Genomic DNA, 57,671 nt, shown 5'->3' with positions numbered 1-57,671 from the left:
AATAACATAAAACACGTCATGGCCTTTAGGGGTTATAGTTAATAAAAATAGATAAGCATCCGTACTGGTATCGGCTTAGCCATGAAATATTAATAATATTTATATAAACACCACTTAATGATATATCCAGTGTTTTTCATCAAAAAAATATTTACAAACGGAGAGCCCGCGCAATTTATTACAAGAAATGCGGACTTATAATGGCAGGACTCTAATAATACGATGATATGCGGGGAGGATAAAGATGGTTAACTTTGCGCTGCGTAATATATTATGGTTAATTATATATCTGTTCTTTATATTAGCTCCGCTCTTTTTTTTATTATTCGGCTCTTTGCCTCCCGCGAGAGACTTCTGGACAGAGTTATCCATTGCCCTGGGATATTCCGGACTGGCGATAATGGGGCTGCAATTCGGCCTTACCGCGCGATTTCGCTGGGTAACCAAACCCTGGGGCGAGGATGTTATTTATCATTTCCATCGAAGGATATCACTCTTTGCCCTTGGCCTGGTGCTAGCCCATCCGCTTATCCTGTTTGTTATACGGCCGGAACTTCTCGCGCTGCTTAATTTCATTGCCGCTCCATGGCGCGCCAGATTGGCGGCGATATCCACTTATTCCCTCATTGCCTTAATCATTATGGCGCTGTGGCGGGTGAAATTGAAGTTAAGCTACGAAGTCTGGCATCTGACCCACATCATCCTGGCGGTGTTGGCCGTGGCGGCGGGTATCCTGCATATGGTGGCATGGGGCGTCTATCTGGTGGATCCGGTAAAAAAAGCGCTATGGTGCGGATTGACGCTGTTCTGGCTGGCACTCTTGCCTTATGTCCGTATTGTGAAACCGCTGCTTATACTGCGACGGCCTTACCGGGTGGTACAGGTTAAAACCGAACGCGGTAATACCACGACGTTGGTGATGAAGCCGGAAGGACACGCAGGATTCCGGTTTACGCCGGGACAGTTCGGCTGGCTAACGTTGTGGGGCAGTCCGTTCAAGATTACCGGCCATCCGTTCTCCTTTTCTTCCAGCGCGGAGGCCCGTGACGGAAGCGTCGAAATATCGATCCGAAAACTGGGGGATTTTACCGCCAAAATCAGTCACGTTGCCGTCGGACAACGGGTCTATTTGGACGGTCCCTACGGGGCCTTTACCATTGGCAATCCGGCGGATATGCATGTGTTAGTCGCCGGCGGAGTCGGCATTACGCCTATGATGAGCATGCTGCGTACTTTAGCCGACCGCGGCGACAAACGCCCGGTGGTCTTGATCTACGGCAGCAAGGATTGGGAATCCATTACCTTTCGCGAGGAACTGGACGCACTGCAGGCGCGGCTCGATCTTAAGCTGGTGCACGTCCTGACCCGTCCTCATGAGAGCTGGACGGGAGAAATGGGTTATATAAACGCCGATCTGTTCAGACGCAATCTGCCGCCGCCCTTTAACATGCATGAATATTTTATCTGCGGTCCCAACATGATGATGGATGCCATCGAAAATGCGTTGGCTGAGATGGACGTACCCATGTCCAAATACCATACCGAACGTTACAATTTTGCTTGAGGAGAACCGGCGATGCAAAGACTCTTTGCCGAACGGCTGGCCCTGGCCACCGGGATCATTATCGTGGCGCTGTCCCTGCTTTTCGCTTACCTGCGGGTTTATGGTTAAGGGCTAAGCTTGTTGACAAAGTAACCGGTCTGGACAGGAAGCTAGATCGTAGCTATATAATAAACCTGCCGTTAATCCGTCCCTGGAGGCTCGATCCGCGCCGTCCATGGCGCGGACGGTTTGCTCTTCTATCATCCTGTCCCGCCTTATTGACCCCAGGCGAATCTGTTAATACTCAGGCCGCTTTGGCGGCGGACCGGAACCGGGCAAACAGCCATTTCTCAATTTCGACAATGATAAAAATACCGATACTCACCAATAGGGTCACGCCCCAGTAATAAGCCGGCAGCGGCACGGTGCCGAACGCCCTATTCATAAACGGCAGATAGATGATGGCCAGTTGCAGCACAATCAGCGCGCCGGTCACCAGCCATAATCCCTTATTCAGAAACATTTCACGGTTCAGCGGGAAGCGATCCGTCACACGGCAGTTGAACATATAAATCCACTGCGCGGTCACCAGCGTTTGCATTATCAGGGTGCGGATAAATTCGCTGCTGTAGCCGCGGGGCAGCAGCAGCGACTCGAGCCAAAAGGCGCTGCAGGCGATAATCGTACCGACAAAACCGATGCGCCAAATGGCATGTCCATCCAGCACGTGCCGGGCCGGATCGCGGGGTTGACGGTGCATCACCCCTTTTTCCGCCGGTTCAAAGGCCAGGCCGAACGACAGCGTCGTGGAGGTGGCCATATTGACCCATAATATTTGCAGGGCGGTCAGAGGAATGACGGCGCCGGCCAGAATGGCAAAAATAATCAACAGCCCTTGCGCCAGGTTGGTGGGCAAAATAAACAGGATGGTTTTTTTCAGGTTATCGTAAACCCGTCGCCCCTCCTTTACCGCGTTGGCGATAGTGGCAAAATTATCGTCCGTTAATACCATGTCCGCCGCTTCCTTGGTGACCTCGGTGCCTTTGATCCCCATGGCGATACCCACATCGGCCTGTTTGAGCGCCGGCGCGTCGTTGACGCCGTCGCCGGTCATACCTACTATCCCTCCCTTGTTCTGTAATGCTTTTACCAGCCGCAGCTTATGTTCCGGACTGGTGCGGGCGAAAATATCATAACGCACCGCCGCATCGGCCAGCTGATTGTCATCCATATGCTCCAGCTGGCTGCCGGTGATGGAATCGGCCCCGGTGCCGATACCCAGCATGGCGCCGATGGCCATGGCGGTTTCCTGATGGTCGCCGGTGATCATTTTCACCCGAATGCCGGCCCGTTGACACTGGGCAATGGCATCAATGGCTTCCGGGCGCGGTGGATCCATCATCCCGGCCATGCCGGCAAAGACCATACCCTGCTGGATGGTTTCATGTTCCAAAGCCGTCTCCCCTCCCTGGTCGCTTTTAAACGCGGCGGCCACCATGCGCAATCCCTGCTTGGCATGGCGGCCCATTTCCTGTTCCCAATAATCCCGGCGGAACGGGCGTATTCCCTCCTCCGCCAGTTCCTGATGGCAGAAGGCAAACAGCACATCAGGCGCCCCGGTGAGGAAGATAGAGATTTCCTCCCCCACCTGATGGCGGGTCGCCATATATTTATACGCGGAATCAAACGGGATTTTATCCCGCAGCTCCACATTGCCGAGCCGCAGGCCGGATTTGGCGGCCAAGACCTTTAAGGCACCCTCCGTCGGCCCTCCGGTGATGCCCCAGTGGCCCTGTTCGTCCTGCCTGATCTGGCTGTCATTACACAGCTCAACCGCGGTAATAAAGCGCGCCAGGGGGGCATTTTGACTCAGTTCCACCTCCCGTTCGCCCTCCTGTGAAAAAATTTTACCTACCGGCTCATAGCTATCCCCTTCGACCCGATAGCTGCGATCCGCCATGACCACCGCTTTCACAGTCATTTCGTTCATTGTCAGCGTACCGGTTTTATCGGAGCAGACCACGGTCATCGCGCCCAGCGTTTCCACCGTCGGCAGCTTGCGGATAATCGCCCGAATACGCGCCATGGACTGTACGCCAAGGGACAGGATAATCGAGATAATGGCCGGCAGGCCCTCGGGAACCGCGGCTACCGCCAGGCTTATCAGCGCCAGCAGCAGCTCGGTGAACGGCATATCCCGCAGGAAAAAAGCAAAAACAAACAGCACGACCATCATCGCCAGGATCAGCAGGAAAATCCCTTTGCCCAAACGATCCATTTGCGCCAATAGCGGCGTGCGATGTGGATCAATGGTTTCCATCATCTGGTTGATATGGCCCAGTTCGGTCTCGCCGCCGCTGGCGATGACCACGCCTTTGGCCGTACCGGCGCTGATGGTGGTGCCGGAAAACAGCAGGTTGATGCGATCGCCGATGGTCACTTCCCGGTCAATGGCCCCGGTTTGCTTTTCCACCACCGTCGATTCGCCAGTGAGGATCGCTTCTTCCACCAGCAGGTTATGGGCCTCCAGCAATCTGAGATCCGCCGGAATTTTATCCCCCGGGCGCAGCGTAACAATATCGCCGGGCACCAATTCCCGGGCTTCAATGGTCAGGGTTTCCCCCCCACGGATCACCACCGCCTTACTGGAAAGCATATTCTGTATGCTTTTGAGCGACCTTTCGGCGTTGCTTTCCTGCACAAAACCAATCAACGCATTAATGACCGCCACGAGCAGGATAACAATCATATCCACCCACTGCGCCATGATCCCTTTTAATACCGCCGCAATAAGCAATATGTAAATCAGCACATCCTTGAAATGTGCCAGGAATTGCAATAAGGGATGCCGGGTTTTACGCGCCGGCAATGTATTGGGTCCATAACGGAGTAACCGCTCGGCGGCATCCATCGGCGCCAATCCGGCATCGCTGGTATCGAGTTGGCGCAGCGTTTCTTCCGTATCCAGCCTATACCAGGCGTTATTCGATTTCTGCAATGAAATAGACGGCTCTAGCGGTGAGATATTCATTAAGGACTCTCCGGTTGACAAAAGCGGCTTTCCAGTATCAAACAGACGAAGATGAGTAACCTAATAATAACAGCCTCATACCGACATCAATGAGAGGTGAGTCAGCTTATTAAGAGGAGAATGATAAATTAATTAACCTAAATTTTAATAAGCCATTTAATATTAATTATTATACGAGAATCAAATATATATATTAGAGGCAAGAAGAGTATATTAGACCAATTTATATTATTATTATTTAATTAATCAACTCATCTTAATGACTATTGTAAGCCTGCCGGATAATAGGCATTACGATCAAATCTCTAGTTCTTTTCCAGCTTATTAAGTTGGGAAAATTCATTATCAAAGGTGATCCTTGAAAATATTGAGGATCGAAAAAAAACAGGCATTTTAATCAATCTCGTCTCAAATTTAGCGAAGAGCATTAGCACCGGCAGAGGCCGTGACATCGTTCAAGCTGCCTGTGGATTCACGCTTTGATGGACCATTTCAAGCGTACCGCCTCGCCGCAATTCACCAGGCCATGCCAGCCCCGGCATCCACGGCGGGCAGGTATCAATGCCGGATCATGATATGACGTACGGCGGTATAATCCTCCAGGCCATACATGGATAAGTCCTTGCCGAAGCCGGAAAGTTTCTGGCCGCCGTGGGGCATTTCGCTGACCAGCATGAAATGGGTATTGACCCAGGTACAGCCGTATTGCAAGCGGGCGGTTACCCGGTGAGCCCGGCCGATATCCGACGTCCAGACCGAGGAAGCCAGTCCGTAGGGGGAAGCATTGGCCCAGCGGATAACTTGCGCCTCGTCATCGAATACCGTAACGGTCACTACCGGCCCGAAGACTTCCCGCTGGACGATTTCATCTTCCTGCCGCGCATCCGCCAGCACCGTGGGGGCAAAATAGAATCCCTTGCCCGTTAAGGGAGCGCCGCCGGTAATCACCCGGATATGGGGCAGGGCTTTCGCCCGCTCGACAAAACCGGCCACCCGCTCCAGATGAGCCTGGGTAATCAGCGGCCCCAATTCGGTATTTTCATCCGCGGGATCGCCGGTTTTCAGCGTGGCGACGCTGCGGCCGAGCGCCTCCACCAATTCATCATACACCCCGCGCTGAACATACAGGCGGCAAGCGGCGGTACAGTCCTGCCCGGCGTTATAAAAACCGAAGGTTCTGATTCCCTCCACCACTTCGGCGATGTCGGCATCGTCAAAAACAATCACCGGCGCCTTACCCCCCAGCTCCATATGCGTTTTTTTGATATTGCCGGCGGTATGGGAAAGGATATGAGCGCCGGTGGCAATGGAACCGGTCAGCGAGACCATGCGTACCCGTTCGTGGCCGGTCAAGGCGTCGCCTATCTCACTGCCGGTGCCGAACAGAACGTTCACCACTCCCGGCGGGAAAATTTTCTCCAGCAGCTCCGCCAGATACAGTGCGGTCAGCGGCGTCTGCTCCGCGGGCTTGAACACCACGCAGTTGCCGGCGGCCAGGGCCGGGGCCAGTTTCCAGGCCGCCATCATCAGCGGATAATTCCAGGGGGCGATGGAGGCCACCACGCCGATGGGATCGCGCCGGATCATGGAGGTATGCCCTTCCAGATACTCCCCCGCGGCGCTGCCGCCAAGGCAGCGGCAAGCCCCGGCGAAGAAGCGGAAAACATCCGCCACCGCCGGGATTTCATCGTTGATCACGCAATGATAAGGCTTGCCGCAGTTCAGGGATTCCAGCCGCGCCAGGGACTCACCGTGCTGTTCAATGGCGTCCGCCAGCTGCAGCAGCAAGGCGGCCCGGCTTTTCGGCGTGGTCTGCCCCCAGCTGTCAAAAGCCGCATCCGCCGCCCGCACGGCGGCATCCACCTGCGCCAGGCCGGCTTCGGCCAAGGTCACGATGGTCTCGCCGGTGGCCGGGTTGATGACCGCGGTCTGCTTTCCCGTTCCCGCCACGGCCCGGCCGTTTATCAGTAATTTATCATGCATAGCCTGTTCCTTATTCAGTAACCTGGAGGAAGATGGGTATAAACATTATTTTTCGCCCCCCGCGGTCTCTTCACCGCCTCGGGTCAGGTAATAGGCCCACAGTATCGGCAACATGGTCACCAGCGTCACCAGCAGCGACACCACGTTGGTGATGGGCACATCCCTCGGTCGTCCCAATTGATTGAGCAGCCACAAGGGCAAGGTCCGTTCATGTCCGGCGGTAAAGGTGGTGACGATGATTTCATCAAATGACAATGCGAACGCCAGCATCCCCCCCGCCAGCATGGCCGAGGCCAGCCCCGGCAGCACCACATACCGGAAGGTCTGCCAGCCGTCGGCGCCGAGATCCATCGACGCCTCAATCTGGCTGTAAGGAATACGTCGCAGGCGGGCAATCACATTGTTAAAGACCATGACCACGCAAAAGGTGGCGTGACCGATGACAATGGTGGCTACCCCCGGCTCAACCCCCAGCGCCTTAAAGGCGGAAAGCAGCGCAATGCCGGTAATAATGCCCGGCAGGGCGATGGGCAGGATCATCATCAGGGTAATGGCCTGCTTACCGAGGAAATCACGCCGGTACAGGGCCGCCGCCGTCAGCGTGCCGAGGAAAAGCGCGATGGCGGTGGCCATGGCGGCTATTTCCAGCGACAGCAGCAACGCCGACAGAATATCCTGCCGCCCGGCGGCCAGGACAAACCAGTGCAGGGTGAAACCCTTCGGCGGAAAGCTAAACGCCGCATCTTCGGTATTAAACGCATACAGCGCGATGATAAATATCGGAAAATGCAGGAAAACCAGCCCGCCCCAGGCGGAGAATTTCAGCGCCAGCGGCGCGCGTTCGCTATTCATTTACCCACCTTTCCGGCTTAAACATTCACAGCGCATCAAATGCCCCCAGGCGTTTGGCCAGCGTCAGGTAGATACCGATCAGGACGATCGGCACCAGGGTAAAGGCCGCCGCCATGGGCATATCGCCGATGGCCCCCTGCTGGGCGTAAACCATGCTGCCGATAAAATAACCCGGCGGTCCCACCAGTTGGGGCACGATAAAATCCCCCATGGTCAGGGAAAAGGTAAAGATCGATCCGGCCGCGATCCCGGGGACGGCCAGCGGCAGGATCACATAGCGGAAAGTCTGGCCAGGCCGGGCGCCGAGATCGGCGGAGGCCATCAACAATGACGGCGGCAGCCGTTCCAGCGCGACCTGGATCGGCAGGATCATAAACGGCAGCCAGATATAGACAAACACCAGAAAGCGACCGAGATGGGACGTGGACAGGGTGCTGCCGCCGATACCCGGCACGGTTAATACCGCCTGCAACCAACCCTCCAGACCCATATGCTGCAAAAACCATTGCAGCACGCCGTCATGAGCCAGCAGCAGAGTCCAGGCATAGGCTTTGACAATGTAACTGGCCCACATGGGCATCATCACCGCAATATAAAAAAACGCCTTGGTGCGGCCCCGGGTATAGCGGGCCATGTAATAAGCCAGCGGGAAGGCCAGCAGCGCGCCGGCCACCGTCACCGCCACCGCCATGCACAGGGTGCGTAAAATGATATCGTAGTTGGCCGGGCTGAACAGCGCGGTGAAGTTGGCGGCGGTGAGAATCGGCTGCACCGTCATGGTAAAATCATCGAAGGTATACATCCCCTGCCACAGCAGGGCCAATAATGCGCCGATATACACGATGCCGAACCACATCAACGGCGGCAACAACAGCAACAGCAGGAAAAACGCCGGCCGCCGATAGAAAAACGTGGCGAGGACGCCGCCGGATCCGGACGGGGAAGGCGACTGGAATGACGGCTGCGAGGGTAACCGGGATTGCGGCTGGGATTTTTTGGGATCCGGCAAGGTCATATCCATCCCCCTTACTCCGTAAGCGCCGTCATGGCCGCCCGGGGCCATGACGCCGTCAAGCGTTGGCCCACCGCCGGCCCGTCCGGTTCCGCCATTCCCGCCGGATGCGTCTGGCAGACGGTAAAACGCATGCCCTGGGGCAAAATCAATTCATAACGGGTCATGGCGCCCTGAAACAGGATATTGCTCAATTCGCCGCTCACCGACAGCTCATCCGCCGCCGCCGGCCGGTTTTCCCGGTGAATCCGGGCGAACTCCGGCCGGATGGCGAAGACGCCGTTCTCGCCGGTCAGCTCCCGCGCCAGTTCACCGCCGATAACATTAGCGCTGCCGACAAAATTGGCGACAAAGGTACTGTGGGGCTTTAGATAAAGCTGACGAGGGCTGTCCACCTGCTCGATGCGCCCGCGATTGAATACCGCCACCCGATCCGACATGGAAAGCGCTTCCCCCTGATCGTGGGTGACAAAAATAAAGGTGATGCCCAACTGACGTTGCAGGGTTTTGAGTTCTCCCTGCATTTGCTCCCGCAGCTTGAGATCCAGCGCCCCCAGCGGTTCGTCCAGCAACAGTACCCGGGGTTCATTCACCAATGCCCGCGCCAGCGCCACCCGCTGCCGCTGGCCGCCGGACAAATGGGCCGGTTTACGGTCATGAACCTCCTCCAGTTCCACCAGCCGCAGCATGGCCCGGGCGCGATTCATCCGTTCGCCACGCCCTACCCCTTTCACCATCAGGCCATAGGCCACATTATCCAGCAGCGACATATGGGGAAACAGCGCATAATCCTGGAAAACGGTATTCACATCCCGCCGATAGGGCGGCAGGTCGGCGGCGTCCAGGCCGTGCAAACGAATGATGCCGGTATCCGGCTGCTCAAAACCGGCAATCAGCCGTAAGCAGGTGCTTTTGCCCGAGCCCGACGGCCCCAGCAGGGAGAAAAACTCCCCGTCGGCGATATCGAGGGTAACCCGGTCTACGGCGGGCACGCCGTTAAAACGACGGGATACATTTTCCAGGACAACGGCGCTGGTCATAGTGATTCTCCTCCAGGTCAACGGACATGCACTTTAACGGCAATATCCCCGGTAATTGCTACCTCGACGATGACAACACCACGCATCCGGCAGCTCTCTTTCTCAGCGCCCGCCCATAATGGCGATATAATCCTGCGTCCAGCGGCTGTAGGGGACGCACTGCCCGGTGCCGGCGCTATCGCACTTAGCGGTGGGGGTTTTCCAGAAGGCGATTTTCTCAAACTGATTAAATCCATTGGTCTCACAACCTTTGGCCCCCAACAACGTGCTGGCTTTACACCCCTCCGGCACCGCCGGCACCGAACCGAACCAGGCGGCCACATCCCCCTGCACCTTCGGTTCCAACGACCAGTTCATCCAGCGATAGGCACAGTTGGGATGACTGGCGTCGGCGTGCAGCATGGTGGTATCCGCCCAGCCGGTCACTCCCTCCTTGGGTATCACCGTGGCGATGGGCTGCCCTGCGCCCTCAAGGGCATTGGCCTGATAGGGCCAGGCGCCGGAAGCCGCCACGCCCTCGTTTTTAAAGTCGCTCATTTGCACCGAGGTATCGTGCCAGTAACGGTGGATCAGCGGGTGCTGCTGCTTGAGCAACGCCAGCACCGCCTGATATTGCGTTTCGTTTAACTGGTAGGGATCCTTAATGCCCAGCTCCGGCCGGGCGCTTTTGAGATAAAGCGCCGCATCAGCGATATAGATTGGACCGTCGTAGGCCTGAACCCGTCCCTTATTGCTTTTGCCGTCCGGCAGGTTTTGCGGCTCGAACACCACCGCCCAGCTGTCCGGCGGCGTGGTGAAGACCTTGGTGTTGTACATCAGCACATTCGGTCCCCATTGATAAGGGGTGCCGTATACCTTGCCGCCGACGTTATACCAGGGACCGCCCGACAGGCGGGGATCGACATTATGCCAATTGGGAATCAGCGCGGTATTGATGGGTTGAACCCGCTTGCCGTAAATCAACCGCAGCGAAGCGTCTCCCGACGCGGTCACCAGATCGTAGCCGCCCTTGGCCATCAGGCTGACCATCTCGTCGGAGGTGGCGGCGGTTTTCACATTCACCTGGCAACCGGTCTGTTTTTCAAACGCAGTGACCCAATCATAGTTTTTATCGGTCTGGCCACGCTCGATATAACCGGGCCAGGCTATAATATCCACCTGTCCCTCATTTTTTCCCAATTGCGCCGGAAGACCTGCTGCATGGGCCAGTATTCCGCCGCACAGCACGCTGAAACAGAAAATACCCGCCTGCGTTAATTTCATCATTATTGCCTGTCTCCTGTCATACGATAAAGGCTCAGTGCCGTGGGGGAAACCGACCGTCGAATTTCGCCATGATGTGACGAACCACGCTATAGTCCTGCAACGCTTCACCGGAGAGATCCTTGCCGTAGCCGGAGCTTTTAAAGCCGCCGTGCGGCATCTCGCTCACCAGGGTGAAATGGGTATTGATCCAGGTACAGCCATATTGCAATTTCGACGCCAGGTAAAACGCCTGATCCACATCCCGCGTCCAGACCGAGGATGCCAGACCGTATTCCGAGTCGTTAGCCCACTCCAGCACCTGCTCGACACCATCAAAACAGGTCACGCTGACCACCGGACCAAACACTTCTCGCTTAATGATTTCGTCCTGTTGCAGACAGCCGGCCAGCAGCGTCGGCCGGTAGAAAAAACCGGCGCCGTCGTAGGCCTCGCCTCCGGCTATAAGTGAAACATGGGGCTGTTCAAGCGCCCGCTCGATAAAGCTGGCCACCCGATCGCGCTGGCGGGCGGAGATCAGCGGACCAAGATCGTTTTCATCGTCGATGGCACCGGCGAAACGCAGGCTTTTCACCGCCTCACCCAAGGCTTCCACCAGACGAGGGTAAATACCGGCCTGGGCATAAACGCGACAGGCGGCGGTGCAATCCTGGCCGGCATTGTAATAGCCGAACCGCCGGATACCGTCCACCACCGCCTCCAGATTCGCATCATCGCAGACAATCACCGGCGCATTCCCCCCCAGCTCCAGATGGGTACGCTTAATACCGCTTACCGCCGCCTGTAGAATCTTTTGACCGGTGACGGTATCGCCGGTCACGGATATCATCCGTACCAGGGGATGATTCACCAGCACCGCGCCGGTGGTTTCGCCGCGGCCGAACATGATATTGATTACGCCGTCCGGCAACAGGCCGTCCAGGCGGTGCATCAAGGCCAGAATGGATAACGGGGTATGTTCAGAGGGCTTGAAGACCAAGGTGTTGCCGGCCGCCAGCGCCGGAGCGATTTTCCAGGCGGCCATCATTAGCGGATAATTCCACGGCGCGATGGAGGCCACCACGCCGATGGCATCTCGCTTAAGCATCGACGTATGTCCGGGGAGGTACTCACCCGCCAGTTGCCCTTGCTGACAACGCACGGCACCGGCAAAGAATCGGAAAACATCGGCGGCGGCGGCGATATCGTCGTTCAACGCCTGATGAAAAGGTTTGCCGCAGTTAAGGGCCTCAAGTCCGGCCAACTGCCGGCCGTCACGCTCGATGACCGCCGCGATGTCCAGCAATACGCCCGCACGATGGGCCGGCGTGGTGGCGGACCACTGCCGAAATGCCCGGTGAGCGGCGGCCACCGCGCCCATCACCTGCTCCTCGCCGGCTTCCCGCAGCGTCAGTATCACCTTGCCGGTGGCGGGATTGACAATATTCTCCGCCGATCCCTCGCCGGCGACTTTTTCTCCACCGATATAATTGACCCAGGGAATCCCGGTTAACAGCGACTGATCGATCAAAGTGGTAACCCTCCGGCCCGGACATGGGAGTTAACAACTTATCTACATAACCTTATACATCATCTTATCGATGAGACTATCCCGCCCCCGGGCCCTGCGACAAATTCTAAATAACGAACGGAGCGTTCGAAAAAAACGAAAGGGATGTGGGCATGCTTTTCCCGCCCTACCGAGCGCCCCACGGCGCGGGAGGCCCGCTATCACCGAACGTGCCGCAAACGTGTTAAAGGGAGACCGTGCTGATGGGGTCGAATCGGGCATGCTTTTTCTGCCCGACCGAGCGCCCCACAGCAGGGTAGGCCCGCGATCGCCGAACGTGCCGCAAACGTGTTAAAGGGAGACCGTGCTGATGGGGTCGAATCGGGCATGCTTTTTCTGCCCGACCGAGCGCCCCACAGCAGGGTAGGCCCGCGATCACCGAACGTGCGGCAAACGTGTTAAAGGGAGACCGTGCTGATGGGGTCGAATCGGGCATGGTTTTTCTGCCTGACCGAGCGCCCCACAGCGCGGTAGGCCCGCTACCACCGATCATGCAACGAACGTGTTAAAGGGAGACCGTGCTGATGGGGTCGAATCGGGCGTGGTTTTTCCGCCCGACCGAGCGCCCCACAGCGCGGTAGGCCCGCTACCACCGATCATGCAACGAACGTGTTAAAGGGAGACCGTGCTGATGGGGTCGAATCGGGCATGCTTTTTCTGCCCGACCGAGCGCCCCACAGCGCGGTAGGCCCGCTACCACCGATCATGCAACGAACGTGTTAAAAGGAGACCGTGCTGATGAGGCCGGAACATTATACCGCCGTCTTGCGGCCCGGCGTTTTTTCCCGCGCCAGGGCGAGAAACGGCGCAATCAGCTCCGGACGGCTGTTGCCCTTCCGCCAGGCCAGACCGACATTCAGATGCTCGTTGAGATCCGACAGCTGGCGCGCTTCGATCATGCTGCCCTCCAGCGACCAGGGACGATAAGCCATATCGGGCTGAATGGATACCCCCAGCCCGGCGGCCACCATACTGCGCACCGCCTCCGTAGACGCGGTGCGCATCGCGATACAGGGATGCAGGCCGGCCCTCGCCCAGATCTGACGGGCATGCCGTTCCATTTCGTCGGCATTGAGCTGCACCAGCGGATAGAGAGCGACATCCGCCAGGGCGATAGATTCCTGCTCCAGCAGCGGATGCAGCGGCGGCAGCCACAAACGGTAGGGGGAATGCACCAGCACTTCGGTTTGCAGGGCGTGGCGATCCTCAAGATTACTCAGTATCAATACCCCGATATCGATCTCACCGTTAACCAGCAAATGCTCGATATATCGCCGCTCATCCTCCACAATCCGCACGTTGACTCCCGGATAACAGGAACGAAAACGGGTGAGTATATCCATCAGAAAATAACCGGATACCAGGCTCGTCACTCCCAGGGTCAGGTCGCCATTAAGGCTTTCCATCCCCTGCCGGACGCTGAATTTGGCATTCTCCACCGTGGCCAGGATCAGGTTAGCCTGCCGCAGGAACTGATGGCCCTGGTGAGTCAGCGTCATCCCCTTGGCATGGCGCTCGAACAATGGCGCCGTCAGTTCCTCTTCCAACTGCTGTACCGCCAGCGTCAGGGAGGACTGAGCAACAAATGTCGCCTGGGCGGCGCCGGAAATGGAACCGGCTTCCGCCACCGCGATAAAATGCCGTAACTGCCGCAGTGTTAACATATGCCCCTGCCTGGTTAGCAAGCCTTAGCATTAGGTTATATAGAGACTAGGCCGGCAGTTCTAGAGATTAGTGATCTCCCCAGAGGATTTCAGAAAAAACGTGAGTTATCCCGGACCTCCCCCGCTTTTTACGCCCATTGCTATAGTTAAAAAGCCGTAACCGTTCCGTTGGCCTGAATACCGGCTTTACAGGGCTGCGCGCCCGCGCTGTGAGGATAGGAAATGACAAACTTATCGGTGAAAAATCATAAGGTATACTGGCGCGCCAGCGGTCAGCATTTGGTGATGGAGCCCTGGGGGAAAAACAGCCTGCGGATCCGGGCAACCTGCCTGCCGGCGCTGGACCTGAAACAGGACTGGGCCTTATTGCCTGACCCCGACAACCACCGGGTAAAAATCGAAAAAACATCCTCGGCGGTGCGTATCACCCACGGTAATATCACGGCGGAGATTGATAATCGCGGCCGGCTGGCTTTTTATAACCGGCGCGGAGAACTCCTGCTGGCGGAGTGGTGGCGACAAAGAACCACCGAGGATATAACGGGAGACGTCAAAAAAGAAAAATACGTCAGTCCGCTGGAAATCGAAGCCCGTGAATTCAACCCTATCCCCGGCGGTAAATATCAGCTGACCCAATATTTCGAAGCCCACCGGGATGAAAAGATTTTCGGCATGGGACAATATCAGCAGTCGCTGCTGGATCTGAAAGGCTGCGTGCTGGAGCTGGCGCAGCGCAACTCCCAGTCCAGCGTCCCCTTTATGCTGTCCAGCCGCGGCTACGGCATGTTATGGAACAATCCGGCGGTAGGGGAAGTGCACTTCGCCAACAACCAGACATTGTGGCGGGCGCGGGTCACCAGTCAACTGGACTACTGGATCACCGCCGCCGACCGTCCGGCGGAACTGGTGGAACAGTACGCCGCGGTCACCGGCACCGTGGCGGTGATGCCGGAATTCGCCACCGGCTTCTGGCAATCGAAATTACGCTATCGTACCCAAGATGAAGTGCTGATGGTGGCGGAAGAATACCGGCGCCGCAAACTGCCGCTGTCGGTGCTGGTAATTGACTCCTTCCACTGGCCTATCCAGGGCACCTGGCGCTTCAACGAGATCGACTGGCCGGATCCGAAGGCCATGGTGGATAAACTGCGGGACATGGGCATTGAACTGATGGTCTCCATTTGGCCCACCGTGGATCAGCGCGCCGAAAGCTATACTGAAATGGAAACCGAAGGCTTCCTGGTGCGCAGCGATCGCGGCGTACCCATCAACCTTGATTCCCGGGGCAGCACCACCTTTTTTGATACCACCCACCCCAGCGCGCGGGAACATGTCTGGAAAAAGATCAAACAAAACTATTACGATATCGGTATCCGCTGGTTTTGGCTCGATATGGCGGAACCGGAATACCGGACCTACCATTTCGACAACTACCGCTATTTTATGGGCACCGCGCTGGAAGTGGGCAATATCTATCCGCAAAAATTCGCCCAGTGCCTCTACGACGGCCAGCGTCAGGCGGGGCAGCAAGATATCCTCAACCTGGTTCGCTGTGCCTGGGCCGGCAGCCAGCGTTTCGGCGTGCTGGCCTGGTCCGGCGATATTCACTCATCGTTTCATGCCCTGCATAACCAGGTGGTGGCGGGATTGAACATGGGGCTGGCAGGTATCCCCTGGTGGACCACCGACATCGGCGGCTTCCAGGGCGGCAGACATGACGATCCCGGCTTTCGGGAATTATTAATCCGCTGGTTCCAATGGGGAGTATTCTGCCCGGTATGCCGCCTGCACGGGTGCCGGGAACCGGAGATCCCGCCGCCGGAGATGTATCGCGACGGCATTGAGCAATGCAACAGCGGTTCCCCTAATGAGCTTTGGAGCTTCGGCGAGGAAAATGAACGGATCATGTCCCACTGGCTGGGCATCCGTGAACGTCTGCGACCCTATATCCATCGCCAGATGGTGGCGGCCCATCAGAAGGGCACGCCGGTTATGCGGCCGCTATTTTATGATTTCCCCGACGACCCGCCCTGCTGGGACATAGAGGATCAGTATATGTTCGGCCCGGATATCCTGGTGGCGCCGGTTCTGGCCCAGGGCATGCAGTCGCGGCGAGTCTATCTGCCCGCCGGCCAACGCTGGCGGGATTTATTGACCGAGCAAAGCCGGCCCGGCGGCAAGTGGATAGAGGTGGCTACCCCCCTTGAAACCATTCCCGTATTTGTGCGGGGCGATACGACGGTGCTGGATTGACCTCCATAAGCCCTTACAGGCTGATAATGCCGCCTTCCCAGGGCCGAATAACCCCCCGCCCCAGCAGGGGCGGTTCGGCATAATTGTGCAGCATGCTGGCCGCCTCGGGTGAGATCCGCAGGTCCGCCGGATTGACGTTGAGGGTCTGATGGCTGAAATTACCGAAGACCAGATACCGCCGATTATCATACTCACGCACATAAGCAAACAGCTGTTCATGCCGGGGCAACAACAGTTCATAGCTACCGTAAACCAGCCACCGGGCGGTTTTACGCAGGGCTATCAAACGGCGGTAATAATGAATCAGCGAGTGAGGATCCTTTAAAGCCGCATCGACATTGATCTCAGGATAGTTAGGGTTCACCTTGATCCAAGGCGCGGCGCTGCTGAAACCGGCATGCTCCCCGCTGTTCCACTGCATGGGCGTACGGCCGTTATCCCGCCCTTTGGCATAAATAGAAGCCATGATGCTATCCGCGCCATGTCCCGCCGCCAGCCGATCTCGGTACAGGTTAAGAGTCTCGATATCACGGTAGTCGGCCATATCGGTAAAGCGGACATTGGTCATGCCGATTTCCTCCCCCTGGTAAATAAAGGGCGTTCCGGACATGCCGTACATCACCGTGGCCAGCATTTTGGCGCTTTCCACCCGGAATTCACCTTCATCGCCGAATCGGGACACCGCCCGCGGGGTATCGTGATTATTCCAGAACAGGCTGTTCCAGCCCTTATCGTGCAACGCGGTTTGCCACCGGCTTAAAACCGACTTCAGATCAAGCAGGGAATAGGGAGCGAGGTCCCATTTTTCTCCGCCTGGCAGCTTCTGATCCAAGGTAAGATGGCCGAACTGGAAAATCATGCTTAGCTCATGCCGGGCCGGGGTACTCCACAGCAGGCCGGTTTCCGGCGTCGCCGTCCAGGACTCCCCTACCGTCAGCACATTACGGGGGCCGAAGCTTTTTTCATTCAGCTCACGGACATAATCGTGCAGCCTGGGGCCATTGGCGGTAATCCCCTGGTCCGGAACCTTGCCAATCAGATCAATAACATCGAACCGAAAACCGCCGATGCCTTTATCCAGCCAAAAGATCAGAATATCCGCGATTTCCTGACGCACCCGGGGATTGCGCCAGTTTAAATCCGGCTGTTTTTTGCTAAAAAGATGCAGATAATATTCACCGGTTTCCGCTTCATACTGCCAGGCGCTGCCGCCGAACGTGGATGACAAATCATTGGGCTGTTTGGCCCAGATATAATAATCTCGATAAGGGTTATCCGTTGATTTCCGGGCTTCGATAAACCACTGATGCTCATCGCTGGTGTGATTGGCGACAATGTCCATCATGATTTTCATGCCGCGCTTATCCGCCTCGGCTATCAGCAGTTCCATATCCGCCATGGTGCCGAACTCTTCCATAATCCGGCCATAATCGGCGATATCATAACCGTTGTCATCGTTGGGGGAGGCATAAACCGGGCACAGCCACAGCACGTCCACCCCCAGCAAAGCCAGATAATCCAGCTTGGACCGGATACCGGGCAGATCGCCGATTCCATCGCCGTCGCTATCACAAAAACTACGGGGATAAATTTGATAAACCGACGAATGATGCCACCAGATATCCTGTTTATGCATAACTAAGCCCTTGTGCCGCCCGACGAGCGGGCCCGCCTTATGGTTATTACCTTGGGTAAGGTATATCGCAGGAAAAGGGATTGTGCCAGATGAAATCCACCTGGCGGCGTTGCCACGCGGAATTATCCAACAATCCACGCTGCTTTATATATTAACATACGCTCAACAGGTGAAGGGAATTTAGCGATTCAGATTTCGCAGATGATAAGTTTCTTCTGAACACAAGATAACGGCCATAAAAAACTTACTCTATTCAATTTTCAATAAATTGCAGAGAATAAATATGACTATCTATTATTCTTCAAATATCAATCAATATTTCTTTTCTTCTACAACTCGGCCTTCACCCGAAAGAAACAATGGCATGGGTACGTCTTTCCGACGCGCGTCCAACGCCGCCCTGCCGCGAGCGTTCTCTTGGGTGACCGGCATAGCGGGCGGTGCAATCATGGCCTTGCCCACCTATCTCAGCTGCTCGGCTATCTCCTCCGCCGTCAATAGTTTAAACCAGTCGCTGCATCACTCGGAAGCACAGTCCCGTCACGTTTTTAACGAACTGATATGTATGGGTATATGTTATGGCTCCGCGGGCGGAGTCGTTACCGGTCTATCAACGGCGCTATTGCTCAATCATTGCAGTAAAATCAGCAACCGCTCTCAATATTATGATGATTACAGAGACTTATTGGTGGGCATAAGCGGGGTCATAGGGCTGGTAGTCGGCGGCATAGTCGGCTCGGTGTATTCCATTTCAGAACATCTGGATTATGCAGATTTTCATAACCATGCAAAATATCATTACCATGCAAATGGCCATAACCATGCAAATTATAATAATAAGTTAATGATTGATGATTAATCCCCTTGCCGCCATCATACGCGAGAGAGACGATAATGACTAAAAGGCTATAGAGTGCTTATTGATGCTCTCTGCCTTTTTTGTTTTGGAAAAGCCAGATTCACTAAACACTATCGAGAAAAATATGCACATTGATTCCAACCCAATAAAAAATGATGAAATCCCTACCGTCGAAAAGACATTTTTATCAGAAAGAAAACGCGGCCTAGGTGTTATTATTCAACGCGTGTCCAACGCCCCCCTGTGGCGAGATTCTGCCTGCCGGACCTATTTAGCCTGCGGCGCGCTCATGTCGACCGCCACCTATGTCGGCGCCAAATTAATCTCATCCGCTGTCGATGATATAAACGACTTGCTGGCGCCTTGCGAAACCATATCCCCACAGACTCATGCCGAGGTAATGAGCGCGGGCCTGAAATATGGCTTATCCGGCGGCGTCATTACCGGATTGGCGGCAGCGGCTATTATCAGGAGATATATTGATTTCACAAACATCGGCGAAGAGTATGATCACGTCAAGAAGCACCTTTTGAGCATGTGCGCGGCCATGGGGCTATCGTTCGGCGGCATTGCCGGCATGCTGTATGCTATTTACCTGCAGCAAGTTCATAATGTAGATGATATGCAATTGATCTGTTATGGTCATCCGCCTGTCATTATCAACGAAGGGAGTTTTAACAAATAACTCCATTCTGCGCGAGAAGGATTGCGCCGCATGAGGCCGCTAAAAAGCGGTCCTGACATCCTTCCGCCAACCCCATCAATCCATGTGGAATATTTTAGATTCAATAAGTGCCAATACTTATTAAGTCAGATTCAGGCCCATGCTGAAGTTTTTTGTAGAAAAAAAAACAGCCATTGATATATAATTAAATCGTATCTTACCTTTTTATTTTAATAATATTATAAGGAAAAATATGTTCATTGATAATAGTTCACGAAGGTATGATTATATCCCCATGACAGCGCTTCTTTCCGAAACCAATGCTGATATGAGCACACGCATTCAAGCAGTATCCAATACCGCCCCATCGCTGGTACAATCCTGCATAATCGGCATTTCCTGCGGTGTACTTATGGCAGCCACGACCTATATCAGCGGTAAAGCCATCACCAATGCCGTCTATGATTTAAACAACTTTCTGGCGCTGGGTGAGCCGGGGCCAAATGCCTCGCCCAAAGAAATCATTCATCTGGGCTTGAATTATGGCGCATTGGGCGGAATCATCACCGGATTGTCGGCTGCGATGGTTCTCAGGCAGTGTGTTAAGATCAGCAATCGTCCCGATTTTTATGCCGATCACAAGAATATCTTATTCATCATAGGCGGGACCGTGGGCATGGGCCTCGGCAGCCTCACCGGGGCGATGTATTCTGTCGCCCTGAACCATTGGCTAACGATAAATAATAGTGAGAGCTGAAAGAATCAACCCTTCATAATAATGCAGAGAACATTTATTAATAATGCATCTTTCCCACACGCATTTCTTGAAAAGCCAGACCAGGTCCTGGAGCATTAGAATTGAATCGACGCCATATAGCGTTTGGGCGGCATCCCCATAACCCGGGAAAACATGGTGGAAAAATTGTTAGCGCCCCGGTATCCCAAATCCAGCGCCACCCGTGTTACGCTAAAACCGCGGGACATCCGTTCCACCGCGCAAATAACCCGATAGCGATCGCGCCAATGCAGATAATTCATTCCCGTTTCCTTGATAAACAGCCGGGAAATGGTCCTTTCGCTGCAGCCGGCCCCGTCGGCCAGTTGTTTAAGTGAATAATTTTCTCCGGGAAATTCTCTCGTCATATCAATTGCGCTTCTTAACCGGCGGTCCTGCCCGTAAGAGATAAACAGATCCATGCGCTTGTTCATCACATTGAGCTGGTGAATTATCAATGAAAGAATAGTCTCGGCATCGCCGTTATCCCGACCGGGCCGGGAAAAATCCACCACCTCGTCCAATAGTGCTTTTAACAGCGCCGTGATGGTGAAAGTCCGGCACATGGACTGCACGCGGCCGGCATGATCCGCCGAAATAAAGCAATTGATGATTTCGGACGATTCACTGTAATAAACGCTATGGGGCAATCCGTTGGTTATCCAGACAGCCCGCCCGGGGGGAACCAGACGTAAACCCTCATCGGTTTGGACCGACAGCGTTCCTTTGATGACCTGGGTAAGCTGCGCGGTGGGATGCTGATGATAGGCCATACGCGTGCCCTTCTCATGAATCACATGTTCCCCCCGCAGCGGCAGTGGCTCTGACATTGTCGTCACCTCAAACTGTTTTGTCTGTTCAGCAGAATTATTTCAACAGGAATCTGTAATAATGACATCTTACGTGTTTGATAACGAGACCTATCATTATCCTATAAGGAGTTTACATGAGCAGATCATTGCGGATTTTCGGCATGGCGGGCAGTTTGCGGGAACATGCCTATAGCAGAGGTGTTCTGAATACATTGGCGGAAATGCTGCCGGCGGGCAGTCAAATGAGCATCGGCGATATCGGTGAACTGCCTTTTTATAACCATGACCTTGAACTCAGCCATCTGCCTGAAAGCGTCATTGAGATACGCCGCGAGGTGGCGGCCTGCGACGCCGTAATAATCGTGTCCCCGGAATATAATCACGGTATTCCCGGGGCACTGAAAAATGCGTTGGACTGGCTGTCGCGTCCGGCGTTCAAAAGCGGCATGGTCAACAAGCCGGTGTTTTTCCTCACCCTGTCCGAAGGGATGCTCGGAGGGGTACGCGCGCAACTGCAGCTTCGGGAAACTCTGGCTTCCATGTTATGCGTTCTGCCGCCCCTGCCTGAAATCGCCATGGGGAATATCAGCGCCAAGGTGACGGAGGGCAAACTCACCGATGCGGCGACGCTGACCTTTACCCAACGGATGCTCGACAATTTCCTGGCCTCCGTCGTTAAATAAGCCGGAGGCTCAATATGCAGCTATTGTATGCGCTGGGGGCCGGCGTATCCGTGGGGGTCTTTTTTACCTGGCTGAAATTGCCCCTGCCCGCCCCGCCGACACTCACCGGCATTATGGGCGCGGCCGGGGTATTTCTCGGCAGCGTGATATTTAACGTCGTCAGATCACGTTTTTTTAGCTGAAGCCGCTAAGGAAGGCGTGGTCATGGCATCCCCCTCACGCCTGAAAGGTTCGGCCAGGACATTCATTGTCATCCTTCATTTACTCAAAAAAATCTGACACGGCACACATTGTCATTCCCCATCCCTCCCGGAGAGCTAGTATCATTCCGTAACGCCGCCATGCCCGGTCTTAAAGACCGGGCATGGCGGGGCGCCGTTGAATGTAAAATCCACCAATGATTTCTCGCCTCACCCTGTGGTAACGATGGCGCAAGCTACATTTAGAGTAAACCGCTCGTTGTGAATCTTTATCTCCGCCGCTGTTTCGGGCCGTTTTGAGCTATTCCTCTTTCCCATCATAAGGAACACATCATGAGTACGATTAACGCCGCCGCATCAGGTCAATTCAAGCTTGGGGATTTCACCATTAACCGTCTGGGTTTTGGCGCGATGCGCATCACCGGGGAGGGTATCTGGGGGGAACCGGCAGACAGAGAAGCCTGTCTCGCCACCCTGCGCCGTTTGCCTGAACTGGGTGTCAACTTTATCGATACCGCCGACAGTTATGGCCCCGACGTCAGCGAACAGCTGATTCATGAAGCGCTCCATCCTTATAAAGGACTGCTAATTGCCACCAAAGGCGGCCTGACTCGTCACGGACCGAACATCTGGCAACCGGTGGGACGTCCGGAGTATTTGCGCCAGGCCGTATTGATGAGCCTGCGTAAACTGGGTATCGAACAAATCGGCCTGTGGCAGCTGCATCGCATCGATGGGAAAGTGCCGGCGGATGAGCAGTTCGGCGCCATCGCGCAGCTGCAAAAAGAGGGTTTGATCCGCCACGTGGGATTAAGCGAAGTGGATGTTCCGCAAATTAAAGCGGCACAAAAATTCTTCCCGGTGGTATCGGTGCAGAATATGTACAATCTGGTGACGCGTACCCATGAAGCGGTGCTCGACTATTGTACCGAAAATACTATCGGCTTTATTCCCTGGTTCCCCCTGGCCTCAGGCAGCTTAGCCAAGCCCGGCTCCCTGCTGGATACGCTGGCCAAACAAAAAGGGGCGACTCCCAGCCAAATCGCCCTGGCATGGATACTGAAACGCAGCCCGGTTATGCTGCCGATCCCCGGCACCAGCAGCGTGAAGCATTTGGAAGAAAACGTGGCGGCGGCGAACGTGACTTTGACCGATGAAGAGTTCGCGCAGCTCGACCAGCAGGGACGCAAGCAGCAGCAATAAAGCCTATTGTATTACCCCATGGCACGATAAGGTCCTGATCGCTGAACGTGCAGCGATCCTGTGTTAAAGGGAGACTGTGCCAATGAGGTCGAAGCGGGCGTGGTTTTTCCGCCCGCCGGAGTAGCCTCATGGCGCGGCCCGCGTTCTTCGGACGTGCAACGAGTGTGTTAAAGGGAAACCGTGCTGATGGGGTCGAATCGGGCATGGTTTTTCTGCCCGACCGAGCGCCCCATAGCACGGTAAGCCCGCTATCGCCGATCGTGCAACGAACGTGTTAAAGGGAAACCGTGCTGATGGGGTCGAATCGGGCATGGTTTCTCTGCCCGACCGAGCGCCCCATAGCACGGTAAGCCCGCGATCACCGAACGTGCAGCGAGATAGTTCGATGCGCCCTTTCGCCTAAAATAACTCACCCAGCGCCGCCGGGCTGAAATCCGGCATGTCGTCGGTGTCCCCGGTGCGCACCTTCGCCACCCAGCGCGGCTCGGTGATCAGTGCCCGGCCAACGGCAATAAGATCAAACTCGTCCCGTTCCATACGCTGAATCAGATTATCCAGTCCCACCGGACTGGAATTTTCGCCGCCAAAGCTGCCGAGGAAATCCCCCGACAATCCCACCGAGCCTACGCTGATGGTGGCGGCGCCGGTTAATTTCTTAGCCCAGCCGGCGAAGTTCAGCCCGTTTGTGCCGTCCTGATCCGGGAACTCCGGTTCCCAGAAACGCCGCTGGGAGCAATGCAGCACATCCGCGCCCGCTTCCACCAAGGGCACCAGCCATTCGGCCATGGCATCGGGCGTTTCAGCAAGCCTGGCGGTGTATTCCTGTTGTTTCCACTGGCTGACCCGCAGAATAATGGGATAGTCGGGACCCACAGCAGCGCGCATCTCCTTCAAGACTTCAGCGGCAAAACGGGCGCGCTCTTTTATCGTGGCGCCACCGAAACGATCCTTGCGCAGATTGGTGGCGGACCAGAAGAACTGGTCAATCAAATAACCATGGGCGCCATGGATCTCAAAAGTATCGAAGCCCAGCCGCTTGGCATCGGCCGCCGCCCGGCTATAGGCGGCAAGGGTGTCGGCAATGGCCTCGTCGCTCATGATCCCGCCACGTGGCACTCCCGGCGCCGCCAGGCCCGACGGGCTTTCAACCGGAACATCGGGCACCCACTCGGTCTGAAAACTGGCCACCGCTCCCACGTGCCAGAGCTGCGGGCCCATTTTGCCCCCGGCGGCGTGGACTTCATCGATAACCCGCTGCCACCCCGCCAGCGCCTCCTTACCATGAAAGAACGGCACTTGCGGATCGTTTTTGGACGCCGGCCGATCAATAGCCGTGCCCTCTGAAAGAATCAGCCCCACCTCGGCCTCGGCCCGGCGGCGGTAATAGGCGGCGACATTCTCTCCCGGCACACCTTTCGGAGAGAAGGAGCGGGTCATGGGGGCCATAACGATACGGTTTTTCAACGCTAACGATTTTACCCGAAAAGGCTGGAACAGAATGTCCACTTGCGGTGCGTTCATAAATATAAGCTCCGATTAACGATAAGGCTTTGATGGTATATTATGTATACCTCGAGTCAATCAGGCACTTTAACGCTACCAGGTAGCCAATAGGAAACCACCATGTCCGAAGTTCAACACCCCGCGGGCGGCATAGCGCAAAACGCTGCGTCCGAAGCACGCCTCCCTGCGGACCGCATAGTGCAAAACGTGGTGCCCGCTGTACGATCTCCTGAGGAGCGCACAACACAAAACGTGGTGCCTGGCGTACCGCCTCCTGAGGGTCCCAGAGCACAAAATGTCGCGTCCGAGGACCGCGGCTCCGCGAAGTCGGTGGTGGAAATGCCTATGGCGGAGGTTAAAACCCCAAGGAGCTGTCCCGAGACTATCGCCGCACCGGAGACCCGGGATCAGGTCTTTACGGTGGCGGATTGCCCGAGCCGCTTATTGCTGGATCAGATAGCGGATAAATGGTCGGTGCTGATACTTGCCGCACTGTGTGCCGAGCCGCTGCGTTTTAATGTCATCAAGCGCCGCCTCGAAGGCATCACACAAAAGGCGCTGACGCAGAGCTTACGGCGCCTGGAACGCAACGGCATCGTAGCGCGGCGCGTCATTACCGCCTCGCCCATTGCGGTTGAGTATCGCATTACCCCGTTGGGGCATACCTTGAAACAGCCTTTTCAGGCACTGTACGACTGGACCGTCGATTATCTACCCGAAGTGGAACGGGCTCGCGAGGCATTCGATCGTAATAACTGATAATAGCTGATGTCAAACAATGTCATCGCGGGCAAAACCAATGAAATCCTCCCGCGCATTATTAGCGATGTATGATTTTTTTTGAGAAAATCCGGGTACTTGCAGTGGGCTATTTCTCAATATCAGACAGTACCCGGCAATCTTGTCATCCGTTGCCGAATATTGTCTAATGACATTCCTTTCAGGAGATCCTCAGCGGCGGAAACACGAAATGACACCGGTTTTATATAATAAAATCATTATCCTGGATGATGAAAATGAATTGCGTGCCATGCTGAAGCGTTATCTGACCGCGCAGGGATTTGACGTGCGCACCGTCGCCAACAGTACGTTGCTGGATCGCTATCTACAAAGAGAACATTACGATCTCTTGATACTGGACCTGATGATGGTGCCGGAAGACGGATTATCCGTGTGCCGCCGCCTGCGCGGCGAGGGGCAAACCATACCCATTCTCATGCTCACCGCCCGGGGCGATCCCATCGACCGCGTCATCGGTCTGGAGACGGGGGCGGATGACTATCTGGCCAAGCCCTTTTTGCCGCAGGAACTCGTGGCCAGGATTCGCGCAATATTGCGCCGCGAGCAGATAGCACGGGGCGAAACGCCGCAGTTGCCGCAACAGGTGACATTTGGTCCCTTCTGTTTGGATATTCCCCGCCGCACGCTGTATAAGCACGATGAAATAGTGACGCTGAATACCGCCGAAACCAGCTTGTTAATGGCCTTGGCCAGTACACCCAATCGCCCCGTCAGCCGGGAAAATTTACTGACCAGGGCCAGGGGCCGGGAGTATAAAGCCCTGGATCGCAGTGTGGACGTTCAGGTATTGCGTCTGCGCCAAATCCTGGAAGCCGATCCCTCCAACCCTCGTTGGGTAAAGACCATTTGGGGCATGGGTTATATCCTGCTGGCGGACAGCGAACAATGAACCTGTCATGGCCCCGCTCGCTGTTGGGACGTAATTGTTTATTATTGATTTTATTGGTATTTATTACTAACATTTCCTCGATCACGGTATTTGTGTTTTTCGTGCAGAAACCGCGCATAGACAATATAGCGCAGCTAATCGCCTCGCAAATCATCACCCTTGACAATGTGCTGGCCAAAGTGCCTTCCGATCAACGAGCGGAATTTATCCAACGCGTCAATGGCTCTGCCGTTTTGCCGGAAAAAACCTTCAGCAAATTACCGTCCACGCCGTGGCGGGGATATGAAGGCGCCCTTTTTTTAAAACGCCTGTACTCCTATTTACCCGCCAACATGCACCTAAGCTGGCAGACCTTGCCGGAGCGGCATTTATGGGTACAGGTTAACGTGGCGGGCGAGCCCTATTGGATTACCTTACCCGCAATACAGGCGGTACCAGGCATCGGCATCATGAGCACCCTATTGCTCTCCTTCGGATTATCCCTGCTGGCCCTGCTGTTGGTGTATGCCATTCATCTGCGCATTAACCGGCCGCTGACCTCGCTGGCGCTGGCCGCGCAATCCGTCGGCGCGGGGAAATGGCCTGAGCCGCTCTCTGTGGATGGGCCCAGTGAAATCGCCGCCGTCAGTAAAACGTTTAATAACATGATAGAACGGTTGATTGAGTTCGAAGCCAATCGCACCACCATCCTGGCGGGTATCTCTCATGATATTCGTACCCCGCTGACCAAACTGCGGCTGGCGCTGGCCATGCAGGCAATACAGGGTCCGAATAATGAAGAGGGTTTCGGTCGTTATTTCGATGATATAGACAACATCCTGCAGCAATTTATCGATTTCGCCCGAGGCAGCGCCGATGAGCCTTTATGTGATGGCGATATCACCCGATTAATTAAAGAACTGGCGCAGGATTTCGCCGGATTGGGACAGGAATTCATCCTCAACCTGGCGCCGGTAGAGAAGTTTGATTACCGCCCTGTGGCCATGATGCGCTTGCTCATGAACCTCATGGGCAACGCGGTTAAATACGGACAACGCGAATTGGAAATCGCCTGCTGGCCCCAAGATAACCGGGTCTTTATCGCCGTTCGCGATCGCGGTCCGGCGGTGTCCGACGCAGAGCTGGAGCAGATAAAATCTCCCTTTAATCGCGGAAAAAGCCAAGACCGGCCCCAAGGAGGTTCAGGGCTGGGTCTGGCCATTGCCGAACAAATCGCGCAACAGCACCAGGGTACGCTGACGTTACGTCGCCGCACCGGCGGCGGCCTGGAAGCCTTATTGGCCTTTACCCTTCCCTCCAGCGAATAACCGCCTTGCATTCGCTCAAAGAGATGTCGATTCCGCACGATCGCGCATGAAAAACGGACGATTAGGCATGGTATGCCGCCGGCATAAAAGGGATGATTCAATCCTGAACAAGCGTGCATCAGTGCACCCCATGCATAACAGGAGCCTTTTATGTCTCTCGACGCTTATCTTACACTTGGCCGCTCCGGCCTGCGAATCAGCCCCCTTTGCCTCGGCACCATGACCTTTGGCGAAGATTGGGGCTGGGGATCCTCGGTTAACGAATCCGAGGCCATTCTGGCAAAATTTCTTGAGCGCGGCGGCAACTTTATCGATACCGCCAATATGTACACCAAAGGCCATTCAGAGAAAATCATCGGCGATTTCTTCGCCCGCGACGGCAGCCGGCGCGATCGGGTGGTGCTGGCCACCAAATTTTCCGGCAATATGTATCGGGGCGATCCCAACGGCGGCGGATGCAGCGCAAAAACCATCATTGCCTCATGCGAACAGTCGTTGCGCCGCTTGAACACTGAGTATATCGATCTTTACTGGCAGCACGCCTGGGATGCCTTTACGCCGATTGAGGAAACCATGCGCGCCATGGATAGCCTGGTAGCCAGCGGCAAAGTGCGCTACATCGGTTTTTCCGACACCCCGGCCTGGAAAGTGGCCCAGGCGCAAACCCTGGCCCAGTTTCGCGGCTGGTCCCCGCTGATTGCGTTGCAGATTGAATACTCATTGTTGCAGCGGACTGTGGAAGATGAACTGATTCCCATGGCCCTTGAGCTGGGGCTGGGAGTAATACCCTGGTCGCCGCTGGCGGGGGGAATCTTGGCCGGCAAATACCGGCGTGATAACCGTTCCGTCGCCCAGGGAGGCCGCAGCGACAGCAAAGCCGACACGCTGGGCGATCGTGAATACGCCATTATCGATGCGTTAATCGCCATTGCCGCCGCGCACGGCGCCACGCCGGCTGCGGTTGCCCTGGCCTGGGTACAGTCGCGCCCGGGTGTTGCCGCATCCATTATCGGCGCTCGCCGGTTGGATCAGCTGGAAGCCAATCTGTCCGCGCTGGAGGTACGGCTGAGCGATGAGGAAGTCGCTGAGCTTTCCCGGCTTTCGGCGCCGCCGGAGACCTTCATAGACTGGATCAACGGTGTCGCGCCCACCGTTTTCCAGGGCGGCACCACGGTGAACGGCCGCCCGGCCGAGGCTTTCCCGCTGTCTCCGGAGAACGATGAACAGCGGTATTAATCCCCTATAGAAACGCTGGTTGTATAATGGCTAAGTGAGCGCGCCCATAACGTTTGGACGCGCTTACTGATTTGATGCTGTGTTCAGCTCAAAAGCAGCATTTTTATGGGTTGGCCTATATTGCATTTCATCTGCCTCTTTCACAAAGGCCTATGTAGAGAATTGCGAGGCGGGTTGTGAATTAACTTTCCTGATTTATTCTTGTTATTCCAGGGGTTGCTTTGAATGAAATGGCTAAGGTATAGTCCATCCGCTGCGGCAAAATCCGCAGCCGGAATTAGCGTTCCGGCCATCACTAATCTTGATAATGCAGTACAATCAAGTCGTGTCTGCGCATACCTGCAATGGTGGCCCAGGCGGGGGCTTCGCAAGAAGCGCCGGCTATAGTGACCGGTAACGCTAACTCCGTCTGGGCTACCACCCCTGAGGTTAGCGTCTCTGGTGGTAGCTGACTCTCCATCACTATAGGGGCTGTCTATGGCTACTTTTTTTATCCCTACTCGTTCGCGGCACACTCACCTTATCTCGGGGGTGAATCATGTATGATTTCGCACCTCTCAATGTAGAAGAAATCGTCGATCATTGCCGTGCGCTGGCCTATGCCGCCGTTGAAATACCACATCCGGTGGTCAAAGAACTGCTGCTGTATATCCTAAGTGAACGGCTGGATCTGTTGGACCGAACCTTGGATGGGGAGATCGTCGAAGATTCGGTGGTTCTGCATTAATCATTGGACCACCGGAATATCGATTAATTTAACAACGATGCGCCGGTTTTGACTGGCGAGTTTTTCTCTGACAAACTCAGGTTATCCGCAGGATAACCTGAAATTCAGGGGAGTAACTATGACAACCCGTTATGACAGCGAATTATATGGGTGGACTCAGGAACAGGCAGATTTATTGCGTTCAGGCCGTCTCGCTGAGCTGGATACCAAAAATCTGCTGGCGGAAATTGAGTCGATCGCGGCGTTTTATCCGGAATGATTTCAGTGGGTTGGTAATTTGTACTGCGTCGTATAAACATTATCTCGTTTTAAATCTGATAATAATTAACACAAGAGTGACTCATGGCAGGAACAACCAGCGCGACATTCAAAGAGTATCACATCAAAGCGTTGCGTCAGGCTATCGAGAGCGGCGAGCGTAGCGGTAATAGTGTGTTGACATTACGTGACATCGCCGCCCTTAAAAAGCAAGCACAGGCTGTTATGAGTCGCAATTGGAAAGATGAAGGGTATAAAAAATGAAGCCTTATATCATATGCCATATGCTGTCGGCCATCGACGGCCGCAGCCTTACCGATGGCTGGAACTTGAAATACACCGGCGATCTTTATGAATCCACCGCCGCCAGCTTTAAGGCCGACGGCTGGATTTGCGGCCGGGTGACCATGCAGGAAGTGGCCCACAGTATCGATTATCCAAAAGGACTGGCAAAAGCGCCGCTGCCCCGCACCGACGTTTTCGCCGTGCGCGACGCCGATCAATACGCCATTTCCATCGATCCCAAGGGACGGGTGGGCTGGCAACGCAATACCGCCCTTAATTCCCATGTTATCGAGGTTCTTACGGAACAGGTAAGCGATGATTACCTGGCCTACCTTCAATCCATCGGTGTGTCGTACCTGTTCGGCGGCGAGACCGAGCTTGATTTGACGGCGGTGGTGGAAACCCTGGCCCGGGAGCTGGGTGTGAAAAGGCTGATTGTCGAGGGCGGCGGCCACGTCTGCGGCGCGTTTGTCAACGCCGGACTGGTGGACGAAGTCAGCGTGCTGATTGTTCCCATCGTGGACGGCCGTACCGGCCATGCCGCCTCGTTCGATATCCCGGTGGACGCCTGGCAACAACCCGCCTATATGAAGCTTGCCTCGGTGGAAAAAACCGACCATGACGGCGTATGGCTGCGCTATATCAAATCCTGACAGGCCGGCGGCTTGTCGTATGCTCCCGCCTGTTAATCCAGCAGATCATAGCTGAAAAAACAGTCGGGGACATGAATGCCATGCTCTTTAACTTGGTCGAGACTGCCGTAATGTTGTTCCACCACTTTGGCAATTTCGGCAAAAGCGCCTTTGAGAGTAAGCAAATATCTGATTTCGTCCTCCACCAGACAATAAGTTTTTCGGAAAATAATTCCATAGCCCTGTTCCAAAAAAGGCAGCAAGACCTTGCGCAGGCATGCGCCATTGCAAACATCCGTGAGCTCCGGCAAATTATCAACATCAAATTCAAACATTCTTCCAAGCTCCTCCACACAGGCCCTGGCGGCAAAGACCTTGTCCGAGTATAGGCAAAGCGTCAGGGCCTCAAGAAACCGCATGCAGGACCGATAAATAGTGGCTTTGTCATCATCAGATAATATGGCGCAGAAGAATAATTCACCAAGCTGATCAAAAACCTTGACCCTCACTTCTTTAACAACGATTTCTTCCGCCAGGCTTTGCCGTAAAGTGGAGTAATCAATTATCCGGCCGTTCCAGGGAAAACCTTCGCTGGCGGAAGTTTTTTCCGCCAGAGTTTTGTAATATTTTAAAATATCAAAAGCATCTTTTTCTTTTTGACTTAACACTTCGCAAATCTCTTGAATCTCTTGGGGATTTTTATTATCGGTTTTATCCCCGTTCTGTATTTTAAGCAACATCTCATCAATTTCGTAGAAATTATAAGCTTTATCTTTATTGCAAAGCTGAAAATATCTATTTGAAATATTTTTTAAAATTTTCATTATAATTTCATTATTAGTTTCAGTATTGCGTGGAATAAGCTGTATATTACATAAAACATTATAACCATTCACATTGTCCATAGTATAAGCCCCGCCAATGATGCAGTAAGATATTAATCGAATCTATGTGTATTTATTTGAAATAAATAAACTCAAGAATAAAACATCCGGCTTCATCATAGCGGCCATTATCACTCAAATCCATAAAACGGCGGGACTTACCTATTTGGTTGAAATCGGACTGATACGAATGAAGATATAGATGGCAGGTGTTGGCGGTAACCAGGCTCCGTTCCGCCGGCAACAGGCCAACGGAACGGGAAATGCCAAGATTTTATAACGCGCTATGCGTTATTCCCCCCACGGCGCGGCAGCACAGACGTTTCATATCGACGTACCGCCGACAGCCAGTCGCCGCCCACCGGCGTGTCATGCCACTGGCAATAACGATCCCACACCGCTGGCCACGGCAGGGATTTCTGCTCCTCCAGCAGGGCCAGGCGGGCGGTATAGTCTCCCTGTTGTTCCAGCTGGCGCAACTGTTCGGTGGGTTCCAGCAGGGCGCGCAGCAGCGCTTTTTTCATATTGCGGGTACCGATGACCCAGGCGGCGATGCGGTTAATGGACGCATCAAAGAAATCCAGGCCGATATGCACCCGATCAAAAAACTTGTTGCGCACGATTTCATTGGCGATGGCCTGGGTTTCGTCGTCCAGCAGCACGACGTGATCGCTGTCCCAGCGTACCGGACGGCTGACATGCAGCAGCAGACGGGGGACAAACAGCATGGCGCTGGTAATCTTGTCGGAAATGACCTCGGTGGGATGGAAATGTCCGGCGTCAAGGCATAAGGCGGTGCCGCGGCTGGTGGCGTATCCCAGGAAGAACTCACTGGAACCCACGGTATAGCTTTCGGCGCCGATGCCGAAGAGTTTGCTCTCCACCGCATCGATATGGTATTTGGCGTCGATTTTTTCCGCGATGACGGCATCCAGCGACTCCAGCAGCCGCTGGCGCGGCGCCAGCCGGTCTATGGTCATATCCTTCATGCCGTCCGGTACCCAGATATTCATCACGGAAGCGGTGCCCAGCTCACGGCCGAAATAGGCCGAAATTCGGCGACTGGCCTGGCAATGCTCGATCCAGAACTGACGAATGCCTTTATCGGCATTAGACAGGGTAAAGCCGTCGGCGCTGAGGGGATGGGAAAAACAGGTGGGATTGAAATCCAGTCCGAGCTGATTCCGACGCGCCCATTCAACCCAGCCGCTGAAGTGTTTCGGTTCGATTTCGTTACGTTCAACCTTGCCTTCGGCTTCAAGATAGATGGCATGCAGGTTGAGGCGTTTAGGCCCCGGGATCAGTTTGAAAGCCTGTTCCAGATCCGCCCGCAGCTCGGCGGCGTTGCGCGCCTTGCCCGGATAGTTGCCGGTGGCTTGAATGCCGCCGGTAAGCGAACCTTCCGGATTTTCAAAGCCCGTGACGTCGTCTCCTTGCCAGCAGTGCATAGAAACCGGCAGGGTATCCAGGAATTTTAATGCCGCCTCGGCATCGACATTCACATCGGAAAAACGCTGTTTCGCCAGCAGCCAGGCTTGTTCGGGAGAGTTATTCATTTTGCTGTTTCCTGTTGAAAATGACAGATTTCCTTAAACCGTTGCCAAATAGCGGCAAGCTCGGGAACCCGACGGGGTGAAAAATGACGCGGCGGGAAGCTGCGTTCCACAATGCGGCGCCAGCAGGCGAGATCGGGCACGTCCCCCAACGTCATGAGTTGGCAGCCGACATTACCCAGCGTGGTGGCTTCCACCGGGCCGGCAGTGACCGGAATCTGGCAAATATCCGCGCAGAGCTGATCGAGTAATTGGTTTTGGCAGCCGCCGCCGACGATATAGAGATGATTGAGCTTGGCGCCGCGCAGCTGGCTTAATTCCTGTAGGACCCGGCGGTAACACAATGCCAGGCTGTCCAGGACGGTACGGGCCAGCGCCGCGTCGGTTTGCGGAACCGGCTGGCCGGTTTCCCGGCATGCGGTGCGAATGGCTTCCACCATGGACGGTGGATTCAGGAATCCATCGTCGTTGGGATTGATCAGACTGGCAAAAGGAGGTTCCCCGGCCGCCCGGGCAATCAACGCCGGCAAATCGGTAATGTTTTGCTCTCGGCAAATGCGCTGGAGCAGCCAGAGACCCATGATATTTTTCAATACCCGGTAAGTGCCGCTGACCCCGCCCTCATTGGTGATATTGGCGGCCCGCGCCTGTTCGCTGTTATAGGGAACATCGCTTTCAAATCCCATCAGCGACCAGGTGCCGGAACTCAGATAGGCGCTATGCCGATCCTTCAGCGGCGAGGCCACCACCGCGCTGGCGGTGTCGTGGCTGGCCACGGCGATCACCGGCACCCCACGCCCGGAAGGACCTGTCCATTCCCCCACCGTATTGCCGGGTAAGCGCGGCGTGCCGAACCAGCGACGCGGAATGCCGAGGTAGTCGAGCAGTCCCTGATCCCAATCGCCGTTTTGCAGATTAAGCATCTGGGTGGTACTGGCGTTGGTATACTCCCGGTTCATCTTGCCGGTCAGGCGATAGGTGAAATAATCCGGGATCATCAGAAAATGCGCCACCCGGGGGATAATCTCCGGTTGCTGGGCGCACAGGGCTTTTAACTGATAGAGGGTGTTAAAGGGTAAAAACTGGATGCCGGTATGCCGATAAAGGGATTTTTGCCCCAATTCGGCGATGACCTTCGCCATCACGCCATCGGTGCGGTGGTCGCGATAGGAAACCGCCTCACCGACCCGCGCGCCCTGTTCATCCAGCAGGACATAATCCACTCCCCAGGTATCGATGCCGATACCGTCCAGGGGGAAGACGTTATTGCCAAGCAGGGTGAGGCCGGTGAGTATTTCCCGTTCCAGCGCATCCAAATCCCAGCAGTCATGGCCGGCCACCGGTTTGAAGCCGTTGTCGAACCGATGTATTTCCTTGATGCCCAGGGTATGTGTCTCGGGCTGCCAGCTTGCCAGCATCACCCTTCCACTTGAGGCGCCGAGATCCACCGCGGCAAGGTTACGTATAGTCATCAGTGCTATCTCCTATCTCAGGACGCGATACCGAGACCGACAATATTGGCCGCCAGGATAATCACCAGCGCACCGAGGCATAACCGGCGCACCGGTTTTTTGCCCACACCGCTCCACTCTTTCAGCACCAGTCCCACAATGCCGCCGCACAGGACATAGAAGCTCATATGCAGCATCCAACTGACATAGTGATATTGAACCGGAATATTGGCCTGCCCCCAGGCGTAAAAGAAGAATTGCAGATACCACATTACGCCGCCGAGAATGGAGAACAGGGCGTTGGCAAGCAGCAAGGGTTTAGCCAGGGATAAATCGGCCTTCAGCGAAAGTTGGGGTTTGGTGGCCAGCCGGAAAAAGCAAAAAGCCAGATTGACGATCGCGCCGCCGCCCATAATCACCACGTAACTCGGCAGGGCGACATACAGCGGGCTGATGCCGGCATTTTTCGCCGCTTCATGCATGGGCAGGGCCGCATCCATGGCAAAGGACATGCCGGCGGAAAAAATGCCGCACATCACCGCCAGCACCAGCCCCTTCTTCAGGTTGAACTCCTGGGTGCTGATGCCCTGCGCCCGCTCCTTCATCATGCCGGCATAGCTGACGATGCCGACGCCTATCAAGGCGACAAAAACCCCCAGCAGTGTAATTTGGCCGCCGCTGGAATGGATCAGGGCGCCGAATTTACCCTGAATGATGGGGGTCATCAAGGTGCCGACTATCAGGGTGATACCGATGGCGATACCGATACCCATGGACATGCCGAGATAGCGCATGGTCAGGCCATAATTGATATTACCGATGCCCCACATGGCGCCGAACAGAAACACCGGCAGCAGCGTGGACATTGAGAAAGAACTGTAATAACCCCAGAAATCCGGCAGCAGAATGGCGCTGACCGTCCAAGGCAAAACTATCCAGGAGAAGAACCCTCCCAGCGACCACATGGTTTCCCAGCTCCAGCGCCGGACCTGCTTGAAGGGTGCATAAAAACAGGCGGCAGAAGCGGCACCCACGAAATGCCAAAAAATGCCGAGAATAATTGAACTACCCATTTGAAGAATTCCTTTAAAAAATAGGACCTCTTTCGGTAAGAGATAAAAGAGAGCTAAATTAAAACTGCGGTTACAGAAGTCTATTTATATTAAAAGCTCTACAGAATATGGCCTTCTTGACAATGCCATTTTTCTTGCAAGAATGGCAAACAGCGTAAGAAACGAGTGATCTGAATCACAAATTCATCATATGATTTATTTAAAGAGAATATTCGCAGAGGCTTTACCGGCGGAATGAATGAAAAAATGAATCACAAATAATCCTTGAAATGCTTTAAAAACAGAGATATTGACGGGCCGACAGGTCATTTTTTATAATTAAATCAGATAGAAACATCCTGACGCCATTGCTCTCCGCGCAATGTCATGAGTCGGCAGGAAAATAAAGAGATTGGCCTCTTCATTAAATTGCCAGTTTCCATCGGCAAGTGGCAATCACAGGAAGGTAATAATCCTCGTCCATTATTATAATAAGCGACATTAAGGTGCAAATTTCTTTTAATTACGTCAAGGTAATTCTCATGACTAACCGAATGATTTTGAATCAAACCGCCTATTTTGGCCGCGGAGCTATTTCCCATATTATTGACGAGGCGAAGGCCCACGGTTATAAAAAAGCGTTGATCGTGACCGATAAAGAGCTGGTGCGGGTAAAAATAGCGACCCGGATCACCGCGCTGCTGGATGAGGCCGGCCTACCGTTCTCAGTGTTCGATGAAGTAGTGCCGAATCCCACCATCAGCGTGGTCAAACGCGGCGTGGCCGCATATAAAGCCGCCCAGGCGGATTATCTGATTGCCATCGGCGGCGGTTCGCCGCAGGACACCAGCAAGGCTATCGGCATCATCATCAATAATCCGTCATTTGCCGATGTCCGCAGCCTGGAGGGCGTGGCCGCCACTCTGAAGCCCTGCGTACCCATTATCGCCATTCCCACCACCGCCGGCACCGCGGCGGAAGTGACCATCAATTATGTTATTACCGATGAGGAAAACCGCCGCAAGTTTGTTTGCGTGGATCCCCATGATATTCCGCTGGTGGCGGTTATCGATCCGGATATGATGGCCAGTATGCCGGCCTCCCTCAAGGCCGCCACCGGTGTGGATGCGCTGACACATGCCATCGAAGGCTACACCACGTTGGCCGCCTGGGAATTGACCGATATGTTCCATATCAAGGCGATTGAGATTATCTCCCGCTCGCTGCGGGCGTCGGTCAAAGGCGATGCGCAGGGCGTGGACGATATGGCCCTCGGACAATACGTGGCGGGCATGGGATTCTCAAACGTGGGGCTTGGACTGGTACACGGCATGGCACATCCGCTGGGGGCCTTTTATAACACGCCCCATGGCGTGGCCAACGCCATATTGCTGCCCCATATCATGGAATACAACGCCGCTTACACCGGCGAAAAATTCCGGGCTATCGCCGTGGCGATGGGTCATCCGGAGGCCAAGACCCAACCCTTGGAACAGGCTCGTCTGGCGGCGGTAAACGCGGTGAAGACACTGTGCAAGGATGTAGGCATCCCGCCGCGTCTTAGGGACGTAGGCGTGAAGGAGCAGGATATTCCGGCGCTGGCGCAGGCGGCGTTCGATGATGTCTGTACCGGCGGCAACCCCCGCCAGACCAGCGTCGCCGAGATCAAGCAGCTCTATCAGGCCATTTATTAAGCAAAGGCACAGCGGCTAACCGGCAATCTTGGGCGTGGTATAGCGCCACAGCCAGCGGCCGCTTTCCATGCGGCGATAAAAGAACGCCGCCCGCACGATCCAGTCGAGAAACATCCCCATCCAAACGCCGTTAACGCCCCATCCCAGAATGATGCCCAGCGTATAGCCGGCGACAATCCGGCATCCCCACATACCCAGCATGGATATATACATGGTATAGCGCGCATCCCTGGCGCCCTTCAAGCCGGCCGGCAAGACCCAGGAGGCGGACCAGAACGGTATAAACAGGGCATTCAGCCAGACCAGGTGCTTCACCACCCGGATAACGTCAGGATCATTGGTGTAGAAGGCCGCCAACAGTCCGGCGAGAGGTATCGATAGCAAGCCTAATAAACAGACGCCGACATTGGACAGCCCAAAGATAAACTTCAGCTGACGTACTGATTGAAAGATCTGACCTTTGCCCAGCCGGGTACCGACAATAATGGTGGAAGTGGAGCCTAACGCATTGCCGGGCAGGTTAATCAAGGACACGATGGAGAACGCGATAAAATTACCGGCAATCACCGCGGTACCCATCCCGGCGACAAAACACTGCGTAATCAGTTTGCCGCCGTTGAACAGCACCGACTCGATGCTGGCGGGCAGGCCGATGCTCAGCACATCAAGCAATACCGCCGGATTAAGCGTGGTGAAATAGCTCTTCAGCGGTAACCGGAGGGCGTGATTAAGTTCGGACCTCAGTACCATCAACACCATGGCGGCGCCAATATAACGGGAAATGGTCAGCCCGAGACCCGCGCCGACAAACCCCAGCCCGTGCCAGGAAAAACTGCCGTAAATCAAAACGCTGCTGATGATAATATTGATAATGTTCATACCGATATTAACGACCATCGGCAGTTTGGTATTGCCGGCGCCGCGCAGGGCGCCGCAGCCAATCAGGGCAATGGCGGCGGCCGGATAGCTCCACACCGTCACCCGCAAATAACTGAGGGCCAGGGTCTTCACCATGGGATCGGCCTGATTGGCAATCAAATCAATAATCCACGGGCCGGTAAATTCAATCAGCAAAGCGATTAATACCGAGACCAGTGTCAACAGCGTAATGGATTGGCGGGCGGCGGTACGGGCCTGTTTTCGGTTACGTTTTCCCAGATTAAAGGCCACCACCACGGTGGTGCCCAGGTCGACGGCGGCAAAAAACGACAGGATGACCATATTGAAGCTGTCCGCCATGCCCACGGCGGCCACCGATTCCTTACCCAGCCAGCTCACCAAAAAAGTGCTTAGCACGCCCATCAGCAAGACACACAGATTTTCAATCAGGATTGGCACGGCCAGCGGTATGACTTCACGGTTCAACAGGACCAGATTTGAATGCCGCTTTTGATACCAAGTGGCATGTTTAAGCTTTTCCGTGAAAAAAACACTGTAATTTACCAAGATAATTCCGGTCTTACGGCTAAGGGAAGCGGGAGGTCGTCATTAAAAGGATGTGTAATAAACGCCGAATAGGCAATATTTTTTAAGATATTTTTTAATAAAGTTTATTACAATTTTTGGAACCGTTCGAAGGGGCCCAACGCCTCATCAATCATTAACCGCAATTCCGGACGTTGTTCCACCATCCAAGTCCATTGCCGCATCAGCAATTTCCCCGTTGGGCGGTCCATCTTCAGGTCAATGGCGGCTACAATTTCATTCCCAGCCAGCACCGGCAGCGCAAAATAGCCCAATTGACGTTTAGCGGCCGGCACATAAGCCTCAAAACGGTGTTCATAACCAAAGAAAAGCTGCAAACGTTTACGCTGGATAACCAGTGGATCGAATGGCGAGAGGATATGCACCAGGGGTACGGGCTCGGGATCCGGTTTCATCTCCAGCCATGCCGGTTCTACCCAGTGCGGGACTTTCGCACTGCCCTCGATATGCACCGGCACCAGCCGTTTGCGTTTCACCTCGGACTCAATAGCCAGGCGGATCGGCGCTTTATGCTGTGCATTGCCGTAACAGATGGAATCGACGCTGACCATGCCTTGGGACTGCAGCGCCCGGCGCAAGAGGTATTCCGCCAACTGAGCGTCGTTAACCGGCCGCGGCCGCCGGCGCCAGCCAAAATGGCGACTGGACAGATCGTAGGACTTGACCATGCCGGTGCGCTTGCTGACCGTCAGATCGCCGGTAAAAAAGCCGAAGCGCAACGCCCGTCTTGATGGCTTGCGGCTGCCCCAGGGGTGGGTCTTTTCCACCAGCGCTTCCTCAATATCACGGATTGACAACGGACCCTCGTCACGGATACGCCGCAGCAATGCGGCATAGTCATCCTCCTCCAGCCCGGCGAACGACGGGCTTGGCTCGGCGCGAAACCGGTCCATGGCCGACACATACATGGGGTAAGCGGAGAACGGGACATAAGCCAGGGCATGAGTCCAGTATTCAAACACCGATTTATTCAAGGACTGCGCCAGATCCAGATCGGCGCGGCGATAGGCCGGAATCCGGCTATACAGAATATGATGATGAGCCCGCTCGATCACATTAATGGTATCGATTTGTATATAACCCAGATGTTCGGCGGCCAATCTCACCGCATCAGGACCCTCGCCAAAAGGTGCGGCAACGTCGAGCCGCTGCGCATGGAGCCAGATTTCCCGGGCACGGGCGGGTGATACCGCAAAAGACTGGTCAGACATAATCAATACTCGTACCTTATCTGTAAGCTACCCGCCTGGAATGTCAAACAGGCGCAACCGGGGTATGCTATAAAACAATCATCCCAGGCCGCCGCAGAGCCTGTCGTTTTATTATCAATCACGTGCCTACGCTGAATAATTTGAGTTGCGGCAAGCCAACCTGACTGCAACCTGCAGTATGACGGATATATCACGTTATTAATCAGCATGCTTGATAGGAAATGTCATTTCAGTCATGCCAACCAAGAGGACCGCCATGACGGGTAAAAATCTGCTGCTGGTGATTGATATGCAAAACGGCGTGTTCGCGTCTCCCCGTTTTGATCGCGGCGGCCGGGTAGCACGCATCAACCAGCTGACGGCCCATGCGGGGCAAATCATTTTCATCCAGCACGCCGAAGGTGAAATGACTGAAGGCAGCGAGTCCTGGCAATTGCTGCCGGAACTGCATCGACCGGCGCAGGCTATCACGGTGACCAAAACCGCCTGCGATGCCTTCTACCGCACGTCTTTGGACAATATCCTGGCCGAACTGGGGGTCACCCATCTGACCATCTGCGGCTGCGCCACCGACTATTGCGTTGATACCACCATAAAAATCGCCGCCAGCAAGGGTTATGCCTTAACCATCGCCTCCGATGCCCATACCACCGCCGATCGCCGATATGTTTCAGCACAAGGGTTAATTGCGCACCATAATGAAGTATGGGCCGGGCTTTCCATACCGGGCAATATCATTACCCTTAAAACAACCGAGCAGATTCTACAGGACTATTAACCATGAAAACGATGCGGATTGACTTTGTTTCGGACGTTTCCTGCCCCTGGTGCATCATCGGCCTGCAGGGCCTTGAAAAAGCCCTTGCCGAACTCGGTGCCGAGGTGGAAGCAGACATCGTTTTTCACCCGTTTGAGCTCAACCCGGCCATGCCGGCCGAGGGTCAGAATCTGATTGAACACGTGGGTGAAAAATACGGCTCGTCACCGTCCGAGGCGCAGGCCGGACAGGGGAGAGTTCGCCAGCGAGCGAGGGATGTGGGTTTCACCATCAACAACCGCTTTCCCGACGGCCGGATCTATAACACTTTCGACGCGCATCGGCTGCTGCATTGGGCCCGACTGGAAGGACGTCAGCATGCCTTGAAACGTCTTTTGTTCACCGCCTATTTCACCGACGGAAAGAACCCGTCAGATCGGGCCGTATTGGTGCAGGTGGCCCAAGAGGCGGGGTTGGATGCCGCCGCCGCGAGGGAGGTATTGGATTCAGGCCGGTACGGCGAGGAAGTGAGGGCGCAGGAGCAGCGGTGGATAAGCAATGGGGTCAATTCCGTCCCCACCATCATCATCGATAACAGACGGGTGCTGATTGGCGGACAACCCGCCGCGGCGTTTCGCGGCGCCATTGTTGAAGCCCTTGAGGCCCGCGGCGCCAAAGCCTAATGTTTTAACGGGCCAGGTTGATGTTCTCCACCAGGAAGTCGAGTACCGCCCTGACCCGCAGGGACAGATATCCCCCCTGCCCGAGAAAGACCGCATGGACCTCCTCGCTATCGCCGGGGTTGAATGCTTCCAGCACCGGCAACAGTCTGCCGGCGGCCAGGTCCTCACGAACCTGGAATACCGCCAGGCGAGCCAGACCCACCCCCGCCAGCGCCAGACGGCGCAACCCCTCGCCATCGCTGACCTGAACGTTGCCGTTCATGGGTATTACGCTGGCGGCGCCGTCGTCCAGTAACGGCCATCCCGCCATTGAGCGTGTATAATTCGCCCCCAGCCGGTTATGGTGCGCCAAATCATCCACCCGCCGCGGGGTGCCGTGTCGCGCCAGATACTCCGGCGATCCGACAATCGTCATTCTCGTCTGGCCGAGCTTGCGCGCCACCAGGCCGGAGCTTTTCAGCGGACCGGCGCGCACCGCGATATCCGTCCGCTGCTCGAGGATATCGATAACTTCATCGGCCAGGGTGATATCCAGGGTAATGTCTGGATAACGGGCCAGGAACGCCGGAACCAGCGGCAGCAGGAAATGGTGACCAAACGGAACGTTGGCATTGATTCTGACGCGCCCCCGTGGAACGCTATTGGTGGCGGGCCCCTGCTCAGCGTCCTCCAGATCGGCCAGGATGCGAACTCCGCGCTCATAAAATACGCAACCTTCGGGCGTCAGCTGCAATTGCCGGGTGGTGCGGTTTAGCAAACGCGCGCCCAAGCGTTTCTCCAGCCGGCTTATCAGCTTGCTGACGGCGGACGGCGTCATGTTGAACAAACTTGCCGCCATGGAGAAACTGCCTTGCTCCACCACCCGGACAAACACTTCCAGTTCACCTGCGCGATTGATCTCTAACCGGGACATATGATTTCACGTCACAATTCTTAGTCGTATTACCAGTCTATTGCATATCGGGTTTTTAATTCATCATTTCTTCCCAGAAGTCTTATGAACTCACAAGGGACAGATTATGGCGAATCGCAATACTCACATCCGGCTGTTATCAGGATATTTTTTCGGTTTTTTGGCGCTGGCGCTCCTCACCCTCCCGGCACCGTCCGCCGGCGCGATGCCGGCCACCCATTGGGTAAGCAGTTGGACCGCCAGCCCGCAAGCGGTATGGGGAAAGAACTTCCCCTTCCCCACTCATATCCCCGACCGGTTAGAAAATCAGACGGTGCGCCAGGTGGCGAGGATAAGTTTGGGGGGGAAACGGCTACAGATAGTGTTCTCCAACGCCTACGGGCAAACGCCCTTGACGCTTGGCAAAGCATCAGTGGCCCTGGCCGGCGACAAGGGGGCCATCGACACCCACAGCCTTCGTTTGCTCACCTTCGGCGGGAATACCACCGTCACCATTCCCCCCGGCGCGCCGCTGATTAGCGACCCGGTGGACCTCGCCGTCCCCTCAATGGCCAGCCTGGCGGTGAGTGTGTATTTGCCCGGGCAGACCCCCATAAAAACCTTTCATTGGGACGCGCGGCAAACGGCATGGATTGCGGCGGGCGATCAAAGCCTGTCTGCAAATATAACCACAAATCAGTCGATTACCAGCCGCGCTCTTTTGAGCGCTATTTTAGTGGATACGCCTCGCATCGGCGGTACGGTGGTGGTTATCGGGGATTCGGTGACGGATGGCAATGGCGCGTCGATGGATGCCAACGCCCGCTGGCCCGACTTTCTGGCCCAGCGCCTCGCGCCCCGGGGCGTAGCGGTGATTAATGCCGGTATTTCCGGCGCCCGCCTCCTGTCCGATGGTATGGGCGTCAATGCCCTGGCCCGGTTTGATCGGGATGTGCTCGATCAAGCCGGCGTACGCAGCGTTATCGTCCTGCTGGGCATTAACGACATCAGTTGGCCGGGAACGCTTTACGATCCCCGCGGTTCGCTGCCGTCGACGGACGCGCTTATCGGAGGGTATCGTCAGTTAATCAGCCGGGCTCATGCCGGTGGAATCCGCATCATCGGCGCCACCCTGCCCCCTTTCGAGGGCGCGCTGCCGGGAACGCCGCTGGACAATTATTACCGTGCCGATAAAGATGCGCTGCGCCGCCGGATCAATAACTGGATCCGCGAGAGTCTGGCCTTTGACGCCGTGATTGACTTCGATGCCTTACTGCGGGATCCGGCCCACCCTTCCCGGCTCAACCCGGCCTTTGATTCGGGGGATCATCTTCATCCGGGCAATACCGGCAACCGCGCCATGGCGGATGCCATAGACCCGCGGCTATTGTCGCCGACCCGGCATCATTGAATAGCGGGCGCATGACATCAAACGTCGGTGCGGTTGCTCACGGTGGTTTACACGCCCCTATAGGTCGGACGGGTTTCCGGACAGCGGTTCAGCGTGGTTCTCAACAAAATGCGTAATGGAGATCAACCGATTTATATGCATTGACAAGAGATCCGCGTCCGACTGCAAAATTTCTTTGGAGGCGGTGGTAGCGGCGGTCATGGCCTTGAGGATATTGGTCGCCAAGGAGCCGTGCTCACCTTTTTGCAAGGTTAAACACAATGCGGCCATTAGCAGGGATTGCGCATCCACCTGCGCTGTAAGATCTTTCGACTGGGAATCTACTTTTGCCATTTTAATGAGAATTGCCGAAATTAAATTTTGCATAAGTGTGACTCAAGGGTCAGCTGGCCGGTCTGCGTAGCTTAACAGAACAACACGAAAACATTGGGCATGATTTACGTCATGAGCAGCATAAAATAATATCAGATGCTTTTTTCCTCTCTCTATAATTTTGAGTGCGTTGGATGAATTCTATTTTTTCATTTATTTATGACTAAACATCATTTGGAGAAAGCAGGTAGCATGCATTAAAAGCCATTGATAGATAATGCAATGATTTTAAAGGGAAAGCATAAATTTATTGTTCAGCTTTACTAACATTTTAGTCGCGCCGAATTTTTATCGGGCTATAATTTAACCATACACTTAAATAAGTCGCCCGCTTTTGCGCCTTTTCGCAAATTGATAAGAAAAATAATGATGAAAAAAATACCAGATTCGATATTTTTTCTTGCCGTACGTTTTGTTGCATGCATGGCCACCTCGGAAAAAACGTTTGGAGCAAAAAAAGAATTTTTGAGATTGGAATCGGAAAATATTCTTTTACAGCTCTCATTGCTGGAAATATTAGTTACACCTTATTCTATTCCTGATACGACAGCGGAATTGAACGTACCGGGCACCTACCGATTCACGGGGGGCAATTTGGCATTCGAGGTTTTTTGCAATTCATTGGAAGTCAAAAACGCGATAAATACGCTGATATCGGAATAAACAGTGGTTTCATCGCCGCTGCCCACCGTTAAGAACTCATTTGACAGACAACGGACCACTGGCGGGCAGATGCCTGGAAAAAGTCTTGGCAACGGCGATAGGCTTGGTCTGGGCGCGGCCCTCCCCCATGACACTACTCCTTATTATCTACGCATTGATAGCGCACAGGGTGATTGAATTTTACGATATGTCCATCATCAACGGCGCGTTTCAACCATTCGCTAATCTGCGATTTATGCAGCGCTGTCATTGCAACAAGTTCGTCTAAGGTCACCGGCTTTACGGTCAAACTGCATAACTCGTCAAGAAACATCTGATAAAAGTCCAGGGGAGTATGGGCGGACTCACCCGCCTTCATCGCGATAACGGCCCCATTACCTGCCGGCGGCGAACAGGTATTCGAATCGGGTCCGGAATGCCGTAAATCGCTTTCAAGGTTTTCAAAGGTTGAACCCAGCAAAAAGATCATTCGTGGGAAAGTGATTTGCCCCGTTTTTGGCGTAACCAGCGCATAAAACCTTTTTTGACCGGCGCGGAAGGCTTTTGTTGAATAATCGCCGCCCTTTTTTGCGCGCGGAAATGAGCCAATCTCACCATGACATCACGTAATTCGCCATGCTCCTCCAGCCAGGGCTCGAGATCCTTATACTGAATCCGGTATACCACGCAGTCGGTCATGGCTGTGAATCGCGACAGGGCGGCGCTGCCATCGACAATGCCGGTCTCCCCCATCACATCGCCCGGCCCCATGCGGCCTACCTCCAGTTCATTCTCCTGGGGCCCTGTGGATACCGACACCGATACCACCCCGGATTCGATGATAAGCAGTTTGTCCGGCACCACGTCCTGCTCCATGATCACCTCACCGGCGCTGAACAGCGTCAGCCGCATTTTTTCCCCGAGTTCGGCCCGGTCGTCCTCGCTGAGCATCCGCAATGCGCTGGCGCTATTAAGCACCCGCGACTGTCGCGTCAAGGGCCTGTCCGGACGATCGCGATTCAGGTTTTCGATGACCGACAGCTGGCGATAAATCAGGTCGTATAGTTGATTACGCACCGCATCGAGACGATCTCGGGATTTGACGTAGCCGGTCACTTCATATTCCACATAACGCACATAGGCTTTTTTCACCAACGCCCCGGCCTGGGGCTGCAGCAGTAATTCCCGGCAGCCTTGCAGCGCTTTCTCCAGCGCGTCCAGCGCCAGGCTGGGTCGCAATCGCACGGGCAGCTCGACGCTGAGCGTAACGGAATGAAAATGATCGGGACGACTGTAATTGACGATACGTGTTTTGGCCGCCATGGCATTGGGAATGACCGCCATACTGCCTTCCGAGGTCAATAAATGGGTTGAGCGCCAATCTATTTCAATCACCTTTCCGTCTATATCGTCCACCCGTATCCAATCATCGACGCGAAACGGCTTGGTGGCGTTGAGCACAATGCCGGAAAACACGTCGCTCAGGGTGCTTTGCACCGCCAGACCAAGGATAATCGCCACGGCGCCGGAGGTCGCCAGCAGGCCTTTCAGCGGTAAATCGAGCACATAGGTTGATGCCGCCACGGCGGCCACCAGGAAAATAAACGCCCCCAGCACGTCTTGCAGAAGATGCCCTTTGCCGCCGATGCGGGGCGCCAGTATCAGTATCAGCAGCACGGTCAGCGTCCGGGCGCCCATCAGCCACCAGGCAATGGCCAAAATAATCACCAATGCATGATGGGGGGAGGGTATTTCCGCCGGAATCGGGGACAAGGGGCTCAATCCGGCGTTCATTAACGCCAGGCTGAAGAGGAAATACAGGCCCAGACGAATCAACACCTTCCAGCGAAACCATGTCATCTCAACCCATTGCCAAAGCGTCAAATCCACAGCCAACAGCAACAGGGCGCAAATAAGCGGAAAAGAGAATCCCAAGAGACTCATTAACACTCTCCATCATCATCGGCAGCAGGATCCCAACAATACCTGATTTTGCTTTGAAGCGGTAATGCCGGCCTGCCGACAGCATCTTAAATGCGTGACATAACACTTTTGTAATGCAAAGACATTCTTTGCAATTTTATATGAGACATTGCCCATAAAATCCAACCTATCATACTTGAATGGTAGTCTTACATGTTCTAGTTTGCTCTCATAAATAATGACTATACAAAGGACAACGAGAGATGAAAATTGTAGCCGCCGTGCTGCCTGAGTTCTGGGTACCGGCTTTAGGCACGCAGGAGCAATCAAAATGAAGATAAAGCATCTGAGGTGGTGGATGATTGGCCTGGTTTCGCTGGGCACTATTATCAACGCCCTGGCAAGAAGCTCATTAAGCGTTGCCGCGCCGACCTTATTTAGAGAAATACATATTTCTGAACAGCAATATTCCTGGATCCTGAGTTCATTTCAACTGGCCTATACCGTCGCGCAGCCCATATGCGGTTATATCATTGACATCATCGGCCTGAAACTCGGCTTTTTCATCATGATCGTCATCTGGTCGCTGACCAATATGGCCCATGCGGGATGCACCTCTTGGGGCGGGCTGGCTTTCCTGCGCGGCATCATGGGATTAAGCGAAGCCTCCGCCATTCCGTCGGGGGTGAAATGTAATTCCGAATGGTTCCCGGCCACGGAAAGAGGCATCGCCGGCGGTATTGCCAATATCGGTACTTCAATCGGCGCCATGCTGGCGCCGCCGCTGGTGGTCTGGGCGCTTTTGAAATACAACTGGCAGATGTCCTTTGTCATCACTGGCGCCATAGGATTGGTTTTTGCCGTGATGTGGTGGTTCTTATACGACTCGCCGCAAAAACACCCGATGGTTACCAAAGAGGAAGCGGATTATATCAGCGAGGGTCAAGAGCGGCATCTGATGGCCGACGGGAAAAAACCGGCGGTGATGTCCTTTTTCAAAATGCGCAATTTCTGGGGCATCGCCCTGCCGCGCTTTCTGGCCGATCCCACCTGGGGCACTATTAATTTCTGGCTACCGATATATCTGATAACGGTACGGCACATGGAGTTAAAAGACATTGCCCTGTACGCCTGGCTGCCGTTTCTCGCCGCCGATTTCGGCGGACTGGCCGGCGGCTTCCTGAATAAAATCATGATGCGGGTTTGGGGGGTAAACACCATCAACGCCCGTCGGCTGACCTTTTCCCTCGGCGCGTTGATGATGCTGCCGCTGTCCTTTGTCGGTTTTGTCAATAGCGCGTATGTTGCCATCGGATTGGTTTCCATCTGCGCGTTCGCCCATCAAATGTTGTCCACCCAATGTATCGTTATGGCCACCGACCTGTTTAAACGCGACGAAGTCTCCACCGTCAGCGGCTTCGCCGGTTCCGCCGGCTGGACCGGTATCCTGATTTGTACATTGATCATGGGCGCGTTGGTAAAAACCATCGGCTATAACCCGTTCTTTATATTTCTAAGCGTACTGGACGTGGGCGGCGCGGTGATTCTATGGACCTTTGTCAAGACGCCGACATTCGATGATACAGCCCATGCCCAACCGCAAAGGGATGGCACCCCGGCACCGATAAATTAAGCCTTCTGGCGCCTTAAGCGCTTACCCGGGAGATTCACCGTATTGTGACGATGAATCTCCCGGGCTTATTGACTGCGGGCGAGTGGGCCAGCAGCCTGCAAGATACACCGTGCTTCGAAGGATGAACCTCTAAAAATCAATCCTCTACAGCAAACATTGCACTCTCTCGCCCTCTCGCCTTCAACCGCGGCAAACACGCTTTTCAACTCTGCGGACTGACAGGCTTGGTCGTTTTTTGATATTTTCTCAAGAATTACTGTGGCATTGTTTTCAGCCTAATTATTTTTACTAATATAAAGAGCGAACAATGAGTATCTTCGGATTAGGCAGTTGTAAACATGAAGCACTCTCTCCGGCGGAGCATGTAAAAAGCCGTGAAATCACCGCACTGACCAAGCAGTTTAAGGAAGTTTGCAATACACCCATTAACTGCTTCAATCCACCAAAACAATTTGAAAAAAATTTGACGGCTTTACGTGCCCAAGTGTCCAACAAGCTCACCACCGTTAAAAACAACAAAGCCACCCATAACAGCAAAAAGTCAGGGCAATTGAGCAAATTGTCTTCTGACATGGATCGGGTTATGAAGGAAAAAGGTTTTGCATCCAGGAAAGAGGATAAAGTCATCAAAAGTCCCGAGGAACGGAACGAAGACCTTGCCCTCGCCGCACAGCGAAAACGTGATAAGAATGATGGGATAGATATGGGCGGCATGGTGAAATAAGACCCGGCGAAAAGTTCGCCGAGCCCTGTTTATCAATCCCGGTTTTCCGGATAATTGGACGGGAAAAGCGCCCGGCGGCTCTCTTCGTCGCTGGCGGTTTTAAAGCTGTGATCTTTACCCAGCGCGCGGGCGCGACTCACCGCCGGACGGGCATCCACCCGGCTGAACCAGGCCTTCAGATGGGGAAATTTCGCCAGGGGATCGTCTTCGCCTTTGAATATCTTCGGAGCGCGATCGAGCCAACCCCAGGCTGATATATCAGCAATGGTAAAACCCTTTCCCACGATATATTCCCGTCCCGCCAGATGGTCATCCAATACCCGGTAATGACGCTCCACTTCCCGGCGATAGCGATTGACGGCATAAGGAATGTTTTCCGGCGCGCCGTACTGGAAATGCACCGCCTGCCCGGAAAATGGCCCTACCCCGCTGGCAATGAACAGCAGCCAGGACAGCAGTTCCGGCCTGCCCTCCGGCTCGCCGAGGAACTGGCCGGTTTTTTCCGCCAGATAAAGCAGGATGGCCGTGGAATCAAACACCCTGACCTCTTTACCCCCCGTTCCCTCGCTATCAATAATCGCCGGCACCTTGCCGTTCGGATTGATGGCCCGAAACGCGGGCAGATGTTGTTCCCCCTTGGCGGTATCTACTGGAAAAGGCTCGTAAGGCAGCTGTGCCTCTTCCAGGAACAGCGCGATTTTGGCGGGATTGGGCGCCAGGTTAAAATAAAATCTGATCATGACGTTTCCCTTTTGAATTCAGTGCTAATTTACACTAAGCCAAGCGCCCTTGCCGCAACGGCATAGCGGGCTTTGCATTGTAATGCGATCGGCTCAAATTACCGTGAAACGCCGGGCAGCGCAACGGGCACGCCGGCATTCCGCATGAGAATTTCAATATTAACTTTTTATTAATATCCATAGAAAAAAAATAAAGACCGTTGTTAGTGAATTATATTTTTTTGTAAATCACCTCAGTTATATTTATTAGGATTAAAATTTTTTATCGTTCTCTATTATTATTTTATTAGACTTTTTTTAATTCACTGGTAATATTCACAGTGCCAAGGCGATATTTATATTAAATTTTCATTTGCTAATAATACCACTCGTGTATTTGATGGGCGTTTCTTTCGCTGTATCTATCGCGGAAGTAAGAATAGCTGACTTAAATCGCCGCCCACGATGCGCAATTCGAAAAATTCTGGACATATAAGGAATAAATTACCATGGCTAAAAAGGTCGTTCATGCAGTAAATCATAAGACTCAAGAGGACTTTGCGGACCGGCGTTATATTATCGGTTACGTTCCAAACGGCGGCAGGGATAACCCCTCGCCCGCCATTTATCTCGGCGGCCGCTGGCTTGCCGCCTGTGGCTTTCTTACCGGTCAGCATGTGACGGTGTCGGCGGAGCCGGGGCGATTGGTTATAGAACCTGCGCCGTCGGCCTGAGGGCATGACCCTCTTCAGGTCAGGTTGCTTGAATGGGTGCAAAAACATACCATCGGAGGCATAGACAAAGTGAGCTATGCCGGTCAAGCGTTCAAGGGATAAGGTCTTATTAAGGATAAATATTCATGAATACAGGGAAATATTAGCCGGGATGAGAAATCAACGCTAGCGTAGACTCATTGCAAAGAACTTGGTAAAGCCATTTCACTTACATAATGGGAGTTATCATGCAACATCGTGCATTGATTGTGGGCATCAGCGGCGTTATCGGCAGCGCGCTGGCGACAACGCTGCTTAAGGACGGCTGGCAGGTTTACGGCATCTCCCGCGGACGCACCCCCATTCCAGAGGGATGCACTTCCCTCATTGCCGATCTTACTTCTGAACAGTCGGTGCGATCGGCGTTGCAAGGCCTGCGGGTGGATCGGGTATTTTTTACCGCCTGGGCGCGGCAGGTTAATGAAAAAGAGAATATCCGGGTCAACGGCGCCATGGTGCGCAACGTCCTGCATATCTTAGGCGGAACATTGACCAATGGCCACGCCGCTCTGGTGACCGGATTAAAACACTATTTAGGTCCATTCGACGCCTATGGCACCGGCGCGGTTCCCCCGACGCCGTTTCGCGAGGAGCAGGGGCGGCAGCCGGTGGATAACTTTTATTATGCCCAGGAAGATGAACTGTTCGCCGCGGCCAAACAGTACGATTTTTCCTGGAGCGTGCACCGCCCCCATACCATTATCGGCTATGCCATCGGCAATGCCATGAACATGGGGGTGACGCTGGCGGTTTATGCGACTTTATGCAAGCATACCGGCCGACCCTTTGTGTTCCCGGGTTCGACCATGCAATGGCACGGGCTGACGGATATGACCGATACCCGACTGCTGGCCCGGCATCTTGAATGGGCCGCCACCCAGCCCGGTGGACAAAATGAAGATTTTAACGTGGTTAACGGCGATGTGTTCCGTTGGCAATGGATGTGGTCACAGCTGGCGGAATATTTCGGTATCGAGGCGGCGCCGTTTCCCGGCGCCCTTCAACCGCTGGAACACCGAATGCAGGATGCGGCGGTACAGTGGAAGGCGATTGCCGCACGATATTCGTTGCGGGAAACCGACATCGATAAACTGGCCTCATGGTGGCACACCGACGCCGATCTCGGCCGGCCGATGGAAGTCATGACCAATATGAGCAAAAGCAGAAAAGCCGGTTTTATGGATTATCAGGACACCCGCGATGCGTTTTTCGATCTGTTCGAACAATTGAAGGCACAGCGCATTATTCCGGCCTGACGCTAAACGGCGGAGCGCTCTTTGCCGGGGGACGCCCACCGCCATATCCCTTGCTATAGAAGAGCGCAGATCGTTGTTATCCCCATGATCGGGATTCATGACACAGAATCGATCAAGATTCATGACACAATGTCATTTTTAAAATGACATTAGCGCTGTCGACAAACCCATCGCCGACCAGCAGACTGTGGGCTTTGTTTACATCGCACCGTCAGTCATGAAATCTTAACGCACACTCTTATGATTAACTTCCTCTGACGGCATGTTTACCCACATCCTTACGGATGAACGCTTATATCCATAAAATGGAGGTTTTATGACCACTGAATCAACCGCGCTAATCATCGGCGCCAGCCGCGGGCTGGGATATGGTTTGGTACAGCGTTTTCTTGAACGGGGCTGGTTTGTCATCGCCACCGAACGCCGGGGTTCCACGCGGCCCGATCTGCGCCAACTGGCAGCGAGTCAGCCGCGATTGACCGTCGAGACCGTGGATATCGATAGGGAAGAGGAGCTGCTCGCCCTGGCCGCAAAACTTTCCGGCCGTCAGATCCATCTGCTGATGGTGAATGCCGGCACCGCCGGGGATGCCGCGTTACCGTTCGGCGACCAGCTGCTGGCGGTGATGCGTACCAACGTTATCGGCGCCATGACCGCCACCCGTCTCTTATCGCCCCTGGTGCGGGCCGGCGGAGCGGTCGCGGTGATGTCATCCGAATTGGCCAGTATTTCCGGCAATAACGACGGCGGCTGGGAGCCTTATCGCTCAAGCAAATCCGCCCTGAATCAATCACTGCGCAGCTTCGCGGCGGAAAAACGGGATGCGCCCTGGTCGCTGACGGCGGTGGCGCCCGGCTGGGTCAGAACGGATATGGGGGGACCGGATGCGGTCCTGGATGTTGAAACCAGCACCAATGGGGTCGCCGATATGCTTTTGGGCCGCCTGGCTAAACGAGGCATCGCTTTCCTGAACTATCGGGGCGAGACCCTGGGCTGGTAGCAATACTGTTAGAGGCCCCTTTCCCCTGAGCTTCACCATCGCTATATCTTTGACCGATAATTACAACACGTGCTTTTTATCTGAACTGAGACTTATAAGGCATGGATGATCATATCGCGGTCGTCCATCCCGGGGAAAAAAGAATGTCGGAACATCACGCTACCTATCGGCTGGGAAACGCCGTCATCACCCGCATCGTGGAAACGCAATTTCCGCTGGCATTCAGTACCCTTTATCCCGCCGCGGTGGAGGATATAGATGAGGCCATAGCGCGCCGGATTCTGCCGGTGGATTTTACCGCGGCACAGGAGATAGTGCTTAGCGTTCATTCATGGCTGATTGAAATCGACGGTCTGAAAATCCTTATCGACACCGGCATCGGCAACCATAAGTCCCGGCCTTTCAGCACACTGTTCCATCAGCTGGAAAATCCATTCCTGCAACGGCTGGCGGCGGCGGGCGCCACGCCGGATCAGATTGATTATGTCTTGCTGACCCATCTGCACACCGATCATGTCGGCTGGAATACCCGCTTGGTGGACGGCGCATGGCAACCCACGTTTCCCAGGGCCAAGTATGTCTTGCCCAGGACAGAGCTGGAGTATTTTTTTACCCCGGCCGGGGAAAAACGCCGCATGCTGTTTGACGACAGCATCTTGCCGGTTATCTGTACCAATCAGGCCGTTGTCATGGACGCGGACGGCGGTGAGATATTGCCGGGTATCGCTTTTCATCCCGCTCCGGGCCACAGCGCGGGGCATATGGTTATTTCCATGCGCTCCGGCGGCCGTGAAGCCATGTTTTCCGGCGATGCCATGCACAGCCCGCTACAGGTTGCCCGTCCGGAGTGGGGATCAACCTACTGCCTGGACCCGCGGACGGCCATGGCATCAAGATTGGCTTTATTGGAACAGGCGGCGGAAAGCGGCGCGCTTATTCTGCCTGCGCATTTTCCCGGCGCATCCGCCGGGTATGTGACGCGGGAAGGGGAAGATTATGCCTGGCGCTATTGCTGAACGCCGGCAAAAGACGAACCAACGGTTATACCTGTTGAGACCGGCCTGGCGATGATGGGCTGCGATATCATCGCCTGTTCCGCCGCCCTGGAGGGCGGCTTAAGCAATGCGCACGGCAACAGCCGTTATCCCTCAGGGCTCAAGGCAAAATGATGCTGCTTCCCACCAAGATAAAACCCTCATTCACCGTTTCATCAATGTCCAAAACAACCAGCATATGGTTGATGGCATTCCAGGCAACATAATAACCGCTCCTGGCCGTGCCATCCTCTGCCGTCGGCCCGGGAGTATCCATCAAGGTTTGTGTGGCCCCTGTCCCGCAATAAACCCGCAGCAGTTGACCCGGTACCGGCAGGCCGGTGTTAAGATCGGTTAAGGTAAAAAACACCGGCGTAACGCCGTCCGGCCGCTCGACCTCTACCTGGGCGGTCAAACGGTACCTCGGCAGGACGGCTGTGTAGGTCACAAAGGTGTGATTGTCGGCATTGGGATACCCTCGCACCTGCGCGTTTACCAGCACCATTCCGGCGGACGGATTGAATATTGTCAGCAGGAATATCCCCTCCTGATTGGTCGTGCCGAAATCCTGGGATAGCGTTGCCTGTCCGGTAGCGCTGAAATCCACTATGGCGTTTTGGATGGGCTCATTCGTTCTGACGTTAAAAACACGGTAAAACAGTTGATTGCCGGAGGGACTGTTAGCGGATGCATTATTGACCCAGACTTCAACGCTGATATCGATTTCGTCGGCAAGGAAGGCGGCAGTCAAAAACGCAACGTTATTACCGAAGCGACAGATAATAACGGTCTGTTCGGCAACGGTATCGGTAAAACATACCGTCGCTTCGCCCCGTTCATTGGTTTGCAGGGATAGGCATCGATCTCCGCTGGTAAATCGTGCGTTCTTAGTCACCTCAAAATCAAGACATTGTCCACAGACCGGCATACCGCGGCAATATAGCCGTGCCGTCGCGCTATTGGTTGCCTCGCCGTCTGCCCGTACGTTCGAAGTAGCCGCCATGGTTAGCCCATAAAGCCCGTCCTGGCTGTTTGATAACGAATATTCTTCTGACATATTTGACTCCGGTCACTAGCCGTTGCATCGGCAGTCTGCTCAGCGAGCTGAAGAGACTGCCGGGTTGAGAAACGCCTTGGCGCGGATTAGGTAAAACTCAGGTCAACGTTGCTGTCTGTCGTCGGTTCCGACGTGATTCTGGCTGTCAGGGTGACCGGCTGAGCAACATTATTGTAGATTTCAACCGCAATAGTGCCGTCCAGATCTGTGGGGCCTGAAGAGGGTAAGACCCGCGCACTGCCGGTAACGGAGAAACTCATTGCGATACCGGGCTGAGGTACGAATCCGTCCAATGTGTAAACCGTGAAGCGCACCTGGTTTGGAATGACTCCGCCTGCCGGCGCGTTATCTGTTATCACCTCATTCGCAATGAAATAAAGCCGCACAGGCTCGGTGAACGTTACAATAACATGCACGGGCTGTAGGCTGGGTTGGGACTCAACAACAGCGGTAATCTCCACTTCCCCGGCGAAGGGGCTGATGATATCAACCATCAATTGACCATCGGCGTTAGTGGCACTTAAGGCCTGAATCGTCGCCGTAGGGGGATTCGCGGTAAAACTCATTCTTTCATTAGCCGCCGCCGCGCTATCCCGGGTAAGGGTGAAGACAATCGTGTTGGAGATCCCGCCGCCGGCCGATTGGTAATTCCTGATCGTATTGGAGGTAAGGGAATACACCGCCACCGGCGTAAAGTTCAGAAAGGTATTATTTGTGGCTTCGGGGGCACTGGGTACCTGGGCGCTCACCAACACCTGGCCGGGGGAGCCGCTGGTGACATACAGATCATAAATACCGTTGGCATCGGTGACCCAGGGGCCTGCCGGTGGTATCAGCATCGCCCCCCCGCTGACGCTGATGGCCAGCGCTGTTCCGGGTACGGGGGCGCCCCCGTTTGAATGATAAACGCGATAGCGCATGCCGTTGCGAGACATGCCGTCGGCCTGTGCGTTATTTTGCAATACCGCCCCTGATATACCGATATCAGCCAGGGGGCTATTATCGAAACTGACGCTTTCCCAAGATTGTGTTTGATTAAAATTGCACGTGATGAGCACTGTTTCCGGCCGGGTATCGGTAAAAAATACCGTCGCTTCCCCCTGCCCGTCCGTGGTAGCGGAAAATTGCTGGGTGCCGTCGGTAAACAGGGCGTCGCCGGATAAGGTGAATGAGAGGAGTTGCCCGCATAACGGGCGGCCTTGATAACATAACCGCGCGGTTGCGCTGTTGGTATCGCAACCGTCGGCTATCGCATTTGTGGTAGCCGTCAATGTCAGGTCATGGCATGCATCCTGAAGAATTGACGGCAAAGTATCATCTGACATAGTTGCCTCCGGCCGTTGGGCTTCATGTAGGCAGCCTGTTAAATACGCTGAAAAGATTGCCCACATCAGGGTAAAAATACGTAAAACTTAGGTGAAGGTCACGTCCACATTGCTCTCTGCCAGCGGTTCAAACTCGACTCTCGCTGTAACCGTGACCGTCCCGACGAAATTACGGAAAATATCAAGAGTGAATGTGCCGTCCATCAATGTGGTTCCCGTTGTGGGTGAGGGCCGTCCTTCACCGCTAGCGAAAAACCTCAACCGGACGCCTGCTTGAGGCGAACCATCGGCGAGAGATAGAACCGTGTAACGCACTTGATTTGGGATACCTCCGGCCGGCGAGCGATCTCTGATCACTTGATGGACAATGGAATAGCGCCGCATAACTTCGGTGAAGTTCAGCGTGACCTGGACGGGCAGCAGGCTGGGTATTGAAGGGACGGAGGCGGTTATCACCACAGGTCCGGGAGTAATGCTGGCTATCGTTATGGAATTGTTTCCGGCAGCGTTTGTATTGGGATTGAAGACAAAAATTCGCGATGACGCGGGATTTGCCATGAAATTCAGCACCCTATTGGCAACACCCACGCCGTTCAGGCTCAAGTTATAAGTGATAGCATTTCTCTCAGCGTCGTCGGCCGGTGCGTTATTTCGGGTCACTCTGTATGACAAAACATATTCCGGGACCTGTATTGGAACGAAGTTCAGAAAAGTATTATTCTCGGCCCCAGGAGCGCTGGGTATTCTGGCGCTCACCAACACCTGACCGGCAGCGCCATTGGTGACATACAGGTCATAGAGCCCGTTGTCATCGGTGAACCAGGGTCCGACAGGAGGAATTAGCATCGCCTCTCCGGAAACGCTTAAAGCCAGCGCTGCTCCGGGTACGGGAGCGCCCCCGACCACTTGAAAAACGCGATAACGCATGCCGTTGCGAGACATGCCGTCGGCCTGTGCGTTATTTTGCAACACCGCCCCTGATATACCGATATCAGCCAGGGGGTTGCTCTCAAAACTGGCGCTTTCCCAGCACTGTGTTTGATTAAAATTGCAGGTGATGAGCACTGTTTCCGGCCGGGTATCGGTAAAAAATACCGTCGCTTCCCCCTGCCCGTCCGTGATAGCGGAAAATTGCTGGGTGCCGCCGGTAAACAGGGCGTCGCCGGTTAAGGTGAAAGAAATAACGCATCCCTGTAATGCCTGGCCGTGAAGGCTCAATTGTGCAATCGCGCTATTGGTATCACAACCGTCGGCTTGAGCGGTTGACGTCGCGGCCACCTCCAGACGGTGATCTGCGCAATTTTCCTCTGGTGGAATAATAACATTGGTCATAGATTACCTCAGACTGAAGGTCAGCAACTGTTCCTCATTCCAACAAAAAACAGTTGGATCTCATATATTTTTAATTATCAAGCGAGTAATAAGCGTTCAGCTATTGAAAACTACATTATTTTATTTCAAACAAGAAATTACGTTTAAA

At 54.5% G+C, this 57,671-nt stretch carries 52 protein-coding genes and 2 pseudogenes (1 of these 54 only partly in view); 28 read left to right on the top strand and 26 right to left on the bottom strand.

Annotated features, from left to right (window positions below):
- On the bottom strand, nucleotides 1-8 hold the beginning of the coding sequence (locus HB631_RS18480) for a hypothetical protein (RefSeq protein ID WP_213992650.1). It extends 292 nt beyond the left edge of the window; only the first 8 of its 300 coding nucleotides appear in the window; the start codon lies at nucleotides 6-8; the stop codon falls past the left edge of the window.
- A gap of 236 nt (nucleotides 9-244) precedes the next feature.
- On the opposite strand from HB631_RS18480, the gene HB631_RS18475 reads away from it, so the two are divergent.
- Entirely contained in the window at nucleotides 245-1,564 is a 1,320-nt protein-coding gene (locus HB631_RS18475) for a ferric reductase-like transmembrane domain-containing protein (protein WP_213992649.1), read from the top strand.
- A 283-nt stretch (nucleotides 1,565-1,847) separates the two neighbouring features.
- Here the strand turns inward: HB631_RS18475 and HB631_RS18470 are convergent, their stop codons facing one another.
- From HB631_RS18470 to HB631_RS18435, 8 genes are all read right to left on the bottom strand, one after another.
- Nucleotides 1,848-4,574: a cation-transporting P-type ATPase gene (locus tag HB631_RS18470; protein ID WP_213992648.1), complete on the bottom strand. Its 2,727-nt coding sequence runs from the start codon at nucleotides 4,572-4,574 to the stop codon at nucleotides 1,848-1,850.
- A gap of 558 nt (nucleotides 4,575-5,132) precedes the next feature.
- Nucleotides 5,133-6,557: an aminobutyraldehyde dehydrogenase gene (patD, locus tag HB631_RS18465; protein ID WP_213992647.1), complete on the bottom strand. Its 1,425-nt coding sequence runs from the start codon at nucleotides 6,555-6,557 to the stop codon at nucleotides 5,133-5,135.
- A gap of 45 nt (nucleotides 6,558-6,602) precedes the next feature.
- Nucleotides 6,603-7,409: an ABC transporter permease gene (locus HB631_RS18460; RefSeq protein WP_213992646.1), complete on the bottom strand. Its 807-nt coding sequence runs from the start codon at nucleotides 7,407-7,409 to the stop codon at nucleotides 6,603-6,605.
- Nucleotides 7,410-7,434: 25 nt separating this feature from the next.
- Nucleotides 7,435-8,430 carry an ABC transporter permease gene (locus HB631_RS18455; protein WP_213992645.1) on the bottom strand — a complete coding sequence of 332 codons (996 nt, stop codon included), beginning with the start codon at nucleotides 8,428-8,430 and terminating at the stop codon, nucleotides 7,435-7,437.
- Between the two features lie 5 nt (nucleotides 8,431-8,435).
- Nucleotides 8,436-9,461 (bottom strand): ABC transporter ATP-binding protein, encoded by a 1,026-nt coding sequence (locus HB631_RS18450; RefSeq protein ID WP_213992644.1) that lies wholly within the window; start codon nucleotides 9,459-9,461, stop codon nucleotides 8,436-8,438.
- A gap of 102 nt (nucleotides 9,462-9,563) precedes the next feature.
- Nucleotides 9,564-10,724, bottom strand: a complete 1,161-nt coding sequence (gene ydcS, locus HB631_RS18445) for a putative ABC transporter substrate-binding protein YdcS (RefSeq protein WP_213992659.1) — start codon at nucleotides 10,722-10,724, stop codon at nucleotides 9,564-9,566.
- A gap of 34 nt (nucleotides 10,725-10,758) precedes the next feature.
- Nucleotides 10,759-12,234 (bottom strand): gamma-aminobutyraldehyde dehydrogenase, encoded by a 1,476-nt coding sequence (locus tag HB631_RS18440; RefSeq protein ID WP_213992643.1) that lies wholly within the window; start codon nucleotides 12,232-12,234, stop codon nucleotides 10,759-10,761.
- A gap of 791 nt (nucleotides 12,235-13,025) precedes the next feature.
- Nucleotides 13,026-13,937, bottom strand: coding sequence for a LysR substrate-binding domain-containing protein (locus HB631_RS18435; protein WP_213992642.1), 912 nt, complete (start codon nucleotides 13,935-13,937; stop codon nucleotides 13,026-13,028).
- Between the two features lie 222 nt (nucleotides 13,938-14,159).
- Between HB631_RS18435 and HB631_RS18430 the strand changes: the two genes are divergently transcribed.
- Nucleotides 14,160-16,190: a glycoside hydrolase family 31 protein gene (locus tag HB631_RS18430; RefSeq protein ID WP_213992641.1), complete on the top strand. Its 2,031-nt coding sequence runs from the start codon at nucleotides 14,160-14,162 to the stop codon at nucleotides 16,188-16,190.
- 13 nt (nucleotides 16,191-16,203) lie between these two features.
- Here the strand turns inward: HB631_RS18430 and HB631_RS18425 are convergent, their stop codons facing one another.
- Nucleotides 16,204-17,826 carry an alpha-glucosidase gene (locus HB631_RS18425; RefSeq protein ID WP_213992640.1) on the bottom strand — a complete coding sequence of 541 codons (1,623 nt, stop codon included), beginning with the start codon at nucleotides 17,824-17,826 and terminating at the stop codon, nucleotides 16,204-16,206.
- Between the two features lie 283 nt (nucleotides 17,827-18,109).
- Between HB631_RS18425 and HB631_RS18420 the strand changes: the two genes are divergently transcribed.
- The 3 genes from HB631_RS18420 (at nucleotide 18,110) to HB631_RS18410 (ending at nucleotide 20,106) form a co-directional block, all read left to right on the top strand.
- A complete protein-coding gene (locus HB631_RS18420) occupies nucleotides 18,110-18,685 on the top strand; it encodes a hypothetical protein (protein WP_213992639.1) in 576 nt (191 codons plus the stop codon).
- 61 nt (nucleotides 18,686-18,746) lie between these two features.
- Complete coding sequence (locus HB631_RS18415; RefSeq protein ID WP_213992638.1) at nucleotides 18,747-19,370, top strand: hypothetical protein; 624 nt, start codon at nucleotides 18,747-18,749, stop codon at nucleotides 19,368-19,370.
- Nucleotides 19,371-19,602: 232 nt separating this feature from the next.
- Nucleotides 19,603-20,106, top strand: coding sequence for a hypothetical protein (locus tag HB631_RS18410; protein WP_213992637.1), 504 nt, complete (start codon nucleotides 19,603-19,605; stop codon nucleotides 20,104-20,106).
- A gap of 95 nt (nucleotides 20,107-20,201) precedes the next feature.
- Here HB631_RS18410 and HB631_RS18405 read toward each other — a convergent pair whose 3' ends face one another.
- Entirely contained in the window at nucleotides 20,202-20,954 is a 753-nt protein-coding gene (locus tag HB631_RS18405) for a helix-turn-helix transcriptional regulator (RefSeq protein WP_213992636.1), read from the bottom strand.
- Nucleotides 20,955-21,070: 116 nt separating this feature from the next.
- Between HB631_RS18405 and HB631_RS18400 the strand changes: the two genes are divergently transcribed.
- The 3 genes from HB631_RS18400 (at nucleotide 21,071) to HB631_RS18390 (ending at nucleotide 23,022) form a co-directional block, all read left to right on the top strand.
- On the top strand, nucleotides 21,071-21,619 hold the full coding sequence (locus tag HB631_RS18400; RefSeq protein WP_213992635.1) for an NADPH-dependent FMN reductase: 549 nt from the start codon (nucleotides 21,071-21,073) through the stop codon (nucleotides 21,617-21,619).
- 14 nt (nucleotides 21,620-21,633) lie between these two features.
- Entirely contained in the window at nucleotides 21,634-21,801 is a 168-nt protein-coding gene (locus tag HB631_RS18395; RefSeq protein ID WP_213992634.1) for a DUF1427 family protein, read from the top strand.
- A gap of 351 nt (nucleotides 21,802-22,152) precedes the next feature.
- Nucleotides 22,153-23,022: an aldo/keto reductase gene (locus HB631_RS18390; protein ID WP_213992633.1), complete on the top strand. Its 870-nt coding sequence runs from the start codon at nucleotides 22,153-22,155 to the stop codon at nucleotides 23,020-23,022.
- 399 nt (nucleotides 23,023-23,421) lie between these two features.
- Here HB631_RS18390 and HB631_RS18385 read toward each other — a convergent pair whose 3' ends face one another.
- Complete coding sequence (locus tag HB631_RS18385) at nucleotides 23,422-24,543, bottom strand: NADH:flavin oxidoreductase (RefSeq protein ID WP_213992632.1); 1,122 nt, start codon at nucleotides 24,541-24,543, stop codon at nucleotides 23,422-23,424.
- Nucleotides 24,544-24,870: 327 nt separating this feature from the next.
- On the opposite strand from HB631_RS18385, the gene HB631_RS18380 reads away from it, so the two are divergent.
- From HB631_RS18380 to HB631_RS18335, 9 genes and pseudogenes are all read left to right on the top strand, one after another.
- Nucleotides 24,871-25,284 carry a helix-turn-helix domain-containing protein gene (locus tag HB631_RS18380; protein WP_213992631.1) on the top strand — a complete coding sequence of 138 codons (414 nt, stop codon included), beginning with the start codon at nucleotides 24,871-24,873 and terminating at the stop codon, nucleotides 25,282-25,284.
- 211 nt (nucleotides 25,285-25,495) lie between these two features.
- Entirely contained in the window at nucleotides 25,496-26,215 is a 720-nt protein-coding gene (locus tag HB631_RS18375) for a response regulator (RefSeq protein WP_213992630.1), read from the top strand.
- Complete coding sequence (locus HB631_RS18370) at nucleotides 26,212-27,522, top strand: ATP-binding protein (RefSeq protein WP_213992629.1); 1,311 nt, start codon at nucleotides 26,212-26,214, stop codon at nucleotides 27,520-27,522. Before HB631_RS18375 ends, HB631_RS18370 begins: the two co-directional genes overlap by 4 nt.
- 150 nt (nucleotides 27,523-27,672) lie before the next feature.
- Nucleotides 27,673-28,758 carry an aldo/keto reductase gene (locus HB631_RS18365; RefSeq protein WP_213992628.1) on the top strand — a complete coding sequence of 362 codons (1,086 nt, stop codon included), beginning with the start codon at nucleotides 27,673-27,675 and terminating at the stop codon, nucleotides 28,756-28,758.
- 341 nt (nucleotides 28,759-29,099) lie between these two features.
- Nucleotides 29,100-29,207, top strand: a pseudogene (locus tag HB631_RS18355) (ash family protein); the annotation flags it as partial.
- An 89-nt stretch (nucleotides 29,208-29,296) separates the two neighbouring features.
- Nucleotides 29,297-29,485 carry a hypothetical protein gene (locus HB631_RS18350; RefSeq protein WP_213992625.1) on the top strand — a complete coding sequence of 63 codons (189 nt, stop codon included), beginning with the start codon at nucleotides 29,297-29,299 and terminating at the stop codon, nucleotides 29,483-29,485.
- Nucleotides 29,486-29,603: 118 nt separating this feature from the next.
- Nucleotides 29,604-29,723 (top strand): annotated as a pseudogene (locus HB631_RS18345) (DUF29 family protein); the annotation flags it as partial.
- A gap of 104 nt (nucleotides 29,724-29,827) precedes the next feature.
- Nucleotides 29,828-30,007 (top strand): hypothetical protein, encoded by a 180-nt coding sequence (locus HB631_RS18340; RefSeq protein WP_213992623.1) that lies wholly within the window; start codon nucleotides 29,828-29,830, stop codon nucleotides 30,005-30,007.
- Nucleotides 30,004-30,681: a dihydrofolate reductase family protein gene (locus HB631_RS18335; RefSeq protein ID WP_213992622.1), complete on the top strand. Its 678-nt coding sequence runs from the start codon at nucleotides 30,004-30,006 to the stop codon at nucleotides 30,679-30,681. The genes HB631_RS18340 and HB631_RS18335 overlap by 4 nt, the downstream gene beginning before the upstream one ends.
- Before the next feature lie 32 nt (nucleotides 30,682-30,713).
- Here the strand turns inward: HB631_RS18335 and HB631_RS18330 are convergent, their stop codons facing one another.
- The 4 genes from HB631_RS18330 to rhaT form a co-directional block, all read right to left on the bottom strand.
- Complete coding sequence (locus HB631_RS18330; protein WP_213992621.1) at nucleotides 30,714-31,484, bottom strand: hypothetical protein; 771 nt, start codon at nucleotides 31,482-31,484, stop codon at nucleotides 30,714-30,716.
- A gap of 344 nt (nucleotides 31,485-31,828) precedes the next feature.
- A complete protein-coding gene (locus HB631_RS18325; RefSeq protein ID WP_213992620.1) occupies nucleotides 31,829-33,100 on the bottom strand; it encodes an L-rhamnose isomerase in 1,272 nt (423 codons plus the stop codon).
- Nucleotides 33,097-34,569 carry a rhamnulokinase gene (gene rhaB / locus HB631_RS18320; RefSeq protein WP_213992619.1) on the bottom strand — a complete coding sequence of 491 codons (1,473 nt, stop codon included), beginning with the start codon at nucleotides 34,567-34,569 and terminating at the stop codon, nucleotides 33,097-33,099. Before rhaB ends, HB631_RS18325 begins: the two co-directional genes overlap by 4 nt.
- Before the next feature lie 17 nt (nucleotides 34,570-34,586).
- Nucleotides 34,587-35,621 (bottom strand): L-rhamnose/proton symporter RhaT, encoded by a 1,035-nt coding sequence (rhaT, locus tag HB631_RS18315; protein ID WP_213992618.1) that lies wholly within the window; start codon nucleotides 35,619-35,621, stop codon nucleotides 34,587-34,589.
- 521 nt (nucleotides 35,622-36,142) lie between these two features.
- On the opposite strand from rhaT, the gene fucO reads away from it, so the two are divergent.
- Entirely contained in the window at nucleotides 36,143-37,294 is a 1,152-nt protein-coding gene (fucO, locus tag HB631_RS18310) for a lactaldehyde reductase (protein ID WP_213992617.1), read from the top strand.
- 15 nt (nucleotides 37,295-37,309) lie between these two features.
- On the opposite strand, the gene HB631_RS18305 is transcribed toward fucO, so the two are convergent.
- Nucleotides 37,310-38,740 (bottom strand): EmmdR/YeeO family multidrug/toxin efflux MATE transporter, encoded by a 1,431-nt coding sequence (locus tag HB631_RS18305; RefSeq protein ID WP_218627054.1) that lies wholly within the window; start codon nucleotides 38,738-38,740, stop codon nucleotides 37,310-37,312.
- 107 nt (nucleotides 38,741-38,847) lie between these two features.
- Nucleotides 38,848-39,990, bottom strand: coding sequence for a crosslink repair DNA glycosylase YcaQ family protein (locus HB631_RS18300; protein WP_213992616.1), 1,143 nt, complete (start codon nucleotides 39,988-39,990; stop codon nucleotides 38,848-38,850).
- Nucleotides 39,991-40,246: 256 nt separating this feature from the next.
- Between HB631_RS18300 and HB631_RS18295 the strand changes: the two genes are divergently transcribed.
- Both HB631_RS18295 and HB631_RS18290 read left to right on the top strand, forming a co-directional pair.
- Nucleotides 40,247-40,768, top strand: a complete 522-nt coding sequence (locus HB631_RS18295; RefSeq protein ID WP_213992615.1) for an isochorismatase family protein — start codon at nucleotides 40,247-40,249, stop codon at nucleotides 40,766-40,768.
- 2 nt (nucleotides 40,769-40,770) lie between these two features.
- Nucleotides 40,771-41,430, top strand: coding sequence for a DsbA family oxidoreductase (locus HB631_RS18290; protein ID WP_213992614.1), 660 nt, complete (start codon nucleotides 40,771-40,773; stop codon nucleotides 41,428-41,430).
- A 4-nt stretch (nucleotides 41,431-41,434) separates the two neighbouring features.
- Here the strand turns inward: HB631_RS18290 and HB631_RS18285 are convergent, their stop codons facing one another.
- A complete protein-coding gene (locus HB631_RS18285) occupies nucleotides 41,435-42,343 on the bottom strand; it encodes a LysR family transcriptional regulator (protein ID WP_213992613.1) in 909 nt (302 codons plus the stop codon).
- A gap of 106 nt (nucleotides 42,344-42,449) precedes the next feature.
- Between HB631_RS18285 and HB631_RS18280 the strand changes: the two genes are divergently transcribed.
- Nucleotides 42,450-43,733: an SGNH/GDSL hydrolase family protein gene (locus tag HB631_RS18280; protein WP_213992612.1), complete on the top strand. Its 1,284-nt coding sequence runs from the start codon at nucleotides 42,450-42,452 to the stop codon at nucleotides 43,731-43,733.
- Nucleotides 43,734-43,790: 57 nt separating this feature from the next.
- On the opposite strand, the gene iraP is transcribed toward HB631_RS18280, so the two are convergent.
- Complete coding sequence (iraP, locus tag HB631_RS18275) at nucleotides 43,791-44,099, bottom strand: anti-adapter protein IraP (RefSeq protein ID WP_213992611.1); 309 nt, start codon at nucleotides 44,097-44,099, stop codon at nucleotides 43,791-43,793.
- A 372-nt stretch (nucleotides 44,100-44,471) separates the two neighbouring features.
- Here iraP and HB631_RS18270 point away from each other — a divergent pair, with 372 nt between their 5' ends.
- Nucleotides 44,472-44,768, top strand: a complete 297-nt coding sequence (locus HB631_RS18270) for a hypothetical protein (protein ID WP_213992610.1) — start codon at nucleotides 44,472-44,474, stop codon at nucleotides 44,766-44,768.
- A gap of 133 nt (nucleotides 44,769-44,901) precedes the next feature.
- Here the strand turns inward: HB631_RS18270 and HB631_RS18265 are convergent, their stop codons facing one another.
- Complete coding sequence (locus HB631_RS18265) at nucleotides 44,902-45,228, bottom strand: hypothetical protein (protein ID WP_213992609.1); 327 nt, start codon at nucleotides 45,226-45,228, stop codon at nucleotides 44,902-44,904.
- A 5-nt stretch (nucleotides 45,229-45,233) separates the two neighbouring features.
- Entirely contained in the window at nucleotides 45,234-46,691 is a 1,458-nt protein-coding gene (locus HB631_RS18260; protein WP_213992608.1) for a mechanosensitive ion channel family protein, read from the bottom strand.
- Nucleotides 46,692-47,001: 310 nt separating this feature from the next.
- Here HB631_RS18260 and HB631_RS18255 point away from each other — a divergent pair, with 310 nt between their 5' ends.
- On the top strand, nucleotides 47,002-48,303 hold the full coding sequence (locus HB631_RS18255; RefSeq protein WP_213992607.1) for an MFS transporter: 1,302 nt from the start codon (nucleotides 47,002-47,004) through the stop codon (nucleotides 48,301-48,303).
- A 307-nt stretch (nucleotides 48,304-48,610) separates the two neighbouring features.
- Nucleotides 48,611-49,027, top strand: a complete 417-nt coding sequence (locus HB631_RS18250; RefSeq protein ID WP_213992606.1) for a hypothetical protein — start codon at nucleotides 48,611-48,613, stop codon at nucleotides 49,025-49,027.
- 32 nt (nucleotides 49,028-49,059) lie between these two features.
- Here HB631_RS18250 and HB631_RS18245 read toward each other — a convergent pair whose 3' ends face one another.
- A complete protein-coding gene (locus HB631_RS18245; protein ID WP_213992605.1) occupies nucleotides 49,060-49,767 on the bottom strand; it encodes a glutathione S-transferase C-terminal domain-containing protein in 708 nt (235 codons plus the stop codon).
- A 488-nt stretch (nucleotides 49,768-50,255) separates the two neighbouring features.
- On the opposite strand from HB631_RS18245, the gene HB631_RS18240 reads away from it, so the two are divergent.
- From HB631_RS18240 to HB631_RS18225, 4 genes are all read left to right on the top strand, one after another.
- A complete protein-coding gene (locus HB631_RS18240) occupies nucleotides 50,256-50,480 on the top strand; it encodes a SymE family type I addiction module toxin (RefSeq protein ID WP_213992604.1) in 225 nt (74 codons plus the stop codon).
- 227 nt (nucleotides 50,481-50,707) lie between these two features.
- Entirely contained in the window at nucleotides 50,708-51,775 is a 1,068-nt protein-coding gene (locus HB631_RS18235; RefSeq protein WP_213992603.1) for an SDR family oxidoreductase, read from the top strand.
- A 316-nt stretch (nucleotides 51,776-52,091) separates the two neighbouring features.
- Nucleotides 52,092-52,775: an SDR family NAD(P)-dependent oxidoreductase gene (locus HB631_RS18230; protein ID WP_213992602.1), complete on the top strand. Its 684-nt coding sequence runs from the start codon at nucleotides 52,092-52,094 to the stop codon at nucleotides 52,773-52,775.
- A 143-nt stretch (nucleotides 52,776-52,918) separates the two neighbouring features.
- Nucleotides 52,919-53,791 carry an MBL fold metallo-hydrolase gene (locus HB631_RS18225; RefSeq protein WP_213992601.1) on the top strand — a complete coding sequence of 291 codons (873 nt, stop codon included), beginning with the start codon at nucleotides 52,919-52,921 and terminating at the stop codon, nucleotides 53,789-53,791.
- 139 nt (nucleotides 53,792-53,930) lie between these two features.
- On the opposite strand, the gene HB631_RS18220 is transcribed toward HB631_RS18225, so the two are convergent.
- From HB631_RS18220 to HB631_RS18210, 3 genes are all read right to left on the bottom strand, one after another.
- Nucleotides 53,931-54,866, bottom strand: coding sequence for an Ig-like domain-containing protein (locus tag HB631_RS18220; protein WP_213992600.1), 936 nt, complete (start codon nucleotides 54,864-54,866; stop codon nucleotides 53,931-53,933).
- An 86-nt stretch (nucleotides 54,867-54,952) separates the two neighbouring features.
- Complete coding sequence (locus HB631_RS18215; RefSeq protein ID WP_213992599.1) at nucleotides 54,953-56,191, bottom strand: Ig-like domain-containing protein; 1,239 nt, start codon at nucleotides 56,189-56,191, stop codon at nucleotides 54,953-54,955.
- A gap of 87 nt (nucleotides 56,192-56,278) precedes the next feature.
- Entirely contained in the window at nucleotides 56,279-57,523 is a 1,245-nt protein-coding gene (locus HB631_RS18210; RefSeq protein ID WP_213992598.1) for an Ig-like domain-containing protein, read from the bottom strand.
- Nucleotides 57,524-57,671: the final 148 nt, after the last annotated feature.

This window comes from Sodalis sp. dw_96 (genome assembly GCF_018449575.1).
Classification (GTDB): domain Bacteria; phylum Pseudomonadota; class Gammaproteobacteria; order Enterobacterales; family Enterobacteriaceae; genus Acerihabitans.
This window is presented reverse-complemented; position numbering and strand designations above follow the sequence as displayed.

Bases quoted from the DNA above. Each gene is read 5' to 3' on its own strand.
- HB631_RS18475 (WP_213992649.1), top strand. From the start codon at position 245: ATGGTTAACTTTGCGCTGCGTAATATATTATGGTTAATTATATATCTG.
- HB631_RS18470 (WP_213992648.1), bottom strand. From the start codon at position 4,574: ATGAATATCTCACCGCTAGAGCCGTCTATTTCATTGCAGAAATCGAAT.
- patD (WP_213992647.1), bottom strand. From the start codon at position 6,557: ATGCATGATAAATTACTGATAAACGGCCGGGCCGTGGCGGGAACGGGA.
- HB631_RS18460 (WP_213992646.1), bottom strand. From the start codon at position 7,409: ATGAATAGCGAACGCGCGCCGCTGGCGCTGAAATTCTCCGCCTGGGGC.
- HB631_RS18455 (WP_213992645.1), bottom strand. From the start codon at position 8,430: ATGGATATGACCTTGCCGGATCCCAAAAAATCCCAGCCGCAATCCCGG.
- HB631_RS18450 (WP_213992644.1), bottom strand. From the start codon at position 9,461: ATGACCAGCGCCGTTGTCCTGGAAAATGTATCCCGTCGTTTTAACGGC.
- ydcS (WP_213992659.1), bottom strand. From the start codon at position 10,724: ATGAAATTAACGCAGGCGGGTATTTTCTGTTTCAGCGTGCTGTGCGGC.
- HB631_RS18435 (WP_213992642.1), bottom strand. From the start codon at position 13,937: ATGTTAACACTGCGGCAGTTACGGCATTTTATCGCGGTGGCGGAAGCC.
- HB631_RS18430 (WP_213992641.1), top strand. From the start codon at position 14,160: ATGACAAACTTATCGGTGAAAAATCATAAGGTATACTGGCGCGCCAGC.
- HB631_RS18425 (WP_213992640.1), bottom strand. From the start codon at position 17,826: ATGCATAAACAGGATATCTGGTGGCATCATTCGTCGGTTTATCAAATT.
- HB631_RS18420 (WP_213992639.1), top strand. From the start codon at position 18,110: ATGACTATCTATTATTCTTCAAATATCAATCAATATTTCTTTTCTTCT.
- HB631_RS18410 (WP_213992637.1), top strand. From the start codon at position 19,603: ATGTTCATTGATAATAGTTCACGAAGGTATGATTATATCCCCATGACA.
- HB631_RS18405 (WP_213992636.1), bottom strand. From the start codon at position 20,954: ATGTCAGAGCCACTGCCGCTGCGGGGGGAACATGTGATTCATGAGAAG.
- HB631_RS18400 (WP_213992635.1), top strand. From the start codon at position 21,071: ATGAGCAGATCATTGCGGATTTTCGGCATGGCGGGCAGTTTGCGGGAA.
- HB631_RS18395 (WP_213992634.1), top strand. From the start codon at position 21,634: ATGCAGCTATTGTATGCGCTGGGGGCCGGCGTATCCGTGGGGGTCTTT.
- HB631_RS18390 (WP_213992633.1), top strand. From the start codon at position 22,153: ATGAGTACGATTAACGCCGCCGCATCAGGTCAATTCAAGCTTGGGGAT.
- HB631_RS18385 (WP_213992632.1), bottom strand. From the start codon at position 24,543: ATGAACGCACCGCAAGTGGACATTCTGTTCCAGCCTTTTCGGGTAAAA.
- HB631_RS18380 (WP_213992631.1), top strand. From the start codon at position 24,871: ATGGCGGAGGTTAAAACCCCAAGGAGCTGTCCCGAGACTATCGCCGCA.
- HB631_RS18375 (WP_213992630.1), top strand. From the start codon at position 25,496: ATGACACCGGTTTTATATAATAAAATCATTATCCTGGATGATGAAAAT.
- HB631_RS18370 (WP_213992629.1), top strand. From the start codon at position 26,212: ATGAACCTGTCATGGCCCCGCTCGCTGTTGGGACGTAATTGTTTATTA.
- HB631_RS18365 (WP_213992628.1), top strand. From the start codon at position 27,673: ATGTCTCTCGACGCTTATCTTACACTTGGCCGCTCCGGCCTGCGAATC.
- HB631_RS18350 (WP_213992625.1), top strand. From the start codon at position 29,297: ATGTATGATTTCGCACCTCTCAATGTAGAAGAAATCGTCGATCATTGC.
- HB631_RS18340 (WP_213992623.1), top strand. From the start codon at position 29,828: ATGGCAGGAACAACCAGCGCGACATTCAAAGAGTATCACATCAAAGCG.
- HB631_RS18335 (WP_213992622.1), top strand. From the start codon at position 30,004: ATGAAGCCTTATATCATATGCCATATGCTGTCGGCCATCGACGGCCGC.
- HB631_RS18330 (WP_213992621.1), bottom strand. From the start codon at position 31,484: ATGAAAATTTTAAAAAATATTTCAAATAGATATTTTCAGCTTTGCAAT.
- HB631_RS18325 (WP_213992620.1), bottom strand. From the start codon at position 33,100: ATGAATAACTCTCCCGAACAAGCCTGGCTGCTGGCGAAACAGCGTTTT.
- rhaB (WP_213992619.1), bottom strand. From the start codon at position 34,569: ATGACTATACGTAACCTTGCCGCGGTGGATCTCGGCGCCTCAAGTGGA.
- rhaT (WP_213992618.1), bottom strand. From the start codon at position 35,621: ATGGGTAGTTCAATTATTCTCGGCATTTTTTGGCATTTCGTGGGTGCC.
- fucO (WP_213992617.1), top strand. From the start codon at position 36,143: ATGACTAACCGAATGATTTTGAATCAAACCGCCTATTTTGGCCGCGGA.
- HB631_RS18300 (WP_213992616.1), bottom strand. From the start codon at position 39,990: ATGTCTGACCAGTCTTTTGCGGTATCACCCGCCCGTGCCCGGGAAATC.
- HB631_RS18295 (WP_213992615.1), top strand. From the start codon at position 40,247: ATGACGGGTAAAAATCTGCTGCTGGTGATTGATATGCAAAACGGCGTG.
- HB631_RS18290 (WP_213992614.1), top strand. From the start codon at position 40,771: ATGAAAACGATGCGGATTGACTTTGTTTCGGACGTTTCCTGCCCCTGG.
- HB631_RS18285 (WP_213992613.1), bottom strand. From the start codon at position 42,343: ATGTCCCGGTTAGAGATCAATCGCGCAGGTGAACTGGAAGTGTTTGTC.
- HB631_RS18280 (WP_213992612.1), top strand. From the start codon at position 42,450: ATGGCGAATCGCAATACTCACATCCGGCTGTTATCAGGATATTTTTTC.
- iraP (WP_213992611.1), bottom strand. From the start codon at position 44,099: ATGCAAAATTTAATTTCGGCAATTCTCATTAAAATGGCAAAAGTAGAT.
- HB631_RS18270 (WP_213992610.1), top strand. From the start codon at position 44,472: ATGATGAAAAAAATACCAGATTCGATATTTTTTCTTGCCGTACGTTTT.
- HB631_RS18260 (WP_213992608.1), bottom strand. From the start codon at position 46,691: ATGAGTCTCTTGGGATTCTCTTTTCCGCTTATTTGCGCCCTGTTGCTG.
- HB631_RS18255 (WP_213992607.1), top strand. From the start codon at position 47,002: ATGAAGATAAAGCATCTGAGGTGGTGGATGATTGGCCTGGTTTCGCTG.
- HB631_RS18250 (WP_213992606.1), top strand. From the start codon at position 48,611: ATGAGTATCTTCGGATTAGGCAGTTGTAAACATGAAGCACTCTCTCCG.
- HB631_RS18245 (WP_213992605.1), bottom strand. From the start codon at position 49,767: ATGATCAGATTTTATTTTAACCTGGCGCCCAATCCCGCCAAAATCGCG.
- HB631_RS18240 (WP_213992604.1), top strand. From the start codon at position 50,256: ATGGCTAAAAAGGTCGTTCATGCAGTAAATCATAAGACTCAAGAGGAC.
- HB631_RS18235 (WP_213992603.1), top strand. From the start codon at position 50,708: ATGCAACATCGTGCATTGATTGTGGGCATCAGCGGCGTTATCGGCAGC.
- HB631_RS18230 (WP_213992602.1), top strand. From the start codon at position 52,092: ATGACCACTGAATCAACCGCGCTAATCATCGGCGCCAGCCGCGGGCTG.
- HB631_RS18225 (WP_213992601.1), top strand. From the start codon at position 52,919: ATGTCGGAACATCACGCTACCTATCGGCTGGGAAACGCCGTCATCACC.
- HB631_RS18220 (WP_213992600.1), bottom strand. From the start codon at position 54,866: ATGTCAGAAGAATATTCGTTATCAAACAGCCAGGACGGGCTTTATGGG.
- HB631_RS18215 (WP_213992599.1), bottom strand. From the start codon at position 56,191: ATGTCAGATGATACTTTGCCGTCAATTCTTCAGGATGCATGCCATGAC.
- HB631_RS18210 (WP_213992598.1), bottom strand. From the start codon at position 57,523: ATGACCAATGTTATTATTCCACCAGAGGAAAATTGCGCAGATCACCGT.